The sequence below is a fragment of the Mitsuokella apri genome, from assembly GCF_051886055.1.
Taxonomy (GTDB): Bacteria; Bacillota; Negativicutes; order Selenomonadales; family Selenomonadaceae; genus Mitsuokella.
On the sequence record NZ_JBJEXT010000008.1, the window covers coordinates 1 to 57,671 of the forward strand.

The following is a 57,671-nucleotide window of genomic DNA, read 5'->3' on the forward strand; positions in this document are numbered from 1 at the left end:
AAGTCCAGAAAATCAATATCATTGAATCTGCCTACAATTCAGATTTGTAGGTGGAAATAATGCGTGAGAAAATAAGGCTTGGCGATGTGTGTACAGTGGTGACAGGTAGTACACCTAAAACAGGGATTCCTGACTATTGGAATGGTGACATTGATTGGATTACACCTGCTGAATTAAATGAAGAGACTTATATCATCAATGGTAGCGAAAGAAAAATAACTGAATTAGCTGTTCGTAAAACGGGGCTTAAATCATTTCCGAAAGGAACAGTGGTGCTTTCTTCGCGTGCTCCTATTGGTAAAGTTGGTATTGCAGGAAAAGAAATGTACTGCAACCAAGGATTTAAAAACTTGATATGTGGGCCGAGAATATATAATGAATACTTATATTGGTTTCTGAAATCAAGAAAAGAATATTTAATCTCTTTGGGCCGTGGAGCAACTTTCAAGGAAATATCAAAAAAGATAGTTGAAAGTGTAGAAATTAATCTACCAAGTTTATCCACGCAAAAAGAAATTGTAGATATCTTAAATAAATGTCGTCATATAGTAGATATAAAACGAGAAGAACTTCGAACCATTGATCTACTTCTTAATGCCCGATTTGTTGAAATGTTTGGTGATCCTGTTTTTAATGAAAAGGGATGGAAAGTTTCTACTGTAAAAGATTTATGTAAAGCAATATACGGTGGCGGGACTCCTTCGAAATCACATCCAGAATATTATTTAGATGGTAATATACCGTGGGTTTCATCTAAAGATATGAAAACAAATCTTTTAAATGATAGTCAGATAAAGATTAATCAACTTGGGATAGAGAATAGTACAACTCGATTAGTACCAGTTAATTCAGTTATAATGGTAATTAGAAGTGGTATATTAAAACATACGTTACCAGTAGCAGTTAATCTTATACCGATTACCATTAATCAAGATTTGAAAGCATTTATTCCCAATCAATATATTTTATCGAGATTTATGGCTATACAATTTCAGTTACAAGAAAAAGATATTTTATCACAAGTAAGAGCTGTAACCGCTGACAATATAGAATTTAAATCAATATTGTCAAGGAAAATGATCGTTCCACCAATAGATTTACAATCTGAATACGTAAATTTTCTTACACAAATTGATAAATCAAAATTTACAATATCAAAGTATCTCTAGGCAATCTCGTGGATATGCTGAAACAAGAGGTTAAAAAGGAAGGATAAAAATATGATCGCGCCAACATCGTTAGATACAAATTTAAAGGAATTGCTAGAAGACGTCAACCAAGGCAAGATTCAACTTCCGGAGTTTCAGCGCAATTGGACATGGGATGATAATCGTATCAAGGGAATCATTGCCAGTTTGTCACAGGGGTATCCCATGGGAGCAATTATGCGCCTGCAATATGGTAATCCAGATATCCAGTTCCAATATAGAACAATCGAAGGAGTACATGCAGACGATGCAGTTCCAGATTACTTAGTCCTCGACGGTCAACAAAGATTGACTTCTATTTATCAGGCAGCTTATAGTCAGGAACCTGTAAAGACAAAAACGGAACAGGATAGAGAGATTCATAGATTCTATTATCTTTCTATGCCAAAATGTCTGGATGAAAATGAAGATCGCGTCGATGCTATACATTCTATTCCTGAGGATCGTAAAGTAAAAGAAAACTTCAATCGTACGATAACGATTGATTTATCCAGTCGGGAAAAAGAATTCGAGCAAAAAATGTTTCCTTTAAATGTTGCTTACCGTATTGATTTACGCACAGAATGGATAATGGGATATCTGGATTATTATGCTGATGATAAAGATGCCCGTGAAATATTCAAAAGCTTTAACAGCAGAATCCTTAATGCGATTACGGCGTATAAGCTGCCTGTCATCACTTTGGATAAATCTACTCCAAGAGAAGCTGTCTGCAAGGTATTTGAAAATGTCAATACGGGCGGCGTTCCCTTGACTGTCTTCGAATTGGTCACGGCAATGTTTGCCACGCATGAATTTGATCTTCGTGCCGACTGGAATAGGTGCAGGAAAATCATCCGCGGCGATGGAGATTCGCTGCAGACTGATTTGCTCTATGGCATCGACGAGACTACTTTTTTGACGGCAGTCACGTTGTATACGAGTTACATGGATAAGAAGGCTGGAAAAGCAGGGGCAGTATCCTGCAAGAAAAAAGATGTGCTGAGCTTGAAGTATGATTCTTATATTGCGTATAGGGATGCGGTGCTGACAGGGTTCCAGCTTGCTCGTAACTTTTTGCTGCAGTATCAATGTGTGTTCAGAAAACGGGATTTGCCATATACGACGCAGCTGATTCCGCTGTCTGTAATCTGTGCCATTCTGGGCAAGTCAAAATGCGACAGTCCGAATACCATCAAAATCCTGTCTCAATGGTATTGGTGCGGCATTTTTGGTGAAATGTATGGCGGCGCAAATGAGACACGCTATGCTAATGATGTGGAAGATGTCATTAATGCTGTAAATGGCAAAGAGAATCCAGCAAGAACCATCAATGCTTCGTTCTTTTCCGCGACACGTCTGTTGACTTTGCAGACAAGAAACAGCGCTGCTTACAAAGGAGTCATGGCACTTCTCTATCAACGTAAATGCCGTGATTTCATGAATGGTATTACGATTGATGTCATCAACAGCATGATAGAATCTCCGGATATCCATCATATTTTCCCAGAGGCATATTGTGAAAATGTTGGCATTCCAAGACGTCGATATAATTGCATCGTAAATAAAACACCGCTTTTGTCAGCCACCAATAGATGCATCGGTGGCAAGGCCCCCAGTATCTATACGAAAAGTATCCTGAAAAAGGTAGATGGACTGACAGAAGCAGAACTGCGTGAACGTATTGAGTCGCATTTTGTCGATTATGATGCGTTGGTAGCTGATGATTTCGATACTTATTTTGTTCATCGTGCTGAGGCCGTTCTTGGCTTGATTGAAGAAGCTATGGGTAAAGAGATATATGATGGTAATTCAGAGGATACAATTAATGAATTTGGAATAGCACTTACTCCAACACATGCTTTCAAGTCATAAAAATCATGTGGCTGCGAGGGAGATGATGGTCATGACGAATTTTGACTTTTTGCAGCAAGAACCAAAATTTCATAGTTTTGCCGATGTGGCGGTAGCCGCGGAAAGGATTCTGCCGATTGATTATGCTGCGTCGGTGCTCAACTGCCGCCGTGCGATGGAGTTTGCCATCAAATGGATGTATTCGGTTGACAAGTCCCTGCACAGACCGTGGGATGATAAGCTCATCAGCCTCATGAGTACGGATGATTTTCGTGATGCTATTGATGACGATCTTTTGACACGGCTGCATTTTATCCGCAAAATCGGTAATATCGCCGCGCATGACAGCCGTAAAATCTCGAAAGATCAGGCCATGCTCTGTCTGGAGAATCTCTATATTTTCATGGATTTTCTCGCTTACTGTTATGCCAGTAATTATAAGGAAGGTTCATTTGACAAAAATCTCGTGGATGCACAGCCCGTACCTGCATTAGTACCGACGGAGCCTACAGAGGCAGAAGTCAAGCTCGATGCTCTCATGAAGGAAAATGCTGCTCTGCGTGAGAAGCTGACAAAACGCCGTGAGGAAAAGCAGGAGACGTATGTGCCGAAGCCTCTTGACATCTCGGAATACAAGACGCGCAAGCTCTACATCGATACGATGCTCGTCGACGCGGGTTGGACAGAAGGCAAAGACTGGCTTAACGAATATGAACTCGCGGGTATGCCGAATAAATCGGCAGTCGGCTATGCCGACTATGTGCTTTTGGGCAAGGATGGCAAGATCCTTGCCGTCATCGAGGCAAAGCGTACCTGTGTCGATGTGGCAAAGGGACGCCAGCAGGGGAAACTTTATGCGGACCTTATCGAAAAACAGCAGGGCAGAAGGCCTGTTTTGTTCCTGACCAATGGTTTTGAGACGCGGATTATCGACAATCAGTATCCGGAACGCAGAGTCGCCGCGCTTTATTCCAAGCGGGATCTGGAAAAGCTCTTGAATCTGCAGAGCATGCGCACGAGCCTGAAATACATCTCGGTCGACAAGAATATTGCCGGACGTTATTATCAGGAAGCTGCTATCAAGGCGGTCTGCGACAGTTTTGATGCGAAAAATCGGCGCAAGGCTCTGCTGGTCATGGCTACGGGCTCAGGGAAAACACGTACAGTCATTGCTCTCTGCAAGGTTCTTCTCGAGCAGGGCTGGATTCGGGATATTCTCTTTCTGGCCGACCGCAATTCTCTCGTCACGCAGGCTAAGCGCAGTTTTGTCAATCTGCTTCCGGATCTATCGGTGACGAATCTCTGTGAGGATAAGGAAAATCTCACGGCACACTGTGTCTTTTCGACGTATCAGACCATGATGAACTGCATTGACTCGGTCCGTGACGATAAGGGCAAACTCTTCACCTGCGGTCATTTTGACTTGGTCATCTGCGATGAGGCACATCGTTCTATCTATAATAAATACCGGGATATATTCCGCTATTTTGACGCGCCGCTGGTCGGACTGACGGCGACGCCGAAGGATGATATCGACAAGAATACGTATGAGATTTTCGAGCTCGAAAATGGCGTACCGACTTATGGCTATGAGCTTTCGCAGGCCGTCAAGGATGGTTATCTCGTTGACTTTATGTCCGTCGAAACATCGCTAAAATTTCTGGACAAGGGCATTGTCTACGATGAATTGTCGGCAGAAGATAAAGAGGCCTATGAGGATACGTTCGAAGATGAAAATGGCCATGTGCCGGACAGCATCAATGCTTCGGCACTCAACAAGTGGATTTTTAATGAAGATACCATTCGCAAGGTCCTGAATACGCTGATGTCGCGTGGCCTGCGTATTGACTATGGCAACAAGCTAGGCAAGACCATCATTTTCGCGAAAAATCATGACCATGCGGAGAAAATTCTGGAGGTATTCAACAAAGAATATCCCCGTTTAAAGGATTATGCCAAAGTCATCGATAACTATATGACCTATGCGCAGAGTGCCATCGACGAATTCTCGGAGCCAGAGAAATTGCCGCAGATTGCGATTTCTGTCGATATGCTCGATACGGGCATCGATGTGCCGGAGATCCTAAACCTTGTTTTCTTCAAGAAGGTCATGAGCAAGGCGAAGTTCTGGCAAATGATCGGCCGTGGCACGCGCCTTTGCCCGGGGCTTATGGACGATGACCAGGATAAGGATAAGTTCTATATCTTTGACTTCTGCGGCAACTTTGAGTTCTTCCGCATGAAGAAAGGCAAAGAAGCCGTGAACCAGCTTTCGATACAGGGCAGCCTTTTTTGCCTGAAATTTGAGATGGCTTATAAACTGCAGGATTTGGCTTATCAGACGAAGCCCTTGCAGGCTTTTCGTCAAAGATTGGTCACGGAGATGGTCAGCAAAATCAAAGAGCTGAACCGCGATAATTTTGCCGTTCATCAGCATCTTCGCTATGTTGATTTATATGCGAAGGGAGAGAACTATCAGGCCTTGACGTATGAAGATACCCTGACTGTGAAGGAGGAACTCGCGGATCTGATTGAGCCGGAACCAGACGAAGCCAGTGCCCTGCGCTTTGACGCACTGCTTTATGGCATTGAGCTGGCGAAACTAGCCGGAAAGAAATACAGCCGTGGCCGTCATGACCTTTTGACAAAGGTGAAGGCCATAGCGGGAGTGGCCAATATCCCTGAGATACAGGTACAGGCACCGCTTATCGAGAAAATCCTGCATACGGACTATCTGGAAACGGCTGAGGTCGATGATTTTGAGCACATCCGCAAGTCACTGCGCGACCTGATGAAATACATTCCTGCAGAAAAAATCCGGTATGACACGAATTTTACGGATGAGATTCTTTCGGTGCAGGAACAGCCTTCCAATCTTGAAAATGATGACCTGAAAAATTACAAGGCCAAAGCCGAATACTATGTTCGGGAGCACCAGTCAAACGGCGCAATTGCCAAACTCAAGGAAAATATTCCGCTGACACAGGAAGATGTCAAGGAACTGGAGAAAATCCTTTGGAGCGAGGTTGGCACAAAGACGGATTATGAGGCTGAGTACGGGGAAAAACCGCTAGGAGAATTCGTCCGTGAGATTGTGGGCTTAGACATGAAGGCTGCGAAAGAGGCTTTTGCAGAGTATCTTGATGGCAGCAATCTCGACAGTCGGCAGATTTATTTCGTCAATCAGATTGTCGAGTACATTGTTCAAAACGGCATGATGAAGGATCTTTCTGTCCTGCAGGAGCCGCCGTTCACGGACAGGGGCAGTCTCGTCGATATGTTCTCAGATGATTTGACTATATGGCAGGGCATTCGTCAGACGATTGACCGGATCAATGCCAATGCCAAGGCAGCCTAAGCCGTCTTTTCAGCTAAACTATAGAAATCCGTCGTACAATGGTCATAAAGTCAAAAGTATGGTAAGATAAAGTCAGATACAGCAAATGCTGAATAAGTGCTTTGGAGGAATTGTTATGGCTAACAATGAAGAAACGATGATGTTCCATTTCGGGGACGATAGGAATAAAGCAGAGAAAATCATCCGTTCGGTCTGCGCCGCGATGGAGGAGAAGGGGTACAACCCGATTAATCAGCTCGTCGGGTATCTGCTGTCGGGCGACCCGGCTTATGTGACGAGCCACAACGATGCGCGCAGCCTGATTCGCACGCTTGAGCGCGATGAGCTGCTTGAAGAGCTCGTGCGTTCGTATCTTGAGAAAGGTGCAGAAAAGAAATGAAGCGTTACATGTCGCTCGATATCGGCGACCGCACGATTGGCATTGCGGTAAGCGACCTTTTGGGGCTGACGGCGCAGGGCGTCGAGACGATTCGCCGCAAGTCGCTTGAGGACGACTTAAAGCGCCTTGGCGAGCTGATGGAGCAGTATGAGACAAAGTCACTCGTGTCGGGGCTGCCGAAGAATATGGACGGCACGGAGGGCGACCGCTGCGCGATTGTCAAGGAATTCATGGGCGAAGTCAAGAAGGCATATCCCGATGTTGAGGTGTTCTTCTGGGACGAGCGCCTTTCGACGGTCGCAGCGACGCGCTCTTTGATTGAGGCCGATGTTTCGCGCAAAAAGCGCAAGAAAGTCATCGACAAGATGGCCGCGGTCTTTATCCTGCAGGGCTTCCTTGACAGCAAACACTGACGAAGTCTTTGCTGGACTCTCTTTTGTGGTTGACAGCGCTTCGGGCGATACGCTACAATGAAAGAGGCCTGAAGGGCCGGAATGCTTCATTATAATAGAAGCTTAGCAAAAGGTTATTTTGTTTTTTATGATATAAATAGGAAGAAGAGGTGTATCGAATGGCAGATCAGGACATGATGAATGATGACGATATCGTGGTTGTCATGACGGACGATGAGGGCAATGAGTACTACTACCGCGAAGAGATGATCATCCCGGTCGATGAAGATAAGTTCGCGCTGCTCGTCGGCATTCATGGCGAGGACGAAGAGCATGAGCATTCCTGCGGCTGCGGCTGTGAGGATGACGATGAGGATGTCATCATCGCGAAGATTGTCACGAATGAAGACGGCGAAGATGAGTACATCGAGCCGACGGATGAAGAGTTTGAGGCTGTTCAGGAAGCATACAACGCTCTCGTGGACGAAGCCGAGAACGACTAAAGAAGAACGTCACCGCTGCTATCCATTTGTTTGGATAGCGGCTTTTTCATGTACGGAGAATGAAGAGCAATGCACGATGCAAACGAAAAACAGCCGCCCAAAGCGAAAAATACGGCAGGCGAACCGAAACATGCCGAAGTAAAGGCTGAAACTCAGGAAGCGGCGAAGTCTGAGCAGTCTGCCAAGGCCGAAAAAACTGCGGCTAAGTCGGAAAAGGCTGAGAGCACTGAGAAAGTCGGGGAAGGCAAGACGAAAACGGATAACGGCGGCGAAAAGTCAGCCAAGCAGGCGGGAAACGAAGAAGAGAAGCAGGGCCAGGAAAAGAAGACTGAGTCAAATGCTGAGAAAAGCCGGACTGATGCTGAAAAAAAGTCCGACCAAGAAGCAGCTGCGGAAAAAGCCGCTGAAACGTCATCGCCTGCAGATAAAGCCGCGACTAAGGTTGTCAAGTCTGCAAAAGAGGTCAAGCCGGCTGAGCCTGCCAAAACTGCCAAACCGGTTAAGCCGGTCAAATCTGTCGAGGTATCGAAAAAAGCTGCTCCTGTGGTGACAATAGAGAAGGGGAAAATGGCATGCTTTAAGGACAAGCTCAAATCCCTTGGCTGGAAGAAGTGGACGGCCATTGCGGCCGTGTTCATCGTGCTCGTGGGCGGCGGTTTTGGCATGTATCTGGCGTTTGGCACGACAGCCGTCATGCAGCGTTCGGACCGCGATGCGCAGGAAAATATCTATATGACGGTCAAGCCGGGTACGACGGCCTCGGAGATTTCGGACAGGCTGACGAAGCTCGGCGTCATCGACAGCAAGTTCCGTTTTTGGTGGCTGATGAAGCTGCAGGGCGATGCGAGCAAATTCAAGACAGGCACGTATGCCTTTAAGGCCCATATGGACGAACAGGACGTGCTCAATAAACTCGTCTCGGGCGATACGACGATTGTCAAATTCACGATTCCGGAAGGCTTTGGCGTCAAGGAAATCGCGAAGCGTCTGGCCGATGAGGGCCTTGTCGATGAAAATGAGTTTTTGGAAAAAGCCAAGAATTACGCGCCGTACAGCTATATGAAGAAGGGACCGAATGTGCGCTACGCGGCCGAGGGCTATCTCTTCCCCGATACGTATGAGATTCAGAGCGATGTGACGCCGGAGCTCATCATGAAGATGATGTCGCAGGACTTCGATAACCGTCTGACGCCGGAGATGCGCCAGCAGGCCGCGGCCATGGGCCTCTCGATTCACGACCTCGTGACGCTCGCTTCGCTCGTTGAGAAGGAAGCGCGCTACGACGAGGACCGGCCGATTATCGCGCAGGTCTTTTTGAAGCGGCTGCAGATTGGCATGCCTCTGCAGTCGGACACGACGTTGCAGTATCTGATGAACGCGCCGAAAGAGGATGTCTCGCTTGCCGATACGAAAATCGATTCGCCATACAACACGTACCAGCATCAGGGACTGCCGCCGGGACCGATTGCGAGCCCCGGCATGAAGGCCATCAATGCCGTGCTGCATCCGGCGGCCACAGATTATCTTTATTTCGTCGCGGACCGTCAGGGGCACAACCATTATTCGGCGACGTACGAGGAACATGAGGCCATCGTGGAGCAGGTCCGCTGACTTGTTCCTTCCATTATATAGGGAATGAGGGAATGTAAAATATGTCAGATTTTGAGGATTTGCTGCGCGGGATGGAGGCCTATGCGGCCGAGAATCATGTACCGATTATCAATGAGAACGGCCGCAAAGCCTTTCTCAAGGTGATCAAAGAGAAAAAGCCGCACCGCGTGCTTGAAATCGGCACGGCCATCGGCTATTCGGCACTGCTTTTGGCGGCAAATGGCGCTGAGGATATCAAAATCACGACGCTCGAGCTTTCCGAAGAACGTGCGCAGACGGCACGGGACTTCATCGACCGTTCGCCGTACCGCGACATCATCGAGATTCTGCAGGGCAATGCGGGGGACATCCTGCTGACCCTGCAGGGGCCGTATGATTTTGTCTTTATCGACGCGGCGAAGGGGCAGTATGTCGATTATTTCCATAAGATACAGCCGCTGCTTGCGCCGAAATGTACGATTGTCGCCGACAATGTGCTGTTTCGCGGCTATGTGCGCGGTGAGGAAAAGGCGCCGCGCCGCTACCGCACAATCGTCAAGCGGCTGCGCGAATACATTGAGCTTACGAGTCAGGCCGAGGGCTTCATGACGGAGATTCTCGAGAACGGCGACGGACTGGCTGTGACGACAAGAACATGAAAATTAAACGGAGGATAATATATATGTTGAAAAAGCCGGAGCTTCTGGCTCCAGCCGGAAATCTGGAAAAAATGAAGATGGCGCTTCTCTACGGCGCCGATGCCGTCTATCTTGGCGGCAAAATGTACGGACTGCGCGCCTTTGGCGGCAATTTCACGCGCGAAGAGCTCAAGGAAGCCGTGGATTTTGCCCATAAGCTCGGCAAAAAGGTCTATGTGACGGTCAATATTTTCCCGCACAACAGCGACCTTGAGGGGCTGCCCGACTATCTGCGCTATCTGGAGTCCATCGGTACGGACGCCCTGCTCATTGCGGACCTCGGCGTTTTCTCTATTTGCCGGGAAGTCACGCCGAAGATGGAAATCCATATCAGTACGCAGGCGAACAACACGAACTGGCGCACGGTCAACGCGTGGCAGCAGCTCGGTGCCAAGCGCGTCGTGCTCGCGCGTGAGATGTCCTTAAACGAAATTCGCGAAATCCGCGCGAAGACGACGGCGGACCTCGAGATGTTCGTGCACGGGGCCATGTGCATTTCGTACTCGGGCCGCTGCCTGCTGTCGAATTATTTCACGGGCCGCGACTCGAACCGCGGCAGCTGCGCGCAGTCGTGCCGCTGGAAGTACGCGCTCGTCGAGGAGACGCGTCCGGGGAGATACTTCCCGATTGCCGAGGATGAGCGCGGCACGTACATCATGAATTCGAAGGATATGTGCCTGCTGCCGCATATCAAGGATGTCATCGAGAGCGGTGTCGAAAGCCTCAAAATCGAGGGCCGCATGAAGAGCGTGCATTACGCGGCGAGCGTCGTCAAGGCTTACAGACTCGCAATTGACGCGTATTTTGAGGACCCGGAGCACTTTAAAATCCAGCAGAGTTGGCTTGACGAGCTCGAGAAGGTCTCGCACCGTCCGTACACGACGGGCTTTTACTACCATCAGCCAGATGCAGATGACCAGCTCTACGGCACCTCGTCGTATGAGCAGACGTCGGAATTCATCGGCCTCGTGCGCTCTTACGACCCCGAGACGCGCTACGCTGTCGTCGAGCAGCGCAATAATATGAAAATTGGACAGGAAATTGAGGTCTTTCAGCCGCATGCCCCCTTGTATCGTCAGAAACTTTCTGATATGCTTGACGAAGAGGGCACGCCTATTGAGGTTGCCCCGCATGCCCAGCAGATCATCAAGATCCGCATGGACAAGCCTGTGGAACCATATACGATCCTGCGCCGCGACGTCCTGAAGAAAAAGGAGCCGCAGGCGTAACAGAAGAAAGAAGGGCTTTTTATGGCAGAGACAAATTTCGTTCGTTATTTTGGCAGGGCAACCGGCCGCGTACAGGGCGTCGGTTTCCGCATGTTCGTGCAGAATCATGCTTCAGAGCTTGGACTCACGGGCTGGGTGCGCAATATGGACGACGGCAGCGTCACGATGGAAATTCAGGGTGACCCGCACAAAATTGACAAGCTTTCTGTCGAAATCCGCGAGGGCAATTACTTCATCAAGGTCAAGACGCTGGACTTTAACCCGATTGAGGTCGTGCCGGATGAAAAGCGCTTTGTCATCCGCTATTGAGTCAGTTCTTTTTGCATCTTTTTGTCAGGGGGATTTTATATGCCAAGAGTACTTGTACTGCATGGGCCGAACCTCAACATGCTCGGCACGCGTGAGCCGGAGATCTACGGCTACACGACACTCGATGATATCAACGAGATGATTGCGGCGCGCGCCGCAGAAGCCGGCATCGAGACGGCCTTCTTCCAGTCGAATCACGAGGGCGAGCTCGTCGATGCCCTGCAGCAGGCCAATCACAAGTTTGATTTTATCATCTTCAATGCCGCGGCTTATACGCATTACAGCATTGCCATCCGCGATGCCATTGCGGCTATCGATGTGCCGGTCATTGAAGTCCATCTGTCGAATATCCACAAGCGTGAAGAGTTCCGCCATACGTCGGTGCTCGCTCCTGTGGCGATGGGACAGATTTCGGGCCTCGGCGTCGAGAGCTACCTCGCGGCACTGGAAGCCATCATCTATAAGCTCAGCAAAGCAAACAAAATCTGATTCTATCATTTATTAAGACATAGAACCAAATCAGGCAACGAAACAGGAGATGCTTTTTTATGAATCAGAATCGTTTGACTGCCCTGCGCAGCCTGCTCGCAGAGAACAATCTCGATGCGGTCATCGTGACGAAATACGTCAATCTTCATTATTTCAGCGGTTTCCGCGGCGATGATACGACGCTCGTCATCACGAAGGACAAGGCTCTGCTCGTCACCGACAACCGTTATACGGAACAGGCCCAGAAACAGGCCCCCCTTTTTGAGGTCGTAGAGCACAAGCACGGCCTGCTCGCCAAAACGGCTGAACTCGTCAAAAAACTCGGCTGCCATAAGGTCGGCTTTGAAGGCAATGCGATTATCTACGATGTTTACGCAGGTCTTTCGTCCCTGCTTGAGGGCATCGAGTTCAAGACGCCTTTGAATCTCGACGCGCTGCGTCAGGTCAAGGACGAGGAAGAAATCGGCTATATCCGCAAAGCCTGTGCGTTTGCCGACAAGGCCTTTGAGGATATCGTCAAATTTATCAAGCCGGGCGTGACGGAAATCGCCGTCGCGGCGCGCCTTGAACAGGTCATGCGCGAGGCGGGCTCCGAGAAACCTTCGTTCGACACAATCGTGGCTTCGGGCCTGCGCGGCAGCATGCCGCACGGCACGGCCACGGAAAAAATCATCGAGGCAGGCGACTTCGTGACGATGGACTACGGCGCGAAATACGAGGGCTACTGCTCCGACATCACGCGCACCGTCTGCGTGGGCAAAGCCAGCGACCGCCAGCGCAAGGTCTATGAGGCCGTGCTCGGCACGCAGAAGATGGTCTTAGACGAAATCGCTCCGGGCAAATCGGGCAAGGAAATCGACGCCGCTTCGCGCGCATTCCTCAAGAAATACGATCTTGCGCAGTACTTCGGCCACGGCCTTGGCCACAGCCTCGGCCTCGAGATTCACGAAGAGCCGCGCCTTTCGCCGTCGAGCACGTGCGAGCATCTCCTGCCGAACATGCTCATTACCGACGAACCGGGCGTCTATCTCCCGGGCTGGGGCGGCCTGCGCATCGAAGACACGGTGCTCGTGACGAAGACGGGCAGCGAGCGCCTGACAAAATCGAATAAAGAGCTTGTGGAGATTCTTTAAACGGCCAGAATCCGGAGAAAAACAAGACTCTATAGGGCTCAGGCATGTCTGTGCTTGACGATAGGCCATAAGTTGATTATAATAAAGAATGTTATGATACGTTTTGTATCTTGAATGCGAATATGATATTTTGGAGGGCGTAAGTTAATGATTAATAGTACTGATTTCCGCACGGGCTTAACGATTGAAATTGATGGCGGTGTCTGGCAGATTGTCGATTTCCAGCATGTAAAGCCGGGCAAGGGCGCTGCTTTCGTACGCACGAAGATCAAGAATGTTGAGACGGGTGCAGTGGTAGAGCGTACCTTCAATCCGAACGAAAAAATGCCGGCAGCTCATCTCGAGACGCGCAACATGCAGTACCTCTACGAGGCCGATGGCATGTACACGTTCATGGATACGGAAACGTATGAGCAGACGGAACTCAACAAGGACCAGCTCGGCGATGCTCTGAACTACCTCATGGAGAACATGGAAGTTTCGCTGCAGACGTTCAAGGGCCGCATCATCGGCATCCAGCTCCCGAACTCCGTCAACCTCAAGGTTGTCGAGTGCGAGCCGAGTGTCAAGGGCAACACGGCTACGGGCGCTACGAAGATGGCCAAGGTTGAGACGGGCTACGAAGTCCGCGTACCGCTTTTCGTCAACGAAGGCGATACGCTCCGCATCGATACGCGTACGGGCAACTACATCGAGCGCGCATAATCTGCACATTCTGGGCAGCTGTTATGTCAGGCATATTCATGCATCTGATGTGACAGCTGCATTTCTTTCATTTTATTTTTCGTCTGGGCAGGAAAAAGCGTTTGACTTAACGAATAGTACAGTATAAATATGCATGGTGGGGATAGGTTTTTCAACAGCCTTATGGACTCCGCCGTACATATCATACAGAAAAACGTACAGCATTTTATTTCAGGCAAGGAGGCCTTTATCATGACCAACGAAAAAGAAGTCGTCAAGAAAGATTCGAACCTCGGTGCCATCCGCATTGCGGATGAAGTCGTCAGCATCATTGCTGGTCTTGCTGCCACGGAAGTCGACGGCATCGCCGGCATGAGCGGCGGCATTGCCGGCGGCATCGCGGAAATGCTCGGCCGCAAAAACTTTGCCAAGGGCGTCAAGGTCGAAGTCGGTGAGAAAGAAGCAGCTGTAGACCTCTTCATCATCGTCAAATACGGCGTGCGCATTCCGGATATCGCTCTCGCGGTACAGGAAAACGTCAAGCAGGCCATCGAGACGATGACGGGACTGTCCGTTGTCGAAGTCAATGTCCATGTACAGGGCGTCGGCTTCCCAGAGGAGAATGCAAAGTCGGAGGAGGTACGCGTGCGCTGAGTTGAAGCGAGGCGGATAAAATGGGGATTATCAACCGTTTTTTGTTGTTTGTCTTTTCAATCGGTACGGCAGCGCTGTCGGTGCTGATGCTTCTGCTCACAGCGAAGGTACTGCCGGAATCGGTTTGGCTCAATGAAATCCAATATATCCTTGCACGTCCGGAAACCATCGCAGGTTCCGTCATCGTACTCGTGCTCTCGCTTTATCTGCTGCGCACGTCCCTGCACAGCGATGCCGAACACACGCGCCGCAGCGGGGATTTCATCCTGCTGCAGAGCGAAAATGGCGGCGTGGAAGTCGCACTGCCGGCGGTCCGCAGCATGGCCGAGCAGACGCTCATGGGCCTGCACGGCATCCGCATGGCCAAAGTGCGCGCCATGGGCGTGAGGCCCTCGCGCAAGGCGCCGGAAACGCTGCGCCTCGTGCTCGAACTGACGGTCAGCCGCCATGTCAATGTCAAGGAGCTCACGGCTGCGGCAGCCGACGCTGTCCGCGCGCAGATTCATGAGGTCATGGGCCTTGACGATATCGCCGTCGATACGAAAATCACGGGCATCACGGACGCGCTGCCGGCAAAGCGCCGCGTCGTCTGAAAAGGCAGTGCGGCGTGTCAGGGATAATTCGGAGTGTTGCGGAGTGTTTCGGAAATGAAAGAAGAATTCAAGGCATGGCTTAAAGAGCGCTGGCAGGAAAATCGGGGCGCATGCGTCGGTTTGTCTGCCGGCGTCATACTGGCCGCAGCTATTCTGCTGTTTGGCTTCTGGCGCACGCTCTTTGTCGTGCTCTGCGGCGGCATCGGCCTTTATGTTGGCAGAAAAGCGGACCGCGAGGACGATTTCTTCGGCCGTCTGGCGGATGAATTCCTTGACCGGATCAACCGCCTGCGCTGATGACGCGAAAATATCAGGAACATACATAAAATAGGATATCTGTAAGGAAGGTTAGGAATGAGTCGTAGACAAGCAAGGGAAGTCGCGCTGCAGGCGCTCTTCCAGTTAGATTTGAATCCGGCGGAAGCGGCGGATCAGGAAGAGATGCAGGAAACGCTGGCCATCGATACGGCACTTGGCGAGGCGGAACGCCTCAGTGCCCATGACCGCGCATTCGTGCAGAAGCTCGTCAGCGGGACGCGTGCCAATCTTGAGGCCATCGACCAGATGATCGCGCAGAATTCGCGCGAATGGAAAGTCGAGCGCATGGCAGCTGTCGACCGCAATCTCACGCGTATGGCAACGTACGAGATGTGTTTTGCAGACGAGAAGCTCACGCCGAATATCGCCATCAATGAGGCTGTGGAACTGGCAAAGAAGTATGGTACGGATGACTCCAGCCGCTATGTGAACGGGATTCTCGGCGCCATCATGAAAAGCGCGCAGTGATGCATAGGAGGAGCCAGACTTTTTGTCTGGCTTTTTCTTGTATTTTTGTAAAAAATAGAAGGGAAGGCTGTCGTGGAAATCCATAGTGTCAGTGACGTCACGCGGTACATCAAGACGATGTTCCAGCGGGAAACTGTGCTGTCCCATCTGCAGGTGCGTGGCGAATTGTCAAATTTCAAATGTTATGCTTCGGGGCACTGTTATTTCACGCTGAAGGATGCGAACTCGTGCATCAAATGCGTGATGTTCCGCAGCCGCGCGCAGTATCTGCGCTTTCGTCCGGAAAACGGCATGCAGGTCGTCGTCAGCGGCGGCATCTCGGTCTATGAGCGCGACGGCGTTTACCAGCTCTACGCCGACCGCATGATGCCGGAGGGAGCCGGCGACCTCGCACTGGCCTTTGAGCAGCTCAAGGCAAAGCTCGCAGCCGAGGGCCTTTTTGACGCGGCGCACAAGAAGCCGCTGCCAAAATTCCCGAAGCGCATCGGCATCGTCACGTCGATTTCGGGCGCGGTGCTGCGCGATATCTACCACGTCTCAAAACGCCGCTGGCCTGCCATCCAGCTCGTCTTAAAGCCCGTGCTCGTGCAGGGCGAGGAAGCGGCGGGCCAGATTGCCGATGCCATCCGCTTCTTCAATGAAAAATATCCCGTCGATGTGCTGATTGTCGGCCGCGGCGGCGGTTCGATGGAAGACCTCTGGGCTTTTAACGAAGAGCCTGTGGTCCGGGCCATCTATGATTCCAGGATTCCCGTCATTTCGGCTGTCGGCCATGAGACGGACTTCACGCTCGCGGATTTTGCGAGCGACCAGCGCGCCGCGACGCCTTCGCAGGCCGCAGAGCTCGCCGTGCCGGACCGCGAGGATTATCTTCGTTATCTCGAGGGCCTTCGCGCGCAGCTCAGTCAGCAGCTAAAGCGCGCCCTGACGGAAAAAAGGCTGCGCCTCGACGCCTGCTGCCGCAGCACGGCGCTCAAGAATCCGCATCTGCTGCTGGCGGGCCGTCTGCAGCGGCTCGACCAGGCCCGCAATAAGCTCGACAGCCTCACCAAGGCGCAGGCACAGGCCAAAAGGCATGCACTCGAGATCGTCCTGCAAAAGCTGGACCTCTTAAATCCGGTGCACATCCTGCGGCAGGGCTATGGCATCATCGAGAAGAAAAGCGAAGGCGGGGCCGTCAGCAGCATCAAAGATGTCAAAAAAGGCGACGAACTCACGGTCACGCTGAAGGATGGCCGCTTCTCAGCCGAAGTCCGGCAGGTCAAGCCGCCAAGAGCCTGAGCTGAGACAAAAGACGAAAGACGAGAAAGACGAAAGGATGCTGTAGTATGCCAAGAAAAAAGGAGCTCTCGTTTGAAGAATCCCTTGCCAAGCTCGAGAGCATCGTCAAGGAAATGGAAGAGGGCAATCTGACATTGAAGGACCTTATGAGCCATTATTCAGAGGGCGTGACGCTTGCGGAAAACTGCACGAAGTCTCTTGACCGCGCGGAGCAGGCGATGGACCTTCTCTTAAAGGAAGAACAGGGAAAAGTCAAGGAAAGCAAATTGGATATTGAGGGTTGAGGGTGAATGAATATGTTGAAGGAACTTTGGAAAGAGCGCCAAAAGCTCGTGGAACAGCAGCTCGTAAGAGAATTGGAGCTTTATGCGCCTCTTGACGCGACGCTCGCGGCAGCGATGAAATACAGTCTAATGGCGGGCGGCAAGCGCCTGCGGCCAATTCTCCTGATGGCGGCTGCTGATGCGGTCGGCAAAAAGGGTACGGACTACATCACGGCGGGCTGCGCTCTCGAGATGATTCATACGTATTCCCTCATTCACGACGACCTGCCGGCGATGGACAACGATGACTATCGCCGCGGCAAACTCACGAACCACAAGGTTTACGGCGACGGCATGGCCGTGCTCGCAGGCGATGCCCTCTTAACACTGGCCTTTGAAGTTCTCGTGCGCCAGCAGCATACGGATGCCGCCACGCTCCTGCGCGTTGTCAAGGAAATCAGCACGGCTGCCGGCATGAACGGCATGGTCGGCGGTCAGGCCATCGACCTTGAGTCGGAGGGCAAACACATCGATATGGAAACCCTGCGCAAAATGCACATGGGCAAGACCGGCGCCCTTTTCCGCGCTGCCCTCAGAAGCGGTGCCATCCTCGCGGGCGCGGATGAAAAATCCCTTGCGGCCCTGACGGATTACGCCGAAAAATTCGGTCTGGCCTTTCAGATTACGGATGATATCCTCGATGTCGTCGGCGATGAAAAGCTCATCGGCAAGCCGGTCGGCAGCGACATCCGCAACGAAAAGTCGACGTATGTGACGCTGACATCTTTGGAGGAAGCACGAAAACTCGCCAAAGAGACCGTAGACGGCGCTGTGGCGGCACTTTCCGGCTTCGGCCCCGAAGCTGACTTCCTGCGTCAGCTCGTCCGCTATATGCTCGAACGAAAAAATTGATGGGAAGTGTTTCCATGTATGCATTACTGGATAAAATCGAGAAACCAGAGGATGTCAAGAAGCTGACCGTGCGTGAGCTCACGGAGCTGGCCTCCGAAATCCGCCATTTCATCATCGATACGGTTTCGCAGAACGGCGGTCATCTCGCGCCGAATCTCGGCACGGTCGAACTCACACTGGCCCTTTACAGCGTGTTCCAGTTCCCGAAGGACAAGCTCGTCTGGGATGTCGGCCATCAGGCTTATACGCATAAAATCCTGACGGGACGCAAAGAGGCTTTTTCGACGCTGCGAAAAAAAGGCGGCATCACGGGCTTTCCAAATCGTTTTGAATCCCCGTACGACGCGTTCGGCGTCGGCCATGCGAGCACGTCCATCTCGGCGGCTCTCGGCATGGCCATTGCGCGCGATATGAAGGGCGAGCACAATCAGGTCATTGCAGTCATCGGCGACGGCGCCCTGACGGGCGGCGAATCCTTCGAAGCCCTGAACAATGCGGGCGACCTCGGCAAAAAGCTCATCGTTATCCTCAACGACAATGAGATGTCCATCGACGCGAATGTCGGCGCCATGAGCGAATATCTCTCGCGCATCCGCATGGCGCCGCAGTACACACGGGCCAAGCGCGACATGGGGAATCTCCTCATGAGCATTCCGCACATTGGCGACAAGGTCTATAAGACGGCCAGCCACCTGAAGGACGGCGTGCGTTCCGCGCTCGTGCCGGGCAGCCTCTTCGAGGAAATGGGCTTCCATTATGTCGGACCCATTGACGGCCACAACATCGGCCTTCTGGAAGAAGTCCTGCAGCGCGCAAAGGAAATGGAAGGACCTGTCCTCATCCATATCCACACAATCAAGGGCAAGGGCTATATTCCGGCGGAGAAGGCACCGGAAAAATTCCACGGCGTGGGCTGCTTTGACCCGAGTACGGGCAAGTCGGCTCCCAAGGCCAATAAGGCCCCGTCGTATACCTCGGTCTTCAGTCAGGCCCTCATCGAGCTCGCGAAAGACCGCCCCGATATTCTCGCCATCACGGCGGCCATGCCGTCCGGCACGGGGCTCAAGGCTTTTGGCAAGGTCTATCCGGACCGCTTTTTCGATGTCGGCATCGCCGAGGAACACGCGATGACGCTGGCGGCCGGCGCGGCTGCGGCGGGCATGCACCCCGTGATTGCGCTGTATTCGACCTTCGCACAGCGCGCCTACGATCAGCTCATACACGATGTCTGCCTGCAGAACCTGCCCGTGACGCTCTGCCTTGATAGAGCCGGTCTCGTCGGTGAGGACGGTCCGACGCATCACGGCGTCTTCGACCTCTCGTATCTGCGCCAGATGCCGCATATGTGCGTCATGGCACCGAAGGATGAAGAAGAGCTCCGCCATATGCTGGCCACGGCCATCGACATCAAGGGGCCTTCGGCCGTGCGCTATCCGCGCGGCTGCGGCCTCGGCGTGGAGCTTACGGACTCGTTCGAGAAACTGCCAATTGGCAAAGCCGAAATCCTGCAGGACGAGGGCGATATCGCCTTCCTCGCCGTCGGCACGATGGTCGAAAAGGCGAAAGAGGCCGCAGCCATCTTAGCGGGCGAGGGGATAAAAGCCGCTGTCGTCAATATGCGCTTTATCAAACCTCTGGACACAGAGCTCATCTCCCGTTATGCGGGAGAAAAGAAGCTCCTGATCACAGCCGAGGAAAATATGCTCGCGGGCGGCTTCGGCTCGGCCTTGGCCGAATACCTTGAAGACAACGGACTTTCTGTGCCGCTTTTGCGCTTTGGCCTGCCGGACCGCTTCATTGAACAGGGCACGCGCAAAGAGCTCTTTGAGCTCTGCGGCCTGCAGCCTGAGCAAATGGCAGAAAAAGTCCGCGAGCGTCTGGCTGTCCTGCGGCAATACAGGGGCATAGAAGAATAAAAGAATCAATATATATGGTATTGAGATAGAGATATAGATAGAGATGGAAGGTTTTTAGACGAATGGCAAAAGAACGATTGGATATCCTGCTCGTCGAGAAGGGCCTCGCAGGCAGCCGCGAACGCGCGAAGCGCATGATCATGGCTGGTGAGGTCCTCGTCGACGGCCAGAAAATCGATAAGGCGGGTACGACCGTCAAGAAAGAAGCGGAAATCCGCCTGCTCGGCCACGATATTCCCTATGTCAGCCGCGGCGGACTCAAACTCGAGAAGGCCATGAAGGAATTCGGTGTCCGACTGCAGGACAAGGCAGCCGCGGACATCGGCGCTTCGACAGGGGGCTTCACGGACTGCATGCTGCAGAACGGAGCGAAAAAAGTCTTTGCAATCGATGTCGGCTATGGCCAGCTCGCGTGGAAACTGCGCACGGATGAACGCGTCGTCAACATGGAACGCACGAACATCCGCACGGTCACGCCGGAGATGATCGGTGAGCCGCTCGACTTTGCTTCCATCGATGTGGCCTTTATCTCACTGACGAAGGTTCTGCCCGTCGCATATACCTTATTGAAGGAAACGGGCGAGATTGTCGCCCTCATCAAGCCGCAGTTCGAGGCCGGCCGCGAAAATGTCGGCAAGAAAGGCGTCGTGCGCGACCCTGCCGTCCATGAAGACGTCATCCGCAAAGTCACGGCTTTTGCGCGTGAGACGGGCTTTTTGCCGCTCGCGCTGACGTATTCGCCAGTCAAAGGGCCTGAGGGCAATATTGAGTACCTGATTTACCTCACGAAGGACAAGAGTGCCGGTGAAGACACGGTGACGGACGAACGCGTCCAAGAAGTCGTGGCGGCCGCTCATGCAGAGCTGGATAAATAAAGATGAAGGGGAAGTCATGCAGAAGGGAAGGATTCGATGCTGACAATTGCTGTATTTCCGAATACCCATAAGCCGGAAGCGCCTGAGGTGCTTCAACGGATCCTGGACTTTTATGCAGATAAGGATGCGCGCGTCATCATGCCGCTTGAGGAAGCCCGCTTTTTCAGGCGTGCAGGGTACGGTGTGCCGGACATCGAGCATGCACAGGCGGATATCGCCCTGAGCATCGGCGGCGACGGTACGCTGCTTGGCGTCTGCCGCCGCTACAGCCACCATGCTGTGCCGGTCTGCGGCATCAATATCGGCACGCTGGGCTTCATGGCGGATATCGAACTCGATGAGCTCGAGACGAAACTGCAGAAAATCCTCGATGGGGATTATCTCATCGAACATCGGCTGCTGTTGGCGGGCTACGCCATTACGGCAGGCAAGGAGCGTTTCCTCGGGCATGCCATCAACGATATCGTCGTGAAGGGCGGTGTCGCGCGCATGCTGCACCTCGGCCTCAGCATCAATAAGAGCCATCTCCTGGAATGCAAGGCCGACGGCATCATCATTTCCACGCCGACGGGTTCTACGGCTTATTCGCTTTCGGCGGGCGGCCCCATCATGAACCCGAATATACGCGCCCTTCTCGTGACGCCAATCTGTGCGCATACCTTCAACATCCGCCCTTTGGTCATTCAGGAGGATGAAACCGTCCACATCAAGATTGCGCCGGTCCAGCAGGATATCATCGCGACGCTCGATGGGCAGGAGGTCTTCCGCCTGCTGCCGGGCGATGAAGTCGTGGTGCGGAAATCCAAGGCCCAGGCGGAAATCGTGAAGTTTGAAGACAAGGATTATTACCAGATCCTGCGCACAAAACTATGGCGCAAAGACAGCTGAGACCTGAAGGGCTGCTTTCTGTTTCATGACTGCCATAAGCATAGCGTGGGAAAATAAAAAGCAAGAAATAAGTAAGAAAGAAGGTTCGTTTGGATGAAAGAAAGACGACTTGAGCTGATCCGTGAAATCATTCGCCATGAAATCATAGAGACGCAGGACGAACTGGCAGCGGAGCTGCGCAAAAAACGCATCGCCGTCACGCAGGCTACGGTCTCGCGCGATATCAAAGAGCTCATGCTCATCAAGGTCCCGACAGGCGACGGCCGCTACCGCTACGCGCTGCCCGCTCAGGAAAACTATGCTTTTACGAAAGAGCGTATGCGGCGTGTCTTTAATGATACGATTCTCGACTGCGATTACAGTGAAAACATCATCGTCGTCAAGACGCTGCCGGGCGGCGCGAGTACTGTGGCCTCGGCACTTGACTACTGCAAATGGCCGGAAATCATCGGCACGGTGGCCGGTGATGACAGCATTCTGGTCGTGGTCAAGCCAAAGGAAGTCGCACCTGTCATCAAGAAACGCATCTTCGACATGCTGGACCAGAACTAAGCGGCCGGAAGGGAAGTATTTTTCATGTTGAAAACGCTGACGGTTTGGAATTTTGCCCTGCTGAAGCATGTGCAGGTCGAGTTCGAAGCCGGTCTCAATATCCTGACTGGCGAGACGGGTGCAGGCAAGTCCATCCTCATTGATTCTCTAGGTGCCGTGCTCGGACAGCGTATGTCCTCGGACATGGTGCGCTCCGGCTGCGAATGGCTGCGCGTGGAAGCCGTCTTTTCACTCGAAGATGAATCGCTGGGCCTGCATGAAGTTTTGACGCAGCAGGCCATAGACGACTCAGATGGCGAGCTCATCATCACACGGCAGATCACGAAGGCCGGCCGCAGCACGGCGCTGGTCAACGGCTGCCATGTGACGCTCGCGGTCCTGCGCCAGATTGGCGCGTTCCTCGTCGACATTCACGGGCAGAACGAGAATCTTGCCCTGCTGCGCGAAGAAAATCAGTTCCATCTGCTCGACGGCTACGACCCCGATGTTGCAGAGGCCTTAGCCGCGTACGAATGTGTCTACCGCGAATGGCGGGAGCATAAGAAGAAATACGAAGAAAAGCAGCAGGCCTCGCGCGAATACGCACAGCGCCTCGATATGCTGCACTGGCAGGACAAGGAAATCTCAGAAGCGAATCTTCAAAAGGGAGAGGATGAACAGCTTGAAGCCGACATCCGCAAACTTTCCCATGCGGAAAAGATTGTCGGTTTCGTCGAAGAGTCGTATAATCTTCTCGAGGGGGGCGGCAGCAGCGGTCTCGGCGTACTGCCTTCGCTCTCGCAGGTCAAAAAAGACCTCGAGGATATCAGCCGCTTTGACGATTCGCTGACAAATGCACAGAAAATGGTCGAAGAGGCCTACATTTCGCTGCAGGAGGCCTCGTATGAGCTGCGCGACTACGGCGAGAATGTCGAATTCAGTCCCGAACGCCTCAACGCCCTGCAGAGCCGCATGGATGTCATCTACCGCCTCTGCAAAAAATACGGCGCGACGCTCGACGACGTTCTTGCGCATCAGCAGAAAGTCGAGCAGGAGCTCCTTGATATCGAAAATTACGATGATGATATTGAGAAGCTCAAAAAAGAGATTGCCGAGCTTGAGGAAAAGCTCGGCAGGAAAGCGGCGGAGCTCACACGGCTGCGCACGGCTGCTGCCAAGGACCTTTCGGCGGCCATCGAGGAGCAGCTTCTCGCCCTTGGCATGCCAAAGGCGCAGTTTGATATCCGCGTGACGCCGGCGGAGGGGTATGGCAGCAGCGGCGCGGACGCAGTCGCGATGTTTTTCTCGGCCAACCCCGGCGAGGCAGAAAAGCCCCTGCAGAAAGTTGCTTCGGGCGGCGAGCTGTCGCGCATCGCGCTGGCCATCAAGACGGTGGCCTCGTCGAGGGATTCTTCTGTGCCGAGCATGGTCTTTGATGAAATCGACACGGGCATCGGCGGCCGCACGGCCCAGATGGTCGCGGAGCGCATCGCCCTTGTTGCGCAGTACAAGCAGGTGCTCTGCATCACGCATCTGCCGCAGATTGCCTGCATGGCTGATGCCCATCTTTACATCTCGAAACGCACGGAAGAGGGCAGTACGGCCACGCAGATTCGGCCGCTTTCCGAGCGCGAGCGCATCAGCGAGATTGCGCGCATGGCTTCGGGCGCCGATATGACGACGGCATCTCTCGACAACGCGCGCGAGATGGTCTCGCATGCCAAGCTCAAGAAGGAAATGTTCCAGCAGTCGGCCCTGCACCGCGAGGCGCAGGCTTGAATCACTTAAATAATGTAAACAACGTAAAGATAAAAGCAGGAGGTATTTTGCCATGTACGAGGATTTGATTGAAAAGAAAATCGGCAGTGAGGATATTTTTGACGGCGTGCTGCTCCATGTCAAGCGCGACACGGTCAAGCTGCCAAACGGCAATGAGGCCACGCGCGAGTGGATCAAGCATCCGGGTGCCTCGTCTGTCATTCCGCTGCTGCCGGACGGCCGCGTCATCCTCGTGCGCCAGTACCGCTATCCGATTGACGAAGTGACACTCGAGGTGCCGGCCGGCAAACTCGACGCCCCCGATGAAGACCCGCTCGTCTGCGCCGAACGCGAGCTCTCGGAAGAGACGGGCTACACGGCAGACAAGATTACGAAGCTCACGACGATTGCGACGACGGTCGGTTTCTCGAATGAAAAGATTCACCTCTACATGGCAGAAGGCCTGACGGCCGGCAAGCAGCACACGGATGACGATGAATTCATCAATGTCGTCAAGGTGCCTCTTGAAGAAGCTGTGGCCATGGCCACGGACGGCCGTATTGTCGATGCGAAGTCCATCGTCTCCATCCTGATGCTCGACCGCCTGCAGAAGGCTGCCAAATAAAATAGACTGCCGCATTTTGCGGATATTTCGGAGGAATTTATGTTTGATTTCAATCTGCTGGACCTCATCGCCGGCATACCGGGCCTGATTATCGCCATGGTCATTCACGAATACGCGCATGCGCGCGTGGCCGTGTCCCTCGGCGACAGGACGCCAGCCCTCATGGGCCGCCTGACCCTGAATCCGGCAGCCCATATTGACCCCGTGGGCCTCGTCATGCTGTTTCTCGTGCGTTTTGGCTGGGCGAAGCCCGTCATCATCGACCCGCGCAATTTCAAGCATCCGCGGCGCGATGATATCCTCGTCTCGCTCGCGGGCCCCATGGCCAATCTCATCACGGCGTTTCTTTCGCTCGTCGTCCTGCTCGTCTTTCAGCGCCTGATGAACGGCCATCTGAGTGTCGGCATGTATCAGGTGTTTCAGCTCATCATCATTTACAACATCAACTTTGCCATTTTTAACCTGATTCCGCTGCCGCCGCTCGATGGCTCGCATGTGCTCATCCAGCTGCTGCCGGGGCGTCTGGCTTATGCCTATGCGCGCCTTGAGCGCTACAGCTTTCTCATCCTCATCGCGCTGATTGTCACGCCGGTGCTGAGTCTCATCTTCATCCCGCTGCAGCGCTTTATCTGGAAAATCTTCATCCTGATCCTGATGCCGTTTTTCTGAGGCTGAGGCAGGAACATGAGTGAGAAGAAGGATTACACGATACACCTCAAGGCCTTTGACGGGCCGATGGAGCTGCTGCTCCATCTGATTGAGAAGAATAAGATTGATATCTACGATATCCCGATGGCCGAGCTCACGCGCCAGTATCTCGATTATCTTGATGCCATGCGCGAGCTCGACATGGAGGTGACGAGCTCGTTTCTCGTCATGGCCGCGACGCTTTTGCAGATCAAGTCGCGGATGATGCTGCCGAAGAAGCCGAAAAATGAAGAGGGCGAAGAGGAAGACCCGCGTCAGGAGCTCGTCGAGAGGCTCCTCGAGTACAGGCGCTTCAAAGAAGTCAGCACTGTGCTCGGCTCGATGGCCGATATGCAGGAGCATTTTGTCAGCCGCGCACCGCTGCCGCTGCCCGTCCATCATCTGCCGCCCGGCAATCTTGACCTGAAGGTGCTCGTCGCCGCGTTCCGCGAGGTCATGGACAGCAGGGAAAAGACACCGGCTGCACCTGCGGCCGTCGTTGAGCCCGAGCCCTATCATATTGAAGATAAGATGGAAGAAATCCTGCAGAAACTGCGTGCAGGGAAGGGAAAGCTCCGCTTTGACGAGGTCTTTTGCAGCGGGACGCGCAGCGAGCTCATCGTCACGTTCCTCGCATTGCTCGAACTCATCAAGCAGCGGTCCGTCGCCGCAAAACAGCAGCAGCTCTTCGACGATATCGTCATTATCATGCGGTGATACAGCATAAAATTATACAATATGCCATAAACTTCATCCGAGGCCGTATATGCCATATGGGAATGGATATCTCATCAGTTGGAATTTCAGGGAGGGAACGCGGATTTGCGGATTTATGGATAAAAACGACAAGCGTGCGGCAGATGCAATTTCTTCGGCAGGTCCGGCCGGACAGGTGAGTCCTGCCGGGACGCTCGAGGCTCTTTTGTTTGCTGCGGGCAATCCGCTGCCGCTTCCGGATATTGCCAATATCATGGAGTGCCGTGAGGAAGAGGCGGAGGCCCTTGTGCGCGAACTGCAGGTAAGACTCAGCGAATACGGCAGCGGCCTGACGGTCCAAAAGGTCGCGGGCGGCTACCAGCTCGTCACGCGGCCTGAGACATTTGCGCGGGTCGCGCGGCTCAGTCAGGTCACGGACCGCCATATCTCGGCGCCGACGATGGAGACGCTCTCCATCATTGCGTTCAAGCAGCCCATCACAAAGCCGGAAATCGAGCAGCTGCGCGGTGTGCGCATCGAACGGGCCCTCGCAAAGCTCCTGGAGCTCGACCTCATCTGCGAGCTCGGGCGCAAGCAGGTCATCGGCCGTCCAATTCTGTACGGCACGACGGATACATTCTTACGCTGTTTCGGCCTCAATTCGCTTGCGGATCTGCCGAAGCTTCCCGAGCGCGACCTTTCGGTCCTGTCGCCTGAGGAACAGCAGCTTGTCAGCGGGAAGCAGCCGGAGGCGGACTCTGCCAGCGATGCGAAGGGCGGCGAAACCGGCGAAACGGAACAATAAGGAAATACAAAGCGGCACGCGGTTTTCCCGTGCTGTTTTTTCAAATTTTGGAGGAAGAAAAAATTGGTTGAACTTTTAGCACCGGCCGGCAGCCGCGAAGCCCTCGTTGCTGCCGTGGAAAATGGCGCCAATGCCATTTATCTGGCAGGCGATGCCTTTGGCGCACGTGCCTACGCGAATAATTTTGACCGCGAGGGGCTGCGCGACGCCATTCACTTTGCCCATCTGCGCGGCGTACACATCCATGTGACGGTCAATACGATTGTCGCGGACGAGGAACTTGCGCCGCTGAAGGAGTATCTGCGTTTCCTCTATGAGGCAGGGGCCGATGCCATTCTCGTGCAGGACCTCGGCGTCGCGAAAATCGCGCATGAAATTGTACCGGACCTGCCGATGCATGCGAGCACGCAGATGACGGTCCACAGCCTTGAAGGCGTCAGGGCCCTTGCGGAGCTCGGCTTTGCGCGCGTCGTTTTGTCGCGCGAACTCTCCCTCGAGGAAATCCGCTTTATCTGTGCCCATACGGATGTTGAGATTGAGACCTTCATGCACGGCGCGCTCTGTGTCTGCTACTCGGGCCAATGCCTTATGAGCAGCATGATTGGCGGACGCAGCGGCAACCGCGGCCGCTGTGCCCAGCCCTGCCGCCTGCCGTATACGCTCGTCAATGAAAAGGGCGAAGATGTGCTCGGGGACAAGGCCGGCAAATATCTGCTTTCGCCGCGCGACCTCAGCACGATTGACGTGATTCCGGACCTCATTGAAGCCGGCGTCGCCTCGCTTAAAATCGAAGGCCGCATGAAGCGTCCGGAGTACGTCGCGACGGTCGTGCGCACATACCGCGAAGCCATCGACACGTATTATAAGGGCAAGGGCTATGAAGTCACGCAGCAGGAGCGCGACGACCTCGCGCAGATTTTCAACCGCGACTTCACGACGGCGTATCTTAAGGGGCGTCCGGGCAAGACGATGATGAGCGACCGCCGCCCGAACAACCGCGGCTTACTCATTGGCCGCGTCACGGCGTATGACTGGGATAAGCGCATCGTCACGGTAAAACTCAGCGGCCATCTGGCCCTCGGCGACCAAGTGGACTTCTGGGTCAAAGTCGGCGGCCGCGTCACGGCGACGATTGCCGAAATGACGGACAGAAAGGGACGTCCTGTGGAAGCAGGTGACGCGGGCGATGTTGTTTCCTTTGCGATTCCCTCGGCCGTGCGCGACCATGACCGCGTCTTCAAGGTCTACGACGCATCGCTGATGGAACGCGCGAAGGAAACGTACGCTTCAGGCGCGCCGGTGCGCCGCATACCCGTGACGATATCTGTGAGAGCAGCTATCGGCGAGCCCCTGACGGTCACGGTGCGCGACGAGGCCGGTCATACGGGCAGCGGTCAAACGGATTTCATCGGTGAAACGGCCCGCAAGCGCCCGCTTTCTGAGGACGTTGTCCGCAAACAGGTCAGCCGCCTCGGCACGAGCGTCTATGATATGAAGGAACTTCACTGCGACATTCAGGGCGAAGTCATGGTGCCGATGAGCGAAATCAACGAGGCGCGCCGCAGGGCCGTCGAAATGCTCGATGAAAAACGCCTTGCTGAAATCGAACAGCGCGAAAAAATGCCGGAGCCGCAGTTCCATGACCGCATCGCGCGCAAAGCACCGCGTGCCGCAAAATTTATGGTGGCCGTTGACACGCTGAATAAGGCTAAAGCAGCTCTGGAGGCAGGGGCCGACGGCATTCTGTTTGGCGGCGAATCGTATGACCACCGCGTCATTCCGGCTGCAGAATACCAGAAGGCCTGGCAGATGGCCAAAGGGGCCGGTGCGCGCATCGATTTCAACACGCCGCGCATCGTGCGCGACTGCCATCAAAAGGCCCTCGAAAAGCTGCTGACGGCTTTTAAGGATTTTCCGCCCGCTGCCGTCCATGTGCACAACATCGGCACACTGGCGCTCGTGCGCCGGCTGACGGATTTTGCCATCCATGCGGATTATTCGCTGATTTCCTACAACGAACAGACCCTGCGCTTCCTCAAAGATTACGGCGTGACGGGTGCGACGCTCTCGCCGGAGCTCAACGCCAAGGAAATCCGCCGCCTCGCGAAGGAGTCGCCCTTGCCGCTTTCGTGCATCGTGCACGGACGCCTTGAGCTCATGGTCTCGGAATACTGCGTGACGGGAAGCTTCCTCGGCGGCGTTGACAAGGGCCCGTGCAGCCAGCCGTGCACGCGCGGCCATTTTGCCCTGAAGGACCGCAAGGACGCGCTGTTCCCACTCGCGATGGACCAGTTCTGCCATATGCACGTCCTGAACAGCAAGGTCCTCTCGATGATGCCGCACGCGATGAAATTCCGCGCGGCCGGCATTGAGACGATGCAGATTGAGGCCAAGGCCTTGACGGAGGGCGAAATCCGTCATATCCTCAAAGCATACAAGAAAGTCCTGACTTTCCCCGCGGAATCCGACGAAGCACAGCTCGCCTGGATTCACGAGCAGGAAGGCACGGACATCACGCGCGGTCATTTCTTCCGCGGCGTGCTTTAACTCTTCATATATAAATCATAAAAATTCCAGAGGTAAAAAATGGAACAAGAAACCTATAAAATCATGGAATACGGCAAAATCCGGGAGATGCTCGCCGCGCGCGCAGGCTCCCTGCTCGGCAAAGAACGCGCAGAGAAGCTCGAGCCGAGCAGCGATTTTGACGAAGTTTCGGAATGGATGACGGAGACGGCCGAAGCGGTTGCGGTCATCCAGGTGACAACGCCGCCGCTCGGCGGCATCTTCGACATCCGTCCGTTTCTCAAAAAAGTCAAGATGGGGGCCGTGCTCGACCTCGATGAAATCATGAATATCATGAGCACGCTCTACGCCATGCGCAGTGTCAAACGCTTCTTCCGCGACCTCGAACTCGAGGTGCCGACACTCAAGGAATGGGCGAGGGGCATTGAGATCCTCGGACAGCTCGAACGCCTGCTCGACAATACCGTCGATGAACATGGCGCCATCCGCGAGGACGCGAGTGTCGAACTCCGGCGCATCCGCCGCGAGCTCCACACCTCGCAGGCCCATATCAAGGAACGCATCGCGAGCATTCTGCATAACAGCGAATACCAGAAGTATTTTCAGGATGCCATTGTCACGGTCCGCGATGAACGCTACGTCATCCCGGTGAAGCAGGAATACCGCTCGCGCTTCCCCGGCATCGTGCACGACCAGTCGGCCACGGGTTCGACGCTTTTCATCGAGCCGATGGCCGTCGTCGAGCTCAATAACGATGTCAAGCAGCTGACTCTTGCCGAACAGCAGGAAATCCAGCGCATCTTGCGGCATCTTTCGGCCGAAATCAACAAGAACGGCGCGATTCTGCAGGATAACTGCGAGATCCTCGCCGACATCGACTTTGCCTTTGCCAAGGCCAAGCTTGCCGAGGACATGGATGCCTGCCGCCCCGAGCTCAATCAGGACGGCCGCACGGAGCTCCGTCAGGCGCGCCACCCGCTCATTGCGAAGGATAAAGTCGTGCCGATTGACATCCGCATCGGCGAAAATTACCGCATGCTCTTAATCACGGGCCCGAACACGGGCGGCAAGACCGTCAGCATGAAGACATTCGGCCTTATGGTGCTTATGGCCCAGTCGGGCTGCTACCTGCCGACGGCGCCGGATTCCGTCATCTCGGTTTATCAGAACATCTATGCGGACATCGGCGACGAACAGAGCATCGAGCAGAGCCTGTCGACGTTTTCGGCACATATGACGCACATCGTCAGCATCCTCAAAAAAGTCGAGTCCGACGACCTGCTGCTCCTCGATGAGCTCGGGGCCGGCACGGACCCGGAGGAAGGCGCGGCCCTTGCCATGGCCATCCTCGAAAAGCTGCTTCAGGTCGGCGCGACGACCGTGGCGACGACGCATTACTCAGAGCTCAAGACCTTTGCCTACACGCGCGACGGCATCGAGAACGCCTGTGTGGAATTCGATGTCAAGACGCTGCGCCCGACGTACCGCCTGCTCATCGGCATGCCGGGTGCGAGCAACGCCTTCGCCATCAGCCGCAGGCTCGGGCTCTCCGAATCCCTGATTCTGCGCGCCCAGCAGCTCGTCAAGGCCGACCATGCGCAGTTTGAGCACGTCATCAACGAACTCGAGAACGAGAAGATGATGTACGAACAGCGCAACGCCGACATCAAGGAGCGTCAGCAGCGCGTCACGGAGCTCGAGCTCAAGGTCGAGAAGACGAAGGAAGAACTCGCCAAGCGCAAGGGCGACCTCATCCGCAAAGCCAGAGAGCAGAGCGCGGCCATGGTCCGCCGCACGCGCCGCGAGTCCGAAGCCATCATCAAGGAACTCAAGGAACAGTTCGACGACCAGGGCATCAAGAAACGTCAGCAGGCCATTCAGGACGCGAGAGCTAAATTAAACGAGGCTTTTGAGAAAGCGCGTCCGGGCATCATGGCGCAGAAGGGTGTCGGCAAGGCCGTGAACCTCAAGCACATCGCGCCGGGCGATATCGTCTACGTCAAGAAGCTCGACCAGAAGGGCACGGTCCTCGAGGTACAGGGCAAGGAACTCACGGTGCAGATCGGCGGTCTGCATACCAAGGTCAAGGCTTCTGCCTGCCGTTTCCTCGAACATGCGCCGAAAGAAAAATCTTCCGCCTCTGCCGTCCGCACGCCGTCATCTTCCGCGCGCCGCCAGTCCAATGCCTTTATGCAGAAGACCCAGACCATTGGCCGCGAAATCGATATCCGCGGCATGATGGTCGATGAGGCCGAAGTCGTCGTCGGCAAATTCCTCGACGATGCCGTCATGGCGGGTCTCTCGCAGGTCCTCATCATCCACGGCAAGGGAACAGGGGCTCTTAGAAAGGGCATTCAGCAGTACCTCAAGCATCATCCGAGTGTCGTACATTATCAATTCGCCGATATCACCGAAGGCGGCACCGGTGCAACCGTTGTGGACCTGAAATAAGGCCAGAATTCACTCAGGGTATAGTCATTTTCACGCAGGCGTGGTAGAATAAGACTCGTATATGTTTGAAGGAGGCGCCCTATGGAAAAACGTTCCCAAAGAAGCCATCAACAACACAATCCGAAGAAAGGCGGTACATCAACCACCAGAAAAACACTCATCGGTATTGCGATTGTCTTATTGGTCATGCTCACCGGCATCGGCTGCGGCTTTTTGACCGCGAGCATGAATACAAAATCAAATCTGGCTGACGATATCCGTCCGCCGGCATCATCCCAGGTCTATGATATTGACGGCAACGAGATTGCCACGGTCCATGCGGCCGAAAACCGCATGCCGGTAAAACTCGAGCAGGTCCCGCAGAATCTGCAGGATGCCTTTGTCGCCGTCGAGGATAACCGTTTTTATGACCACGTCGGCGTGGACCCGCGCGGCATTGCCCGTGCCATCTGGGCCAACCTGCGCGGCCGCACGGTCTCGGAAGGCGGCTCGACCATCACGCAGCAGCTCGCCAAAAATGCGTATCTGACGCAGGACCGCACGCTGAAGCGCAAGATTCAGGAAGTCTTCCTCGCCCTGCAGCTCGAGCGCCAGTACACGAAGCCGGAAATCCTTGAGCTCTACCTCAACCAGATTTACTTTGGTCAGGGCGCTTACGGCGTACAGGCCGCAGCCCGCACGTATTTCGGCAAGGATGTAGAGGACCTCACGCTCAACGAATGCGCGATGCTCGCCGGCATCCCGAAGAGCCCGAATTACTATTCGCCGCTCAACAATCTGCAGGCTGCGCAGGAGCGCAAGGCCACGGTCCTCGACCAGATGGCCAAGTACGGCTATATTGATGAAGCCACGGCTGAAAAGACGAAGAAGGAAAAACTCGACCTCGTCAAGCCGGACCCGAAGAAAGAGGATAAGGGCGAAGCTTCGTACTTCGTCGATTACGTCACGCAGAAACTCATCGATAAATACGGCGCCGATGCCGTCTATAAGGATGGCCTGAAGATTTACACGACCATCGATATGGATATGCAGAAGGCCGCAGAAGCTGCCCTGAAGAATCTGCCGAATGGCAGGAAAGACAGCAACGGCGTCATGCAGCCGGAAGGGGCCATTGTCGCGATTGACCCGCATACCGGCTATGTAAAAGCCATGGTCGGCGGCCGCGGCACGGACCAGTTCAACCGTGCGACGATGGCCGAGCGCCAGCCAGGTTCTGCTTTCAAGCCGTTTGTCTTTGCGGCAGCACTCGAAAATAAATTCACGCCGTCGACGGTCATCAACGACAGCCCGATTAAAATCGGCGACTGGGAGCCGCAGAACTATGAACGCACGTTCAGCGGCCCGGTCACGATGCGTCAGGTCGCCCAGCATTCGATGAACGTCCCGACAGTCAAGATTGCGCAGAAGCTCGGCATCGAGAAGGTGCTGTACTACGCACAGGAAATGGGCATTACCTCTCTCGTCATGGACGGCCCGCAGAACGATAAGAACCTCGCGTCGGCCCTCGGCGGCCTGACGAAGGGCGTCACGCCTCTCGAGCTCACGAGTGCTTACGGCACGTTCGCGAACAAGGGCGTCCATGTCGACCCGGTCGTCGTCGTCAAGGTCCTCGACCGCAACGGCAAAGTCCTTGAGGAAGCTGACCCCGAGCAGCACAATGTCATCAGCGAGTCGAGTGCGGCCCAGCTCACGAGCATGCTGCAGGACGTCATCAAGGGCGGCACGGGCACGCGCGCGAATATCGGCCGTCCGGCAGCCGGCAAGACGGGCACGACGAGTGATTATCACGATGCGTGGTTCGTCGGCTACACGCCGGACCTCGTCGCCGGCGTCTGGGTCGGCAACGACGACAACACTTCTCTCGGCGGCATGAGCGGCGGCACGGTGCCGGCGTCCATCTGGAAGTCCTTCATGAAGGCCGCGCTCAAGAACACGCCGGCCAAGGACTTCGACGGCTCGGATGCATCGTCAAGCGGCGATTCGATTGGTTCGCTTGACGACGACAAGAGCACGGCCGTCTCGAAGAAGAGCTCGTCCTCGTCGAAGGAAGAGAAGAAGTCCACGACGACGAAGAGCACAGAAAACAATAAGAAACAGGGCGGCGGCAATGCTCAGCAGCCGGCCAGCCTGCCGGCAAGTCAGGCACCCGCCGGCAACGGCGGCGGTGCGGCAGCCGGCGGCGCAGCCCCGGAGCCTGGCAGTGCCGTTTCCAAGGGCCGCAACTAATAACGCCCATACATCTCTATAGATAAGATAGAAAAGAACAGTTCAAAGTTTCAGGGAGCCTCTTTTACACGCAAAGAGGCTTCCCGAATATAAAGGAGCGAGTTTATTGGCAAACGTATTTGATACCCTGAAAGAGAGAGGCTTTATCGCCCAGTGCACGAATGAAGCAGAGCTGCGCGAGCTCTTCGACAAAGAGCGCGTGACGTTCTACATCGGCTTTGACCCGACGGCGGACAGCCTCCATGCCGGTCATTTCATCGCCCTCATGGCCATGGCCCATATGCAGCGCGCCGGCCACCGTCCCATCTGCCTCGTCGGCGGCGGCACGGGCACGATTGGCGACCCGACGGGCCGCACGGACATGCGCAAGATGCTGACGGATGAAGACATCGCGCACAACTGCGAATGCTTCAAGAAACAGATTGCCCGCTTCATCGACTTTTCCGACGGCAAGGCCATCATGGTCAACAACGGCGATTGGCTCCGCAAGCTCAACTACATCGACCTGCTGCGCGATGTCGGTGCGTGCTTCACGGTCAACCGCATGCTCGCGGCTGAATGCTACAAACAGCGCTGGGAGAAGGGCCTGACCTTCCTCGAATTCAACTACATGGTCATGCAGGCCTATGACTTCCTCGAACTCAACCGCCGCTACGGCTGCAAGCTCGAGATGGGCGGCGACGACCAGTGGTCGAACATCATCGCGGGCGTCGAGCTCAACCGCCGCAAGAACAACACGGCGGTCTACGGCCTGACGAACAAGCTCCTGACGAAGAGCGACGGCAAGAAGATGGGCAAGACCGCAGGCGGCGCCCTCTGGCTCGATGCTAACAAGACGAGCCCGTACGAATTCTACCAGTACTGGCGCAACGTTGACGATGCCGACGTCGAGAAATGCCTCGCCCTGCTGACGTTCCTGCCGATGGAAGAAGTTCACCGCCTCGGCAGCCTCAAGGATGCGGCCATCAACGAGGCCAAGAGCGTCCTTGCCTACGAAGTCACGAAAATCGTCCACGGTGAGGAAGAGGCCAACAAGGCCAAGAAAGCAGCCGAAGCGCTGTTCGGCGGTGCCGGCAGCTCCGATGATATGCCGCAGATTGCCGCGGAAGCCGGCAAGAAGCTCCTCGACGTGCTGACAGCCGGCAAGGTCTTTGCCTCGAAGAGCGAAGGCCGCCGCCTGATTCAGCAGAACGGCCTGTCCCTCAATGACGAGAAAGTCAAGGACGTCGACTACGTCCTGCAGGACAGCGACTTCAAGGACGGCGCTGCCATCGTCAAGAAGGGCAAGAAGAAATACTTCAAGCTGACGAAGTGAGAACTGCGGAAACGCTTGTGAGAAGCGGTTTTTTGTGCTAAAATGAATAAGTTATCGCATGATATCATGCAATTTTGATTGAAGGAGCGGTGTTCTTTTATGTCAGGACATTCTAAATGGGCCAATATCAAACGCAAGAAAGGTGCCAACGATGCCATCCGCGGCAAAATCACGACGAAAATCGGCCGTGAAATCACGATTGCTGTCCGCATGGGCGGCGCAGACCCGACGGGCAACATGCGTCTGAAGCTGGCTCTTTCCAAGGCGAAATCCAACAATATCCCGAAGGACAACATCAAGCGTGCTATCGAGAAAGGCCTCGGCAACACGGAAGGCGGCAACTACGAAGAGCTCATGTATGAGGGCTATGGCCCGGGCGGCACGGCTGTCATGCTCGACATCCTGACGGACAACCGCAACCGTACGGCTGCCGATGTGCGCCATCTCTTCTCGAAATTCGGCGGCAACCTCGGTCAGGACGGCTGCGTTGCTTGGATGTTCAAGAAGAAGGCCGTTTTCATCGTCGAGAAGGAAGTTTTCGATGATGAGGATGAACTCATGGAAATCGTCCTCGATGCCGGTGCGGAAGACATGAAGTCGGAAGACGAGGTCTTTGAAATCACGGCTGAGCCGGAAGCTTTTGACGATATCGAGAAAGCTCTGGGCGAGAAAGGCATCGAAACGGCTTCGGCTGAAGTCACGATGGTCCCGGATACGACGGTCCACCTTGAAGGCAAGGATGCGGACAAGATGCAGAACCTCATCGACGCACTCGAAGAGAACGACGATGTCCAGAACGTCTACAGCAACTACGAGGCAGACGACGAGGCGTAATCCTTAGGCTTTGCCAGCGTTTGTTCAGAACATGGAACGTTTTTGCAAGCTCCTGTGAGGCGAGTCATTCGCTCGGCAGGAGCTTGCTTTACTATCAGGAGAAATTATGCTAGCATTAGGTATTGACCCGGGCACGGCCATCTGCGGCTACGGCTTTGTCGAGTCCGTCGGCAGCCGGCTGATTCCGCGCGCCTACGGCTCCATCTTCACCTCGCCGAAGATGAAGATGGAAGACCGGCTCATGAAGATTTACGACGAGCTCGACGCGCTCATCAAGAAATATCAGCCGGACGTCATGGGCGTGGAGAAACTCTTTTTCAACCGCAACGTCACGACGGCCATCCCGGTCGGTCAGGCGCGCGGCATCGTGCTCCTGACGGCGGCGAAGAACAACCTGCGCCTCGTCGAACGCACGCCGATGCAGATCAAGCAGGATGTCACGGGCTACGGCAAGGCCGACAAGAATCAGGTCATCTACATGGTCACGAAAATCCTGCATCTGCCGGAGCCGCCGAAGCCTGATGACACGGCCGATGCGCTGGCCATTGCCATCTGCACGACACATTGTCTCAATAGTATCAGCTGGAGGAATCAGTTATGATTGGTTATCTGCGCGGCAAAGTCCTGTTCCTTTACACGGACTATGCGCTTCTCGATGTTCACGGCGTCGGCTACCGCGTCTTCATCGCCAATTCGACGCGGCAGAAGCTGCGCCTGCACGAAGAGGCGAGCCTCTTCATCTATACGAGCGTGCGCGAAGATGCCATCATTCTCTACGGCTTTGCTTCGCAGGAGGAATATGACCTCTTTCTGCAGCTGATTTCCGTCTCGGGCATCGGGCCGAAGGTCGCCCTCGGCATCCTTTCTGCCATCACGGTCGAAGGGCTCTGCCGCGCCATCCAGAATAAGCAGGCGAGCATCCTGACGAAGCTGCCAGGCATCGGCAAAAAGTCGGCGGAGCGCCTGATCCTTGAGCTCAAGGACAAAGTGGCCTTTGCACCGGAGGAAGAGGAGCTTCTGACTATCGAAAATGAAGCAGAAGTCGGCGACGACAAGGTCGCGGAGGCCACGGCAGCTCTCGCGGCCCTCGGCTACACGCAGGCTGAAATCACGCCGGTCATCCGCAAGACGGCCAAGTACAAGACGCCGGAAGAAATCATCAAGGCGTCCTTGAAGCTTTTGAACCGTTTGTGAGAACTTTGAGAACTTATTTATATGATAGGAAAGAAAAACAGAAAGGGAGGTGCCAGATTGGACGATTTTGATTCCTATGACGAAGACCGCATTGTCGCGATGGACGAGCAGCGCAGCGACGACTGGCAGTACAGCCTGCGCCCGCGCAAACTCAGTGAATACATCGGGCAGGATAAGGTCAAGGCGAATCTCTCGATTTTCATTCAGGCGGCTCTGTCGCGCGGCGAGGCTCTCGACCATGTGCTGCTCTACGGTCCGCCGGGCCTTGGCAAGACGACGCTGGCGGGCATCATCGCCAACGAACTCGGCGTCAATTTCCGCCAGACCTCAGGCCCTGCCATTGAGCGCAGCGGCGACCTCGCGGCGCTCTTGACGAATCTGCAGGAACACGATGTGCTGTTTATCGATGAGATTCACCGCCTGTCGCACAGCGTCGAGGAGGTCCTGTACTCGGCTATGGAGGATTTTGCGCTTGATATCATCATCGGCAAGGGGCCGAGTGCGCGCTCCATCCGCCTCGACATCGCGCCGTTCACGCTGATTGGCGCGACGACGAAGGCAGGTTCTCTCGCAGCGCCGCTGCGCGACCGCTTTGGCGTCATTTCGCGTCTTGAGTACTACACGCCGGAAGCTCTCGTGCACATCATCAAGAGGGCGGCCGAAATCCTCGAGATTCCGATTGAGGACGAAGGGGCACTTGAGATTGCCCGCCGCAGCCGCGGCACGCCGCGCGTGGCCAACCGCCTGTTGAAGCGCGTGCGCGATGTCGCGCAGATTGAAGGCTCGGGCGTCATCACGAATGAGATTGCCGACAAGGCCCTGCGCATGCTCGAAGTCGACAAGGCCGGCCTCGACCATACGGACCGCCGCATGCTCAAGACCATGATCAAGAAATTTGCCGGCGGTCCCGTGGGCCTCGATACGCTGGCTGCGGCCATCAGCGAGACGACGGATACGATTGAGGATGTCTACGAACCGTATCTCATCCAGCTCGGCTTCATCAACCGTACGCCGCGCGGCCGTGTCGTCACGCCTGCAGGCTACGAGCATCTCGGCATCCCGTACCCCGAAAAATAAGATGGTGTATTATATATAGAAGAAAACTTGCAAAGAGGTGAGATTTATGCGTTTACTGCTTCATATGTGCTGCGGCCCGTGCTCATGTTATCCCGTAAAGAAACTCCGCGAAGAGGGCATTGAGCCCGTCGGCTACTTTTTCAATCCAAACATCCATCCTTACAAGGAATGGGATATGCGTTTGAAGACAGCAAAGGAATTTGCCGAGAAGGTCAACATGGAATTTTATGCCGATGAACATTACCGTCTGCGCGATTTCCTGAAGAAAGCCCTGCCGGCCGAGGCCGTGCCAAACGGCCGCTGCACGATGTGCTATACATGGCGTCTTGAGGAGACGGCGCGCTACGCCGCAGAACACGGCTTTGACGCCTTTACGTCGACGCTTTTTTACAGCATTTATCAGCAGCATGACCTTATGCGCCGCACGGCGGAGCATTTTGCCGAAAAATACGGCGTAGATTTCCACTACGAGGACTTCCGTCCGGGCTGGCAGGAGGGCATCGACATCAGCCATGAGCTCGAGCTCTACCGCCAGCCGTACTGCGGCTGCATTTTCAGCGAGGAAGAACGCTATTCGCGCGAAATCCGCAAACAGCGCAAGAAAGAGAACAAGGCCAAGAAACGCGCCCGTCTCGAGCGCGAGGCCAAACTGCGCGCCGCGGAAGAAGCACAGCGAGTTCAGCAGGCCCAGCAGGAAAACAGCGCGCCAATCGCGAAAGAAGCCTGAGAGCAGGGCTGAAAAGAGAGGCCTGCGAAAAATGCGTTTAGGTGCCAGTGAGGTGGAATGCTATGGGATATCCGCAGAAGAAAGTCAGCGAAGTCAGCAAAAACAGGAGGGGCAGAGCTGCCGGTAAGGTCAGCATGGCCTTGGCACTTATGATGGCCTTTGTCATGGCCATTACAGCCCTGACAGGCACGGCTCAGGCAAGGCACAGGCACGCGAAAAAGCCGGCAAAACCTGCCGTAAGTCAGTCCGCACAGCAGCAAAGTCAGGAAAATCAGGCAAAAATGCCGAAACGCACGGCCGAGCCCGTCCTGCGCATCGGCCTGCAGCAGGGAAAGTCCTCGTTTACTGTGATGCCGCTTGTCGATAAGCTCCAGCTGCGCACAGAATCGTCGAAGGCATATCCCCTGAAAGCAGCGGCACCCGTGGAAATCCGCTGGCAGAATGGCAGCTTCCTCGTCGGCAAAGAAAAGCTCAAGGGCGAACGGCTGCAGCTCATGCCTGCGGCGGCCCTGACGGATGCGGCGCATTTTTCACTTGCCGGCCGCTCGTACCGCGGCACGCTCGAAATTCTCGCGAAGAAGGGCGGCCTGACCGCCGTCAACCTCGTGCCGCTTGACGATTATCTCCTGAGCGTCGTACCTGAGGAAATGCCGACGGACTGGCCGGCAGAAGCACTGAAGGCGCAGAGCGTCGCCGCGCGCAGCTTTGCCCTGCACAACAGGGACCGTCATGCAACCGACGGCTTCGACCTCTGTACGGCAACACACTGTCAGGTCTATACGGGCGTTGGCGCCGAAAAGTCAGCATCCACGGCGGCCATACACGCGACGCAGGGCGAGGTCCTGTTTTACGGCAGCGAGCCCATCGATGCCCTTTTTCATACGGACAGCGGCGGCATGACCGAAAACAGCGAAAATGTCTGGGGAAGCTTCGTGCCGTATCTGCGCGCCGTCAAGGATACAGCGAACGGGACCATGCCCTGGACGAAGGAAGTCAGCACTGCTGCTTTTGAGCAGAAACTGGCGGCCAAAGGCCATAACGTCGGCAAAATCCGCTCCCTGTCGCTTTCCCCTTTGAAAATTGGCAAAGCGGCCGCCGACCGCACGGCGTCAGGCCGCGTCAAGACGATGACCGTCAAGGGCACAAAAGGCACGGCAGCGCTCACGGGCAATGAGCTTCGCAGCCTGTTTGGCCTCAAGAGCACGCTCTTTGGTGCAAAACTGCAGGGCGATAAAATCGTCTTTTCGGGCTTTGGCTTCGGCCACGGCCTCGGCATCTCGCAGTGGGGCGCAGAACGGCTCGCCGCGGGCGGCATGAAATACGACGCGATCCTGCATCATTATTATGCGGATGTCACCTTGAAGAAAATGTATTGATGAATAGATAAGAGGGTTAAGTTAAGTATGTTACTATCCGATTTTGATTACGACCTGCCGGAAGAACGCATCGCACAGGTGCCAATCGAGCCGCGCAATGCTTCACGCCTCATGGTCCTCGACCCGGTCGAAAAGACCATCGAACACCGCCATTTCTACGACCTCAAGGAATTTTTGGAGCCTGGCGACACGCTGATTTTCAACGATACGCGCGTCATGCCGGCACGCCTCATCGGCCACCGCGACCAGACGGGCGGCAAGGTCGAGGTCTTCCTGCTGCGCCGCCTCGATGCAAACCACTGGGAAACGCTCGTCAAACCGGGCAAAAAGGCCAAGCCGGGCAATGTCATCAACTTCGGCGATGAACTTTCGTGCACAGTGACGGAACACACGGACTTTGGCGGCCGCATCGTCGAATTCCATTACGACGGCATCTTCGAGGAAATCCTCGACCGCCTCGGCGAGACGCCGCTGCCGCCGTACATCCACGAAAAACTCGAGGACAAGGAACGCTACCAGACCGTCTACAACCGCGAGGAAGGCTCGGCCGCCGCGCCGACGGCCGGCCTGCACTTCACGAAAGAACAGATGAAAGAGCTCAAGGACATGGGCGTCAACCTCGGCTTCGTCACGCTGCACGTCGGTCTCGGCACGTTCCGTCCCGTCAACGTCGAGAACATCGAAGAACACGAGATGCACAAGGAGTACTACTGCATCCCGGACGAAACGGCCCAGCTCATCATGGATACGAAAAAAGCCGGCCACCGCGTCATCGCCGTCGGCACGACGAGCATCCGCACGCTCGAATCCGCCGCCACGGGGAAGGGCCAGATTGCCGGCAAGAGCGGCTGGACGGGCATCTTCATCTATCCGGGCTACGACTTCAAGATCGTCGATGCCATCATCACAAACTTCCATCTGCCAAAATCCACTCTGATCATGCTCATCAGCGCCTTCGCCGGCCGCAATTTCGTCCTGCAGGCCTACAGAACCGCCGTCGAGATGAAATACCGTTTCTTTTCGTTTGGCGATGCCATGTTCATCAAGAGACCGCAGCCCCTCGCAGAACGCGCGGAAGAGCTCAAGGAACTTGAAGAGCTCGACAAAAAGCGCGAAGCTGAAGCAGCACAAAAAGAATAAAAGACAAAACAGCCTTCTCGCAGGAGAGGGCTGTTTTGATGTTACAACTTTTCAGATAGAAATTAAATATTTGAATATTATGTCGGAAAGCATAGGATTTTGTCGGCATCCCTTTACCATATGACCATAGCAGATTCTTTCCATATTTCATTCAACCCATCCATTTCTGAGCCACTGCCTTCGCGGCAGTGGTTGCTTTTTTTACTCAGATGAGATGCCAACAACAGTTTTCTGGGCTTTTCGACTTTCTTTATGGTATAATGAAAGCAAAAAAGGGGTGCTTGCTTTGACACGAGAAGAAGAGCTTTTGCGGCACTCGAGCTGCATTTTCTCGAGATTCCAAAATACGCGAGGCGCCGAAAAAGCCAATCAGCCAGCTGACAAAGATGGAACGCTGGCTCGCGTATTTTGCCAACCAGCTGACGAAAGAAGAACGGAGGGAGCTGGCGATGAAAGATGAAAAAATCAAAGACGCGCTGGATGCAACGCAGGTCTTTTTGAGCGACAAAGAGGAGCGCCGCCGCTACATCAACCGCGAGATGGCCATCATGGACCGCCGCTCCGAACTCGCTTCGGTCCGTGACGAGACCATGCTGGAAAATATACGAAACTTTGTTGCCGGCACTGGCTGGAGCGTAGAGCGCGTAATGGATATGCTCAAGATCCCCGAACAGGAACGCCCGCGCTATCTTGACTTACTCCAGAAAAACCTGCATTGACTTAAATACGCGGAGAGCCCTTCATCCGTGACTGGATGAGGGGCTCTTTGCGTCCGTGGGCGGCGCAAAAGGCGTAGATTGAAAAAGGTTGGCCCTAAACCGGGTCAGCATTTTCGGCAAGTATTCTTTTCGCCTCAATAGCGGCAGTCATGGAGGAACTCGCGCGTGAAGTCGGTAATTAACAAAAAAAGACCCCGCGGAAACCCCGCGAAGCCTTGTATTTCCTAGTGGTGCCGAAGACCGGACTTGAACCGGTACGTTGTTGCCAACGGCAGATTTTGAGTCTGCTGCGTCTGCCAATTCCGCCACTCCGGCGTAACGACCATGTACCATGTGTCGTTAACATAAAATATTATAACAGTATAGGGCCAGATTGTCAATGTATGATGCGGATTTTAGATGGATTTCCAGGCAGAACTTCTCTAAACGTTCTTAGAATGAAGAAAAAACCTATGGCACGGCAGGAGTATCCATGATGTGCGCGGAATAATAAATACATACGACAAATCATGACGGAAAGCGGGGAATGTGACATGAGGAAGAAGCCCGAGAAGCATACGAAGGCTGTTCCTAAGGAATTGTACGATAAGATGTTTGAGAAGATGCAGGATGTTTTTGTTACGGACGAGGAATATGAACGCATGACGCCGGAGCAGAAGAGAAAATGCGTGGAAGAGGCGATGGAGAAATTCAGCCGGATCATGGATGAGGCATCAGCGCAGATGTCAGATGATGATTACGATGATTATGACGAAGACGATGTGCTCGACCATTATCCGTATGGCGATATAAATTTTGACGAAGAGGACAGCGACGTTTTCTATGATGATGAGTCCAGCCTCGTAGACGCCGGCGGCAACATGTATTACCGTGATCCCACGCCGTTTCGGGAGACGCTGGACGGGTATACGAAGAGCGAGCTGATCACCATTGCCGAAGCGCGGGGTATCCACATCCGAAAATCGCTGCACAAGGCGGAATACCGGATGCAGCTCGTTTTGGAAATGCTGAATCCGGACCGGATGCGAAACATTCTTTTATGGCTGCCGCATGAAGAAATGCAGGCTCTGCTGCAGCTGCTTGAGGAAAAGCCGCCCGCGGATATGATGGATATGTTCCCGGAGCCGGCTCAGCTGGAGACCGTCCCGTATTTTGGTCTGCCGAATCTTCTGGAAATGGGCTATTTGTCGGAGCTGTTCGTTCACGACTACGTAATGCCGCAGGATGTTGCCGATATAATGCAAAATTTGCTGACGGTGGATTTCTGGGTGGAATATCGCCAGACGGCCTGGATTGAGTCGGCCGTTTCACTGGCCGAAGATATCTATGACGTTTATCCGCTGTCTGTGCTCATGCAGATGCTTCGCCAGCGGCCGGACTTTTCGTGGACGGAACAGGAGGTTTTGGAACATCTGGCAAAGGTGCCAACGGAAATGCAGACAGTTTTTTACCAGGATGGATGGCTGCGCCCGGACCTGGAGGAAGAGCCGGAAGAGAATCCGCCTCTTTCAAAGGATGCCGTTTACTATATTCCGACGCAAAGTGAAATCTGGAGCCATGAATTTTTGGACAAGAGCAGTGAGAGGGTCTGGAAGGCCATGTTCCAGCTTTTGGGCAATAAGTGGCCGTATCTGCAGGAAACCTCGTTTTATGAAGTCCTGCCGGACATTATGACGATGGCCTTTGCGCAGAATATGGCAGAGCCAAAGAGCAAGGATATTCTTTTTGCGATTCTGCAGGCTGTTCCGGAGCTTGAGACTGCAGAACGCCATGCGCTGGTCCGAGATATGCTGCCGTTCCTGAAAAAAATCCACGACCATGCCCGTCTGCCGTCGCAGCACGGTTTTTCCAAAATTGAGCTCAAGGAGCAGAAAAAACAGGAAAAAGCCGCCGAGCGTCAGGCGCGCAGGGCTGAGAGGGCACAGCGCAAAGTCATTTCTCTGGCGGAGCGGCGCAAAGGGAAAAAATAAATACAACGGCTGTCTGCGCTTCGCCGGAGAACTGTGGGCAGCATCTTATATAGCACCATATAGATAGGAAGAAAAACAGCACGGATGATTTTATCTCCGTGCTGTTTCGTATTTCTATTTCTTTATTTGCTCCAGACTTCTTCGGCGATTTCTTTGACGAGGCGGATTTTGGCCCATTCTTCGTCTTCGGTCAGGAGGTTGCCTTCTTCCGTCGAGGCGAAGCCGCACTGCGGGCTCAGCGAGAGCTGGTCGAGCGGCAGGTATTTTTCGGCTTCGTGGATGCGTGCGATGATGTCCTCTTTTTTTTCGAGCTCCGGTGTTTTCGAGGTCACGAGGCCGAGGACGACTTTCTGATTTTTGATGAAGCGCAGCGGCTCAAACGTGCCGGCGCGGTCGGAATCGTACTCGAGGAAGAAGCCGTCGACATGGCAGTGGGAGAAGAGAATGTCGGCAACGGGCTCGTAGCCGCCCGCGGACGACCAGGTCGAACGGAAGTTGCCGCGGCAGATGTGCATCGTGATGGTCATGTCGGCTGGTTTTGCTTCGAGAATTTTGTTGAGGACCTCGACGTACTTGCGGCCGACGGCGTCGACGTCGATGCCGCGCTCTGCGTAGGCCTTGCGCTTGTCGGCGGAGCAGAACTCACCCCACGACGTATCGTCGAACTGCAGATAGCGGCAGCCGGCTTCGTAAAAGGCCTTGACGGCCTTCTGGTAGGCAGCGGCGATGTCCGCAAAAAGGTCATCTTCATTTTTATAGCGTTCAATTGGCTGATAATCCGCGTTGCGGACGCAGCAGATGAGGTGCAGCATTGACGGGGAGGGAATCGTCTGCTTGGCCGTGGCATCGCCTGCGATGGATTTCAAAAAGCGGAAATGGTCGAGGAACGGATGATTCTCCGGGAAGTCGATTTTGTCCGTGATTTTAATGGTCTCGGCCTTGGGCTGGAAGCCCTTGAAGGCCACGGAGAAATGCTCGGCCTTGACTTTGTCGACGCCCGTAAGTCCCCAGAGAAAGTCGAGATGCCAGAACGCGCGGCGGTATTCGCCGTCCGTCACGGCCTTGAGGCCGGCCTTTTTCTCATCAGCCACGAGCTCGCGGATGCTCGCGTCTTCCTGTGCCTTGAGCTCATCGGCCGTTATTTTGCCGTTTTCAAACGCTTTTCTCGCGGCCTTGAGCTCCGGTTTGCGCAGGAAACTTCCTACAATATCATAGCGGTAAGGGATTCTTTCAGTCGTCATAATGTCTTCCTCCTCTAAATTCATACGAAATCTATATGAATGCTTGTGTTTTCTTCTTATGCAAGTTATTATACAGGAAGAGGAATGAAATTAAAAATATCGAAAATATATTGTCTGCAATAGGAAAATCCTATTGCGAAAGGAGCAATTATATGACACTGCAGCAGCTGCGCTATCTCATCGCGGTGGCCGAGACGGGAAACATCACACAGGCCGCCGCGCATCTCTTCGTCTCGCAGCCGAGCATCACGGCCGCGATTCGCGAACTTGAAAAAGAAATGAATCTGACGCTTTTTCTGCGCCAGAACAAGGGCGTGACCCTGACGCCGGACGGCGAACGCTTTTTGGGCTATGCGCGCAAGGTCATCGACGAGGCCGACGAGCTTGAGGACACATTTAAAGGGCTCAAGGAAACAAAACCGCATTTTACCGTGTCCTGTCAGCATTATTCGTTTGCCGTCAATGCGTTTGTTCAGCTCATCCGCGAGTTTGACGCGCCGCAGTACGACTTCACGATTCGCGAGGAGCAGACGCACGAAATCATCGAGGACGTGGCGAACATGAAGAGCGAGCTCGGCATCCTTTATTTGAGCTATGCCAACGAAAAAATCCTCAAAAAGATTTTCTCGGCGCACAATCTGACGTTTACAGAGCTCTTCACGGCAAAGCCCCACGTCTTCATCTCGTCGCAGCATCCGCTGGCGGAGAAAGACGTCATCACCCTGCGCGATTTGAAGAATTATCCGTATCTGACCTATGAGCAGGGCGTTTACAATTCCTTTTATTATCAGGAAGAATTTCTCGACTCGACGGAGCAGAAGAAAAATATCCGCGTGCAGGACCGAGCGACCCTCTTCAACCTGCTCATCGGCCTCAACGGCTACACCGTCTGTTCCGGCGTCATCTCGCATGCGCTGAACGGCGACAACATCATCGCGAAGCCCCTGAAAATGAAGGAACAGATGAAAATCGGCTGTATCATGCGCAAGGAGACCGTCCTTTCGCGCTACGGGCAGGTCTACCTCGAGCATCTGCAGCAGATTGTCGGGGAGATGTGAGGGAACGCACGGCAGGAATCCGGCCGTGGGCGGCGAATAAATAAGAGTGTAATATATTATAGGAAGCTTTTGGCTTTTTTGAAGAAGGGGCGAACAAAATGGCAAAGACCATCGAAGAACTCAAGGCAGAATTTCATCAGACGTACGATTATTTCCCAGGCGTGGCGCGCCTGATTGACCGTCAGCACAAGATTTTGGCGGCCAACATCAAGGCGAAGAAGGCCGGCTTCGAGGAAGGCATGATTTGTGCCAAAATCGGCGCGCCGGAGTCGCACCGCGAATGCAAATTCGAGAAGATGTTCGAAACAGGCGAGGCCCAGACCGACCACGCCATCCCCGACAAAATCCGCGGCTGGTACCCAGTAGAGGGCTTCCCCGACGTCTGCATCCATTTCGGACTGCCGCTGCCGGAGGATTTTTGACAACCGCATAATTTGAGCATCCATTGCGTAGATAAAGGAAAAGGTGAAAATATGGCAAGACAGTCGTATGTAGAACACGCCGCCGTGACGGTACAGGATATCGAATGGACGAAGAATTTCTTTGAGAAAATCCTCGGCATGACCGAGACGCGCCGCAAGGAAAAAGACGGTCAGCTCAAAATGGTCTGGCTCAAGGGCGGCATCCAGCTCGTGGCCGCACCGGATGACTACAAGGCAGGGCAGGGGCATCACCTCGGTATCGTCGTCGAGGATATGCCTGAAGTATTAAAGGAAATGCTCGCCGTCGAGGGCGTCCATCATATCGAGGGCAAGCCTGAAAAATGGGTGCAGCTGCCGGACGGACTGACACTTGAGCTGTTTCAGGAGAAGCCGGGGGCTGTCAAGAAAGTGCTGGATATCGAAGTAAAATGAACATCATCCTCGTCCTGTGTTATAATGGAAGGTATCTTTATGGAAGAAATCTTTCATTATAATAGAAGGGCGGGGATTTTTTGTTTCCGGGGATTGGTGTTTTGGCGAATGTATTGGGGATTGTTGCAGGCGGCCTTGTGGGACTTGGCTTTGGGCGGCTGATTTCGGAGAGGTTCCAGAAGACTTTGATGATGGCCTGTGCGGTCGCGGTGATTTTTCTCGGGCTGACGGGGACGGTCAAGGAAATGCTGGTGGTGACAGAGGGCGGCGTTGAGCTGACGGGGACGTACCGGATGCTGGCGAGCCTCATCGGCGGGGCTCTGATTGGCGAGGCCATCAACATCGAGGACCGCATGGAACAGTTTGGCGTCTGGCTCAAGAAAAAGACGGGCAGCAGCGGCGATACGCGCATTGTCGATGGTTTTGTCACGGCGTCGCTGACGGTCTGCATCGGCGCGATGGCCGTCATTGGCTCCATCAACGACCGGCTGCTCGCGGACCCGTCGGTGCTGTTTGCGAAAACCGTGCTCGATGCCGTCATCGTCATGATCATGACGTCGGCACTCGGCAGGGGCTGCATCTTTTCGGCGCTGTCGGTTGGCATTTTTCAGGGCGCGATTTTCCTCGCAGCGGGGCTGTTAGAGCCGTTTATGACTCCTGAGGCCCTGTCAGCACTCAGTGCCGTTGGCGATATTTTGATCTTCTGCGTTGGGACGAATCTTTTCGGACTGCCGCACGTGCGCGTTGCAAATTTCCTGCCCGCGCTGGTGATTGCGGTTGTCTGGATGCTTTGACGGGACTTCTGCCAGCTCGTATAGGCTGCCTTCCTTTATTCCTGCAAGGGAAAAGGGGAGGCTTTTTATTTTACCGTTTTCTTAACATGGAATTTACAAAGGCACAACAATCCCCCCCCCAATCTTTGCTACGATATAGGAGAACGATGAAGGGAACCAAATGGTTCCGGTAGTTGCCAATCAGCAAATGATTTGGGAGGAAATGGATATGTTTAGTCAACTCAGCAAGATGAAGAAAATTCTCTCCGTCGGTGCGATTGCTGCCAGCATGGCAGTGATGCTGACGGGCTGCGGCGGTGGCCAGTCGGCCTCCAGCTCCTCGGGCAGCGGCGCTGCTCAGCAGGAAATCTCCGGCAAGATCTCGGCTTCGGGCTCGACGGCTCTGCTGCCGCTCCTGAAACCGGCGCAGGAAGCGTTCCAGGATAAATACGATAAAGTCACGGTCAACATCGCCGGCGGCGGTTCCTTCACGGGCATGAATCAGGTCGCTGAAGGCGCTGTCCAGATCGGCAACTCGGATGTCAATCTGCCGGACGATTACAAGGACAAGGGCCTCGTTGACCACAAGGTCGTCGTCGAGCCGTTCGTCTTCATCGTCGACAAGGCCAACAAAGTCGACAACATCACGAAGCAGCAGGCCATTGACATCCTGACGGGCAAGATCACGAACTGGAAGGAAGTCGGCGGCGACGATCAGGCAATCACCCTGATCCATCGTGCAAAATCCTCGGGTTCGCGCGCTACAATCAGCGATGTCGTGCTGAAGGGCGCAGCTTTCACGGATAATGCTGTCATCCAGGATTCCAACGGTGCTGTCCGCGCTGCCATTGCCAGCACGCCGGGTTCCATCGGCTATGTCGATGCTCCGTATGCTGATGATTCCGTCAAGGTCCTCAAGTTCGACGGTGTCGAGTATTCCCCGCAGAACATCATCGATGGCAAATATCCGATTTACGGCTATGGCCACATGTACACGAAAGGTGAGCCGACCGGCGCAGTCAAGGCTTTCATCGACTACATCCTCAGTGATGAGTTCCAGAACAGCCAGGTTGAAAAGCTCGGCTTCATCCCGGTCAACAAGATGAAAAAGTAATCGTTTCGGATAACGAAACAACATGATGATGCAGGGCTTCGGTCCTGCATCACGTTTATGTAGGACATTCATTTCAGAAGGTTTATTCAGGAGGTTAACAAAATGGAACGGGCAGCAAGTATCGGCCGTCTGGAGCAGAAATCCCCGGGCGGCGGTCATGAACGCAGGCTATTCTACGACAAGTGCGGGCGGTATCTCTTTATCGCGGCTGCCTGTCTCATGACAATCATCATTTTCTCGATTATCTTCTTTGTTGGACGGCAGGGCCTTATGACATTTGCCGAGGTCAGCCCGATTGAGTTCTTCTTCAGCGCAAGCTGGGATCCGTCGCTTGGCAAGTTTGGCGCACTTTCGTTCATCATCGGTTCTCTGGCGACGACTCTTCTTTCGGTCCTCATCGGCGCGCCGCTCGGCCTTTTGGGCGCGATTTTCCTCGCGAAGGTCGCTCCTGTATGGCTCAAAAACATCATGCGTCCGGCTACGGACCTTTACGTCGCGATTCCTTCGGTCGTTTACGGCTATGTCGGCCTGCAGCTGCTCGTGCCTTACTTACGCGATACGTTTGGCACATCGACGGGCTTTGGCGTGCTCGCAGCGTCTCTCGTACTCGCCATCATGATCATGCCGACGATTCTTTCTATCAGCACGGATGCCCTGAACGCCGTGCCGAGACCTTTGGAAGAGGCGAGCCTTGCCCTCGGCGCTACGTGGTGGCAGACGATCGTGCACGTCATCGTGCCGGCTGCGGCTCCGGGCATCCTGACGGCAGTCGTCCTCGCCATGGCCCGTGCGGTCGGCGAGACCATGGCCGTGCAGATGCTCATCGGCAATACGCCGCAGGTCATCACGTCGCTGTTTTCCCCAACGGCCACGCTGACGAGTAACATCGTCGTCGAGATGGGCAATACGCCGTTTGGCTCGGTCTGGGGCAACGCGCTGTTCCTCATGGCCTTCGTGCTCTTGCTGCTGTCGCTCGCGATGATTCTTGTCATCCGCCGCTTCGGTACGAGGAGGGTTTAAGCTATGAATTCAAAAGTACAAAATCAGATTGCCAGAGCCGGCCTTTGGCTCACGGGGTTCTTCATCCTCGGCCTGCTCGCGGCCTTCCTCGGGTACCTTCTTTATAAGGGACTGCCCGTGCTCTCGCCGCACTTTATTTTCGGCAAATCGAGCGACATGACGGCAGGCGGCGGCGTTGGTTCGCAGCTCTTCAACTCGTTCTACATGCTGCTGATTTCCATGGCCATTTCCATTCCAATCGCACTGGGCGCCGGCATTTACCTCGCGGAGTACGCACGTGAAAATAAACTCACGAAGTGCATCCGCCTGTCGGTCGAGAGCCTCGCGACGGTGCCGTCCATCGTCCTCGGCCTGTTCGGCATGATCATCTTCGTCAATATGATGAACATGGGCTTTTCCATTCTCGGCGGTTCGCTGACCTTGGTGCTCCTGAATCTGCCGATGCTCGTGCGCGTCACGGAAGAATCCATCCGCACGGTGCCGAGGTCGTATGAAGAAGCAAGCCTGGCCCTCGGCGCGACGAAACTGCAGACGATTTTCAAGGTCGTGCTGCCGAGTGCCATGCCGGGCATCCTCACGGGCATCACGCTGACGGCCGGCCGTGCCCTCGGTGAAACGGCTATCCTCATCTTCACAGCTGGCACGACGGTTTCGCGCCACATGTTCGATACGGACGTCATGGCTGGCGGCGAGACGCTGGCCGTCCATCTCTGGTATCTCATGAGTACGGGCCTGGTGCCGGACCGCGATGCCATCGCCAACGGCATTGGCGCACTGCTGATCCTGACGATCCTCGTCTTCAATTTCGTGCTGCTGCTGCCGATCCGCTTCATGAAACATATCCCGAAACGTTAAGCCTCTCTCTATGCATCACAGAGCCATTTCCGCATGCTTTCATAAGGAAATGGCATCCATGTGATGCTTTTTTGTAATCGAATTCCTTTTCTTGCGGACGATTTTATGGTAAAGTTAAAATAGAGTAATATGATATAAAATAGTCCAATATAAAAGGAAGTGATGTTCATGAAAGATCCGATTCGTTTCATTCATTCCCTGCAGGCCGTGGCCGAGCCGTTTCTCGCGTTTCTGCGCTGGGAGGCGAGCAGCGGTGTCATTTTGCTGTTCTGCGCGATTCTCGCGCTGATTCTTGCCAATTCGCCGCTGGCCGCGGGCTACGAGCATATCCTGCATCTGCCAATCGCCATCGGGGCAGGGGAGTACGTCGTCGAGATGGGCCTGCTGCACTGGATTAACGATGGCCTCATGGCCGTGTTCTTCTTTGTCATCGGCCTTGAAATCAAGCGCGAATTCCTCTACGGCGAGCTGCGCACGGCTTCGGCGATGCTCTTGCCCGTCGGCGCGGCCCTCGGCGGCATGATTGTGCCGGCCATCCTCTACGCGGCCATCAACCTCGGGCAGCCGACGTTCGGCGGCTGGGGCATCCCGATGGCCACGGATATCGCCTTTGCCCTCGGCATCATGACCATCGCGGCAAGGCAGGCCCCTTTAGGGCTCGTCGTCTTTTTGACGGCACTGGCCATCGTCGATGACCTCGGCGCCATTGTCGTCATCGCGCTCTTCTACAATTCCGACCTCGCGTTTGGCGCCCTTTTCGTGGGGCTTCTGGCCATTGCCGCGGCTTTCATCGTCGGCAGGCTGCGCGTGCGCTTTGTGCCGCTCTATATCGCGCTGGGCCTTGTGGCCTGGTATGCATTCCTGCAGGCCGGCATTCATCCGACGATTGCGGGCGTGCTGTTAGGCCTTTCGATTCCGGCGGCAAGGGAGCCCGAAAACTCGCTTCTCCATAAGCTTGAACATGCACTTGAGCCATGGTCGGCCTATGGCATCATGCCGATTTTCGCACTCGCGAATGCCGGTGTGGCCATCTCGCTTGCGTCGTTCGACTTTGCTTCGCCGATTTTCCTCGGCATCCTCGCGGGCCTCTGCCTCGGCAAGCCCCTCGGCATTTTCGGCGCGACGTTCCTGCTCTGCAAGGTCTTCAAGCTGCCGCTGCCGGGAAATGCGACGAAGGCCCAGCTCGCCGCGACGGGCATGCTCGGCGGCATCGGCTTTACGATGTCGATTTTCATCGCGTCGCTGGCCTTCCCTGAGGCCGCGCAGCTCGACCTCGCGAAAATCAGCATCCTCTGTGCCTCGATTCTTTCGGGCATTCTCGGCACGGTATTCTTCAAGCTGCAGTCTCTCGGCACGCCGTCCGCGGCGTCCGCTGAGGGCAGGGCCGATGCTGCGAACTAAAAAATCACTGAAAAAAGTATTGACAGAACAATGAGTCCCGTTTATAATAATATTCGTTGGTTGCGACAAGGCAATCAAGAACAAAACACGAAATGATGACTCACTAGCTCAACTGGCAGAGCAACTGACTCTTAATCAGTAGGTTCACGGTTCGATTCCGTGGTGGGTCACCATGACTCACTAGCTCAACTGGCAGAGCAACTGACTCTTAATCAGTAGGTTCACGGTTCGATTCCGTGGTGGGTCACCATTTGACGATAACGGCTCCTTGCGAAAGGGGCCTTTTTTGTACCTTATATATAATAGGAAGGAAAGTGAATCTATGCGAATCCTCATCTCGAATGATGACGGCGTCGCGGCCTACGGCCTCGAGTCCCTCGTCAAGGCATTTTTGAAGAAGGGCCATGAAGTCATCGTCTCGGCGCCGGCGCGCCAGCAGAGCGGCATGGCCCATGCGCTGAATGTCGGCAAACCCTTGGAGCTGCTGCAGGCAGACAAACTGCGGGAAAAATACGGCATCGAGGCCTGGGCCGTCGACGGCACGCCGACGGACAGCGTCAAGCTCTACCTTGAGGCCATTGCCGAGGAAAAGCCCGATGTTGTCGTCTCGGGCATCAACCACGGCGCGAACCTCGCGACGGACATCCTGTATTCGGGCACGGTCGGCGCGGCGATGGAAGGCATGCTGCACGATATCTCGTCGTTTGCTGTATCGATGGACGTGGACAGCGAGATTTCCTACGACGAGGCGGCCGAAGAATTTGCGAAGCTTCTCGAGCAGGTCATGAAGGGTCGCGCGGCAGCCGAAGAGGAAAAGCCCGTGTTCTGGAATGTCAATTTCCCGCGAAGGTATGCGCTCGGCGAGGATGGCCGGCCGCAGGTCGTCTTTGGCCGTCAGGGAAAACGCGACTACCACAATGCGTTCAAGAAGCAGGAACGCGAGGACGGCCGCATTTTCTACACCGTTGCCGGCGAGATTTTCGACACGGACAAGAGCGAGCCGACGGACATTTACGCCGTCGAGCATGGCTTTATCGCCGTGACGCCGCTTATGGTCGACCTCACGGACTACATGATGATTGAAAAGTTACTGAACCGCTGAATTTTGCGTTATGTCTTTTGCCCCCCGCATGGCTCGAAAGGCCTGTAAATGTGCGCGCGGGACAGATGGGCGTGACGCAAAGTTTTTTTCGTGCTAAAATAAAGGGTAGAATGTTTATTAGGAGGTATTTTTCATGGAATCAATGATTCGCGATATCAAACTGGCTCCTTCGGGCCACGATAAAATCAACTGGGTAAAGAACTTCATGCCGGTCATGGCGGCTGTCGATAAAGAATTCTCCGTCTCGAAGCCTTTTGCTGGCAAGAAGATGGTCATCACGCTGCACCTCGAGGCCAAGACGGCTTATATGGCCGAGATTTTCCATCATGCCGGTGCCGAAGTCGCCATTACGGGCAGCAACCCGCTGTCGACGCAGGATGATGTCGCCGCGGCCCTCGTTGAGGATGGTCTGCATGTCTTCGCCTGGCACGACTGCACGCCGGAAGAATACGATACCTTCATCAATAAAGCCCTCGACATCAAGCCGGATTTCGTCATCGACGACGGCGGCGACCTCGTGCACATGCTGCACACGAAACGCCGCGAGCTGCTCTCGGGCATCATCGGCGGCAGCGAGGAGACGACGACGGGCGTTCATCGCCTCAGAGCTCTCGCAAACGAAGGCAAGCTCGAATTCCCGATGATTGCAGCGAACGACGCTTACTGCAAATACCTCTTCGATAACCGCTACGGCACGGGCCAGTCGACCTGGGACGGCATCATGCGCACAACGAATGTCGTCATCGCCGGCAAGAACGTCGTCATCGCCGGCTACGGCTGGTGCGGCAAGGGCGGTGCCATGCGTGCGCGCGGCCTCGGCGCCAATGTCATCGTCACGGAAGTCGACCCAATCAAGGCCATCGAGGCTGTTTTCGACGGTTTCCGCGTCATGCCGATGGATGAAGCAGCCAAAATCGGCGATATCTTCCTGACGCTGACGGGCGACAAGGACATCATCCGCAAGCGCCATTTCGAAGTCATGAAGAACGGTGCCATCATGGCGAACTCCGGCCACTTTGACGTCGAAATCAACATCCCGGAGCTCGAGTCCCTCTCCGTCTCGCGCCGCACGGTCCGCAAGAACATCGAAGAATTCAAGCAGAAAGACGGCCGCAAGCTCTATCTGCTCGCCGAAGGCCGCCTTGTCAACCTCGCAGCCGGTGACGGTCATCCGGCTGAAATCATGGACCTCTCGTTTGGCGTGCAGTTCTTCTCGGCTCTGCATCTCCTGAAACACGGCAAGGAAATGACGAAGGGCGTACACCTGATGCCGGAGGAAATCAACACGAAGATTGCGGAAATCAAGCTCAAGGCTTCGGGCATCGAGATCGACACGCTGACGCCGGAGCAGCGCGCTTACCTCAATATGGCGTAATGGCGTAAGTCTTGCGTAAACGGAGAATATAAATCATGAAGACACTGATTAAAAACGTATATGCGTTCCTGCCGGACGGCACGACGCCACTCACGAATATCATGATTGACAGGGACAAAATCGTCGGCGTCGGCGAGGTGCCGGCGGATTTCCGCGCGGCCAAAGTCATCGACGGCAAACATAAATTTGCCGTGCCGGGCTTTGTCAATGCCCATACGCACGCCTCGATGACGCTCTTTCGCAGCTACGCCGACGATATGAACCTCATGGACTGGCTCAACAACATGATTTGGCCGGCCGAGGCGAAGATGCAGGAAGAGGACATCTACTGGGGCGCCATGCTCGCCGCCGTCGAGATGATTGAAGGCGGCACGACGACCTTTGCCGACATGTACGGACCGTACATGGAAAAAGTCGCCGAAGTCGCCATCGACTCGGGGCTCCGGGCCGTGCTCTCGCGCGGCATCATCGGCGTGGCACCGGACGGCGACAAAAAGCTTGAAGAAAATGTCAGCCTGTTTAACGACTTCCATGGAGCTGAACACGGCCGCATCACGGTCATGTTTGGACCGCATGCCCCGTACACCTGCCCGCCGGACTTTTTGAAGAAAGTCAGCGCAGCCGCAAAAAAATGCGGCGCCGAAGTCCATATCCACATGGCCGAGACGAAGGCTGAGATCGAACAGATCACGAAGACGTACGGCAAGCGCCCGTTCCGCTATGTCGAGGAAACAGGGCTTTTCGAGAGCGGCACGCTTGCCGCACACTGCGTCCACCTCGACGACGAGGACATCGCCATTATCAAGAAATACGGCATCCGCGTCGCGCATAATCCGGGCAGCAACATGAAGCTCGCAAGCGGCGTCGCGCCGGTGCCGCGCCTCCTGAAAGAGGGCGTCTGCGTGGCCCTCGGCACGGACGGTGCCTCGTCGAACAACAACCTCGACATGCTCGAGGAAATCAACCTCGCGGCCATGCTGCATAAAGTCAATACCCTTGACCCGTTGGCAGTACCGGCCCGCACAGCCCTCAAGATGGGCACGGAGTACGGCGCAAAGGCTGCAGGACTCAAAAATGTCGGCAAAATCGAAAAGGGCTGCAAGGCCGATCTCACGCTGTTCAATATGAACAGCGCGGCCTGGTACCCGCGTAACGACCTCGCATCGCTGCTCGTTTACTCGGCACATGCGGATTCCGCAGACACCGTGCTCGTCGACGGCAAAGTCCTCATGGAAGGACGCGAGCTCTTGACGCTCGATAAGGAGAGAATCTTCTTCGAGGCACAGAAATGTGCGGAGAGGCTGACGAAATAATAGTACGCGGGGCTGGTTCGCGAAAATTGGATACATTTGGCAAGGGGAGCGGTGAAATATTTTCGGCTTCGGCGCTTCCGCTAAATGGGAGCCATGCAGGTTTTGCTGAGAAAAAGGGACTTCGCCGCCTGCCGCGGCGTTCTGACACTGTGGCATTAGGTAAAGTTTTCCCGGCTCCCAGCCCTGCGGGCAGTCGCTGCAGCGCCTGCAGGCGAAAATATTCCCCCGCTCCTAGTCACGTCCTGCCTTTTTGCTCTCGCAGGAGGTGTCTTCACCACCTTCTGCGAGAGGATAACGCACGATTTTTTGTCGGTAGAGTGGGGCTTCGGCTTATTATAATGTAGACTGAAAGCAGCTGAGGTGGGAAGGGCTGTTTCGGTCACTGACGAAGTTTGGAATCTACGATGTAAATAAAAAGAAACTAGGGCTGGGGGAAATATTTCGCCTGCAGGTGTGGAATGTTCTGCCTGCAGGGCTGAAGTCCAAGAAAGATGGGCTAAGTCCTGCGATGTGAGAACGCCGTGGCAGACGGCGAAATGGCTAAGGATATCTTTATATCATGGGCTTCATTTACATGGAGCACCGAAGCCGAAATATTTTCACCGGCCCCTTTGCTGAAATCATCAAACCGAAACAGTCCTTCCCGCCATTTGCTAATTATCTCATGCCGAAATAATATATGTGTTTGTAGGAGGAATTTTCTTGAAAAAGACAACGCCTGCCCGCCCGCGTACGCGGCGCAAGCCTGTGCGTTCGGCGACGAAGAAGACGGGCCATAAGGTCGCGCGCGCGCATTCTGGCCGCCGCTATGAGCTTTTTGGCCTCGCGCTTTTTGCTGCCGGCCTCATCTCAATCTGCGGCATCTGCGGCCTCAACGTGGGTTTTGTCGGCGTCTATTTCGCCAAATTCCTGCGCTATTTCTTCGGCGTCGGTTC

55 protein-coding genes and 3 tRNA genes (1 of these 58 running past the window's edge) are annotated in these 57,671 nt (G+C 54.6%); 56 read left to right on the forward strand and 2 right to left on the reverse strand.

Annotated elements, in window-relative coordinates; genetic code table 11:
- Positions 1-59 precede the first annotated feature (59 nt).
- The 41 genes from ACI4OH_RS00880 to ACI4OH_RS01080 all read left to right on the forward strand — a co-directional run bounded on the left by ACI4OH_RS00880 (position 60) and on the right by ACI4OH_RS01080 (position 42,660).
- Positions 60-1,169, forward strand: coding sequence for a restriction endonuclease subunit S (locus tag ACI4OH_RS00880; protein ID WP_439783954.1), 1,110 nt, complete (start codon positions 60-62; stop codon positions 1,167-1,169).
- A gap of 51 nt (positions 1,170-1,220) precedes the next feature.
- Positions 1,221-3,062 (forward strand): GmrSD restriction endonuclease domain-containing protein, encoded by a 1,842-nt coding sequence (locus tag ACI4OH_RS00885; protein ID WP_439783955.1) that lies wholly within the window; start codon positions 1,221-1,223, stop codon positions 3,060-3,062.
- A gap of 31 nt (positions 3,063-3,093) precedes the next feature.
- On the forward strand, positions 3,094-6,399 hold the full coding sequence (locus ACI4OH_RS00890; RefSeq protein ID WP_435721192.1) for a DEAD/DEAH box helicase family protein: 3,306 nt from the start codon (positions 3,094-3,096) through the stop codon (positions 6,397-6,399).
- 115 nt (positions 6,400-6,514) lie between these two features.
- Positions 6,515-6,778 carry an IreB family regulatory phosphoprotein gene (locus tag ACI4OH_RS00895; RefSeq protein WP_432647554.1) on the forward strand — a complete coding sequence of 88 codons (264 nt, stop codon included), beginning with the start codon at positions 6,515-6,517 and terminating at the stop codon, positions 6,776-6,778.
- The gene (gene ruvX, locus ACI4OH_RS00900) at positions 6,775-7,191 is read left to right on the forward strand and encodes a Holliday junction resolvase RuvX (protein WP_435721191.1); all 417 of its coding nucleotides are present in this window, start codon (positions 6,775-6,777) and stop codon (positions 7,189-7,191) included. The genes ACI4OH_RS00895 and ruvX overlap by 4 nt, the downstream gene beginning before the upstream one ends.
- A gap of 158 nt (positions 7,192-7,349) precedes the next feature.
- Positions 7,350-7,673 carry a DUF1292 domain-containing protein gene (locus ACI4OH_RS00905; protein ID WP_432647556.1) on the forward strand — a complete coding sequence of 108 codons (324 nt, stop codon included), beginning with the start codon at positions 7,350-7,352 and terminating at the stop codon, positions 7,671-7,673.
- Between the two features lie 69 nt (positions 7,674-7,742).
- Positions 7,743-9,284 carry an endolytic transglycosylase MltG gene (gene mltG, locus ACI4OH_RS00910; RefSeq protein WP_435721190.1) on the forward strand — a complete coding sequence of 514 codons (1,542 nt, stop codon included), beginning with the start codon at positions 7,743-7,745 and terminating at the stop codon, positions 9,282-9,284.
- Between the two features lie 41 nt (positions 9,285-9,325).
- Positions 9,326-9,922: an O-methyltransferase gene (locus tag ACI4OH_RS00915; RefSeq protein ID WP_435721189.1), complete on the forward strand. Its 597-nt coding sequence runs from the start codon at positions 9,326-9,328 to the stop codon at positions 9,920-9,922.
- A gap of 23 nt (positions 9,923-9,945) precedes the next feature.
- Positions 9,946-11,190: a peptidase U32 family protein gene (locus ACI4OH_RS00920; protein WP_439783956.1), complete on the forward strand. Its 1,245-nt coding sequence runs from the start codon at positions 9,946-9,948 to the stop codon at positions 11,188-11,190.
- Positions 11,191-11,211: 21 nt separating this feature from the next.
- Positions 11,212-11,499, forward strand: coding sequence for an acylphosphatase (locus tag ACI4OH_RS00925; RefSeq protein ID WP_435721187.1), 288 nt, complete (start codon positions 11,212-11,214; stop codon positions 11,497-11,499).
- A gap of 39 nt (positions 11,500-11,538) precedes the next feature.
- Positions 11,539-11,988: a type II 3-dehydroquinate dehydratase gene (gene aroQ / locus ACI4OH_RS00930; RefSeq protein ID WP_435721186.1), complete on the forward strand. Its 450-nt coding sequence runs from the start codon at positions 11,539-11,541 to the stop codon at positions 11,986-11,988.
- Between the two features lie 59 nt (positions 11,989-12,047).
- Complete coding sequence (locus tag ACI4OH_RS00935) at positions 12,048-13,121, forward strand: M24 family metallopeptidase (RefSeq protein WP_435721185.1); 1,074 nt, start codon at positions 12,048-12,050, stop codon at positions 13,119-13,121.
- A 147-nt stretch (positions 13,122-13,268) separates the two neighbouring features.
- A complete protein-coding gene (efp, locus tag ACI4OH_RS00940) occupies positions 13,269-13,826 on the forward strand; it encodes an elongation factor P (RefSeq protein WP_432646603.1) in 558 nt (185 codons plus the stop codon).
- Between the two features lie 231 nt (positions 13,827-14,057).
- Positions 14,058-14,459, forward strand: a complete 402-nt coding sequence (locus ACI4OH_RS00945) for an Asp23/Gls24 family envelope stress response protein (protein ID WP_295634415.1) — start codon at positions 14,058-14,060, stop codon at positions 14,457-14,459.
- Between the two features lie 20 nt (positions 14,460-14,479).
- Positions 14,480-15,052 carry an alkaline shock response membrane anchor protein AmaP gene (gene amaP / locus ACI4OH_RS00950; protein ID WP_435721184.1) on the forward strand — a complete coding sequence of 191 codons (573 nt, stop codon included), beginning with the start codon at positions 14,480-14,482 and terminating at the stop codon, positions 15,050-15,052.
- Between the two features lie 54 nt (positions 15,053-15,106).
- Positions 15,107-15,349 carry a DUF2273 domain-containing protein gene (locus tag ACI4OH_RS00955; RefSeq protein WP_435721183.1) on the forward strand — a complete coding sequence of 81 codons (243 nt, stop codon included), beginning with the start codon at positions 15,107-15,109 and terminating at the stop codon, positions 15,347-15,349.
- Positions 15,350-15,406: 57 nt separating this feature from the next.
- A complete protein-coding gene (gene nusB / locus ACI4OH_RS00960) occupies positions 15,407-15,838 on the forward strand; it encodes a transcription antitermination factor NusB (protein ID WP_432646606.1) in 432 nt (143 codons plus the stop codon).
- A 72-nt stretch (positions 15,839-15,910) separates the two neighbouring features.
- Positions 15,911-17,119: an exodeoxyribonuclease VII large subunit gene (gene xseA / locus ACI4OH_RS00965; protein ID WP_435721182.1), complete on the forward strand. Its 1,209-nt coding sequence runs from the start codon at positions 15,911-15,913 to the stop codon at positions 17,117-17,119.
- A 47-nt stretch (positions 17,120-17,166) separates the two neighbouring features.
- Entirely contained in the window at positions 17,167-17,403 is a 237-nt protein-coding gene (xseB, locus tag ACI4OH_RS00970) for an exodeoxyribonuclease VII small subunit (RefSeq protein ID WP_435721181.1), read from the forward strand.
- Positions 17,404-17,415: 12 nt separating this feature from the next.
- Positions 17,416-18,294: a polyprenyl synthetase family protein gene (locus tag ACI4OH_RS00975; protein WP_435721180.1), complete on the forward strand. Its 879-nt coding sequence runs from the start codon at positions 17,416-17,418 to the stop codon at positions 18,292-18,294.
- Positions 18,295-18,308: 14 nt separating this feature from the next.
- Entirely contained in the window at positions 18,309-20,210 is a 1,902-nt protein-coding gene (gene dxs / locus ACI4OH_RS00980) for a 1-deoxy-D-xylulose-5-phosphate synthase (RefSeq protein ID WP_439783957.1), read from the forward strand.
- Positions 20,211-20,272: 62 nt separating this feature from the next.
- Positions 20,273-21,085 carry a TlyA family RNA methyltransferase gene (locus ACI4OH_RS00985; protein WP_432646611.1) on the forward strand — a complete coding sequence of 271 codons (813 nt, stop codon included), beginning with the start codon at positions 20,273-20,275 and terminating at the stop codon, positions 21,083-21,085.
- Between the two features lie 36 nt (positions 21,086-21,121).
- Positions 21,122-21,973 (forward strand): NAD(+)/NADH kinase, encoded by an 852-nt coding sequence (locus tag ACI4OH_RS00990; protein WP_432646612.1) that lies wholly within the window; start codon positions 21,122-21,124, stop codon positions 21,971-21,973.
- A gap of 93 nt (positions 21,974-22,066) precedes the next feature.
- Complete coding sequence (gene argR / locus ACI4OH_RS00995; protein WP_432646613.1) at positions 22,067-22,525, forward strand: arginine repressor; 459 nt, start codon at positions 22,067-22,069, stop codon at positions 22,523-22,525.
- Between the two features lie 24 nt (positions 22,526-22,549).
- A complete protein-coding gene (gene recN / locus ACI4OH_RS01000; RefSeq protein WP_439783958.1) occupies positions 22,550-24,283 on the forward strand; it encodes a DNA repair protein RecN in 1,734 nt (577 codons plus the stop codon).
- 52 nt (positions 24,284-24,335) lie between these two features.
- Positions 24,336-24,887 (forward strand): NUDIX domain-containing protein, encoded by a 552-nt coding sequence (locus ACI4OH_RS01005; protein WP_439783959.1) that lies wholly within the window; start codon positions 24,336-24,338, stop codon positions 24,885-24,887.
- A 39-nt stretch (positions 24,888-24,926) separates the two neighbouring features.
- A complete protein-coding gene (locus tag ACI4OH_RS01010) occupies positions 24,927-25,556 on the forward strand; it encodes a site-2 protease family protein (RefSeq protein ID WP_435721176.1) in 630 nt (209 codons plus the stop codon).
- Between the two features lie 15 nt (positions 25,557-25,571).
- Entirely contained in the window at positions 25,572-26,291 is a 720-nt protein-coding gene (locus tag ACI4OH_RS01015) for a segregation and condensation protein A (RefSeq protein WP_432646617.1), read from the forward strand.
- 115 nt (positions 26,292-26,406) lie between these two features.
- Positions 26,407-27,075 (forward strand): SMC-Scp complex subunit ScpB, encoded by a 669-nt coding sequence (gene scpB, locus ACI4OH_RS01020; protein WP_432646618.1) that lies wholly within the window; start codon positions 26,407-26,409, stop codon positions 27,073-27,075.
- A 63-nt stretch (positions 27,076-27,138) separates the two neighbouring features.
- Positions 27,139-29,622 carry a U32 family peptidase gene (locus tag ACI4OH_RS01025; protein WP_439783960.1) on the forward strand — a complete coding sequence of 828 codons (2,484 nt, stop codon included), beginning with the start codon at positions 27,139-27,141 and terminating at the stop codon, positions 29,620-29,622.
- A 39-nt stretch (positions 29,623-29,661) separates the two neighbouring features.
- Positions 29,662-32,052, forward strand: coding sequence for an endonuclease MutS2 (locus tag ACI4OH_RS01030; RefSeq protein WP_432646620.1), 2,391 nt, complete (start codon positions 29,662-29,664; stop codon positions 32,050-32,052).
- A gap of 81 nt (positions 32,053-32,133) precedes the next feature.
- On the forward strand, positions 32,134-34,278 hold the full coding sequence (locus ACI4OH_RS01035) for a transglycosylase domain-containing protein (RefSeq protein WP_439783961.1): 2,145 nt from the start codon (positions 32,134-32,136) through the stop codon (positions 34,276-34,278).
- Positions 34,279-34,384: 106 nt separating this feature from the next.
- Positions 34,385-35,593 (forward strand): tyrosine--tRNA ligase, encoded by a 1,209-nt coding sequence (gene tyrS / locus ACI4OH_RS01040; RefSeq protein ID WP_439783962.1) that lies wholly within the window; start codon positions 34,385-34,387, stop codon positions 35,591-35,593.
- Positions 35,594-35,692: 99 nt separating this feature from the next.
- Positions 35,693-36,427 carry a YebC/PmpR family DNA-binding transcriptional regulator gene (locus tag ACI4OH_RS01045; protein WP_302610279.1) on the forward strand — a complete coding sequence of 245 codons (735 nt, stop codon included), beginning with the start codon at positions 35,693-35,695 and terminating at the stop codon, positions 36,425-36,427.
- 106 nt (positions 36,428-36,533) lie between these two features.
- Positions 36,534-37,028, forward strand: a complete 495-nt coding sequence (ruvC, locus tag ACI4OH_RS01050) for a crossover junction endodeoxyribonuclease RuvC (protein ID WP_435721168.1) — start codon at positions 36,534-36,536, stop codon at positions 37,026-37,028.
- Positions 37,025-37,621 (forward strand): Holliday junction branch migration protein RuvA, encoded by a 597-nt coding sequence (ruvA, locus tag ACI4OH_RS01055; RefSeq protein WP_432646623.1) that lies wholly within the window; start codon positions 37,025-37,027, stop codon positions 37,619-37,621. The genes ruvC and ruvA overlap by 4 nt, the downstream gene beginning before the upstream one ends.
- A 99-nt stretch (positions 37,622-37,720) precedes the next feature.
- Positions 37,721-38,698 carry a Holliday junction branch migration DNA helicase RuvB gene (gene ruvB, locus ACI4OH_RS01060; protein ID WP_432646646.1) on the forward strand — a complete coding sequence of 326 codons (978 nt, stop codon included), beginning with the start codon at positions 37,721-37,723 and terminating at the stop codon, positions 38,696-38,698.
- A gap of 46 nt (positions 38,699-38,744) precedes the next feature.
- The gene (locus tag ACI4OH_RS01065) at positions 38,745-39,425 is read left to right on the forward strand and encodes an epoxyqueuosine reductase QueH (RefSeq protein ID WP_439783963.1); all 681 of its coding nucleotides are present in this window, start codon (positions 38,745-38,747) and stop codon (positions 39,423-39,425) included.
- A gap of 62 nt (positions 39,426-39,487) precedes the next feature.
- Positions 39,488-40,801: a SpoIID/LytB domain-containing protein gene (locus tag ACI4OH_RS01070; protein WP_439783964.1), complete on the forward strand. Its 1,314-nt coding sequence runs from the start codon at positions 39,488-39,490 to the stop codon at positions 40,799-40,801.
- Positions 40,802-40,828: 27 nt separating this feature from the next.
- Complete coding sequence (gene queA, locus ACI4OH_RS01075) at positions 40,829-41,941, forward strand: tRNA preQ1(34) S-adenosylmethionine ribosyltransferase-isomerase QueA (protein WP_439783965.1); 1,113 nt, start codon at positions 40,829-40,831, stop codon at positions 41,939-41,941.
- A 377-nt stretch (positions 41,942-42,318) separates the two neighbouring features.
- Positions 42,319-42,660 carry a hypothetical protein gene (locus ACI4OH_RS01080; protein WP_439783976.1) on the forward strand — a complete coding sequence of 114 codons (342 nt, stop codon included), beginning with the start codon at positions 42,319-42,321 and terminating at the stop codon, positions 42,658-42,660.
- A 228-nt stretch (positions 42,661-42,888) separates the two neighbouring features.
- Here the strand turns inward: ACI4OH_RS01080 and ACI4OH_RS01085 are convergent.
- Positions 42,889-42,975, reverse strand: a tRNA-Leu gene (locus ACI4OH_RS01085).
- Between the two features lie 218 nt (positions 42,976-43,193).
- Between ACI4OH_RS01085 and ACI4OH_RS01090 the strand changes: the two genes are divergently transcribed.
- On the forward strand, positions 43,194-44,630 hold the full coding sequence (locus ACI4OH_RS01090; RefSeq protein WP_439783966.1) for a hypothetical protein: 1,437 nt from the start codon (positions 43,194-43,196) through the stop codon (positions 44,628-44,630).
- A gap of 122 nt (positions 44,631-44,752) precedes the next feature.
- Here ACI4OH_RS01090 and ACI4OH_RS01095 read toward each other — a convergent pair whose 3' ends face one another.
- Positions 44,753-45,871, reverse strand: a complete 1,119-nt coding sequence (locus ACI4OH_RS01095; protein ID WP_439783967.1) for a 5-methyltetrahydropteroyltriglutamate--homocysteine S-methyltransferase — start codon at positions 45,869-45,871, stop codon at positions 44,753-44,755.
- 152 nt (positions 45,872-46,023) lie between these two features.
- Between ACI4OH_RS01095 and ACI4OH_RS01100 the strand changes: the two genes are divergently transcribed.
- From ACI4OH_RS01100 to ACI4OH_RS01165, 14 genes are all read left to right on the forward strand, one after another.
- Positions 46,024-46,929 carry a LysR family transcriptional regulator gene (locus tag ACI4OH_RS01100; RefSeq protein WP_432647474.1) on the forward strand — a complete coding sequence of 302 codons (906 nt, stop codon included), beginning with the start codon at positions 46,024-46,026 and terminating at the stop codon, positions 46,927-46,929.
- A gap of 98 nt (positions 46,930-47,027) precedes the next feature.
- The gene (locus tag ACI4OH_RS01105; RefSeq protein ID WP_439783968.1) at positions 47,028-47,351 is read left to right on the forward strand and encodes a hypothetical protein; all 324 of its coding nucleotides are present in this window, start codon (positions 47,028-47,030) and stop codon (positions 47,349-47,351) included.
- 51 nt (positions 47,352-47,402) lie between these two features.
- Positions 47,403-47,783: a VOC family protein gene (locus tag ACI4OH_RS01110; protein WP_435721158.1), complete on the forward strand. Its 381-nt coding sequence runs from the start codon at positions 47,403-47,405 to the stop codon at positions 47,781-47,783.
- Between the two features lie 101 nt (positions 47,784-47,884).
- Positions 47,885-48,577 (forward strand): DUF554 domain-containing protein, encoded by a 693-nt coding sequence (locus ACI4OH_RS01115; protein ID WP_439783969.1) that lies wholly within the window; start codon positions 47,885-47,887, stop codon positions 48,575-48,577.
- Positions 48,578-48,785: 208 nt separating this feature from the next.
- Positions 48,786-49,670 (forward strand): phosphate ABC transporter substrate-binding protein, encoded by an 885-nt coding sequence (locus ACI4OH_RS01120; protein WP_439783970.1) that lies wholly within the window; start codon positions 48,786-48,788, stop codon positions 49,668-49,670.
- Between the two features lie 102 nt (positions 49,671-49,772).
- On the forward strand, positions 49,773-50,690 hold the full coding sequence (gene pstC / locus ACI4OH_RS01125; RefSeq protein WP_435721155.1) for a phosphate ABC transporter permease subunit PstC: 918 nt from the start codon (positions 49,773-49,775) through the stop codon (positions 50,688-50,690).
- A 3-nt stretch (positions 50,691-50,693) separates the two neighbouring features.
- Positions 50,694-51,545 (forward strand): phosphate ABC transporter permease PstA, encoded by an 852-nt coding sequence (gene pstA, locus ACI4OH_RS01130; protein ID WP_439783971.1) that lies wholly within the window; start codon positions 50,694-50,696, stop codon positions 51,543-51,545.
- Between the two features lie 168 nt (positions 51,546-51,713).
- Positions 51,714-52,946 (forward strand): Na+/H+ antiporter NhaA, encoded by a 1,233-nt coding sequence (nhaA, locus tag ACI4OH_RS01135; protein WP_439783972.1) that lies wholly within the window; start codon positions 51,714-51,716, stop codon positions 52,944-52,946.
- Positions 52,947-53,043: 97 nt separating this feature from the next.
- Positions 53,044-53,119, forward strand: a tRNA-Lys gene (locus ACI4OH_RS01140).
- A 1-nt stretch (position 53,120) separates the two neighbouring features.
- Positions 53,121-53,196 (forward strand) — tRNA-Lys (locus tag ACI4OH_RS01145).
- A gap of 72 nt (positions 53,197-53,268) precedes the next feature.
- Positions 53,269-54,048, forward strand: a complete 780-nt coding sequence (gene surE, locus ACI4OH_RS01150; protein WP_439783973.1) for a 5'/3'-nucleotidase SurE — start codon at positions 53,269-53,271, stop codon at positions 54,046-54,048.
- A 133-nt stretch (positions 54,049-54,181) separates the two neighbouring features.
- The gene (locus tag ACI4OH_RS01155; protein ID WP_432647995.1) at positions 54,182-55,423 is read left to right on the forward strand and encodes an adenosylhomocysteinase; all 1,242 of its coding nucleotides are present in this window, start codon (positions 54,182-54,184) and stop codon (positions 55,421-55,423) included.
- Between the two features lie 35 nt (positions 55,424-55,458).
- Positions 55,459-56,736 carry an amidohydrolase gene (locus ACI4OH_RS01160; protein ID WP_439783974.1) on the forward strand — a complete coding sequence of 426 codons (1,278 nt, stop codon included), beginning with the start codon at positions 55,459-55,461 and terminating at the stop codon, positions 56,734-56,736.
- A 702-nt stretch (positions 56,737-57,438) separates the two neighbouring features.
- A protein-coding gene (locus ACI4OH_RS01165) for an FtsK/SpoIIIE family DNA translocase (protein ID WP_439783975.1) crosses the window boundary here: on the forward strand, positions 57,439-57,671 show its 5' portion. Its footprint extends 2,554 nt past the window's final position; only the first 233 of its 2,787 coding nucleotides appear in the window; it begins with the start codon at positions 57,439-57,441; its stop codon lies off the right edge, out of view.

Excerpts from the sequence above, each read along its gene's own strand:
- ACI4OH_RS00880 (WP_439783954.1), top strand. The coding sequence starts at position 60 with ATGCGTGAGAAAATAAGGCTTGGCGATGTGTGTACAGTGGTGACAGGT.
- ACI4OH_RS00885 (WP_439783955.1), top strand. The coding sequence starts at position 1,221 with ATGATCGCGCCAACATCGTTAGATACAAATTTAAAGGAATTGCTAGAA.
- ACI4OH_RS00890 (WP_435721192.1), top strand. The coding sequence starts at position 3,094 with ATGACGAATTTTGACTTTTTGCAGCAAGAACCAAAATTTCATAGTTTT.
- ACI4OH_RS00895 (WP_432647554.1), top strand. The coding sequence starts at position 6,515 with ATGGCTAACAATGAAGAAACGATGATGTTCCATTTCGGGGACGATAGG.
- ruvX (WP_435721191.1), top strand. The coding sequence starts at position 6,775 with ATGAAGCGTTACATGTCGCTCGATATCGGCGACCGCACGATTGGCATT.
- ACI4OH_RS00905 (WP_432647556.1), top strand. The coding sequence starts at position 7,350 with ATGGCAGATCAGGACATGATGAATGATGACGATATCGTGGTTGTCATG.
- mltG (WP_435721190.1), top strand. The coding sequence starts at position 7,743 with ATGCACGATGCAAACGAAAAACAGCCGCCCAAAGCGAAAAATACGGCA.
- ACI4OH_RS00915 (WP_435721189.1), top strand. The coding sequence starts at position 9,326 with ATGTCAGATTTTGAGGATTTGCTGCGCGGGATGGAGGCCTATGCGGCC.
- ACI4OH_RS00920 (WP_439783956.1), top strand. The coding sequence starts at position 9,946 with ATGTTGAAAAAGCCGGAGCTTCTGGCTCCAGCCGGAAATCTGGAAAAA.
- ACI4OH_RS00925 (WP_435721187.1), top strand. The coding sequence starts at position 11,212 with ATGGCAGAGACAAATTTCGTTCGTTATTTTGGCAGGGCAACCGGCCGC.
- aroQ (WP_435721186.1), top strand. The coding sequence starts at position 11,539 with ATGCCAAGAGTACTTGTACTGCATGGGCCGAACCTCAACATGCTCGGC.
- ACI4OH_RS00935 (WP_435721185.1), top strand. The coding sequence starts at position 12,048 with ATGAATCAGAATCGTTTGACTGCCCTGCGCAGCCTGCTCGCAGAGAAC.
- efp (WP_432646603.1), top strand. The coding sequence starts at position 13,269 with ATGATTAATAGTACTGATTTCCGCACGGGCTTAACGATTGAAATTGAT.
- ACI4OH_RS00945 (WP_295634415.1), top strand. The coding sequence starts at position 14,058 with ATGACCAACGAAAAAGAAGTCGTCAAGAAAGATTCGAACCTCGGTGCC.
- amaP (WP_435721184.1), top strand. The coding sequence starts at position 14,480 with ATGGGGATTATCAACCGTTTTTTGTTGTTTGTCTTTTCAATCGGTACG.
- ACI4OH_RS00955 (WP_435721183.1), top strand. The coding sequence starts at position 15,107 with ATGAAAGAAGAATTCAAGGCATGGCTTAAAGAGCGCTGGCAGGAAAAT.
- nusB (WP_432646606.1), top strand. The coding sequence starts at position 15,407 with ATGAGTCGTAGACAAGCAAGGGAAGTCGCGCTGCAGGCGCTCTTCCAG.
- xseB (WP_435721181.1), top strand. The coding sequence starts at position 17,167 with ATGCCAAGAAAAAAGGAGCTCTCGTTTGAAGAATCCCTTGCCAAGCTC.
- ACI4OH_RS00975 (WP_435721180.1), top strand. The coding sequence starts at position 17,416 with ATGTTGAAGGAACTTTGGAAAGAGCGCCAAAAGCTCGTGGAACAGCAG.
- dxs (WP_439783957.1), top strand. The coding sequence starts at position 18,309 with ATGTATGCATTACTGGATAAAATCGAGAAACCAGAGGATGTCAAGAAG.
- ACI4OH_RS00985 (WP_432646611.1), top strand. The coding sequence starts at position 20,273 with ATGGCAAAAGAACGATTGGATATCCTGCTCGTCGAGAAGGGCCTCGCA.
- ACI4OH_RS00990 (WP_432646612.1), top strand. The coding sequence starts at position 21,122 with ATGCTGACAATTGCTGTATTTCCGAATACCCATAAGCCGGAAGCGCCT.
- argR (WP_432646613.1), top strand. The coding sequence starts at position 22,067 with ATGAAAGAAAGACGACTTGAGCTGATCCGTGAAATCATTCGCCATGAA.
- recN (WP_439783958.1), top strand. The coding sequence starts at position 22,550 with ATGTTGAAAACGCTGACGGTTTGGAATTTTGCCCTGCTGAAGCATGTG.
- ACI4OH_RS01005 (WP_439783959.1), top strand. The coding sequence starts at position 24,336 with ATGTACGAGGATTTGATTGAAAAGAAAATCGGCAGTGAGGATATTTTT.
- ACI4OH_RS01010 (WP_435721176.1), top strand. The coding sequence starts at position 24,927 with ATGTTTGATTTCAATCTGCTGGACCTCATCGCCGGCATACCGGGCCTG.
- ACI4OH_RS01015 (WP_432646617.1), top strand. The coding sequence starts at position 25,572 with ATGAGTGAGAAGAAGGATTACACGATACACCTCAAGGCCTTTGACGGG.
- scpB (WP_432646618.1), top strand. The coding sequence starts at position 26,407 with ATGGATAAAAACGACAAGCGTGCGGCAGATGCAATTTCTTCGGCAGGT.
- ACI4OH_RS01030 (WP_432646620.1), top strand. The coding sequence starts at position 29,662 with ATGGAACAAGAAACCTATAAAATCATGGAATACGGCAAAATCCGGGAG.
- ACI4OH_RS01035 (WP_439783961.1), top strand. The coding sequence starts at position 32,134 with ATGGAAAAACGTTCCCAAAGAAGCCATCAACAACACAATCCGAAGAAA.
- ACI4OH_RS01045 (WP_302610279.1), top strand. The coding sequence starts at position 35,693 with ATGTCAGGACATTCTAAATGGGCCAATATCAAACGCAAGAAAGGTGCC.
- ruvC (WP_435721168.1), top strand. The coding sequence starts at position 36,534 with ATGCTAGCATTAGGTATTGACCCGGGCACGGCCATCTGCGGCTACGGC.
- ruvA (WP_432646623.1), top strand. The coding sequence starts at position 37,025 with ATGATTGGTTATCTGCGCGGCAAAGTCCTGTTCCTTTACACGGACTAT.
- ruvB (WP_432646646.1), top strand. The coding sequence starts at position 37,721 with ATGGACGAGCAGCGCAGCGACGACTGGCAGTACAGCCTGCGCCCGCGC.
- ACI4OH_RS01065 (WP_439783963.1), top strand. The coding sequence starts at position 38,745 with ATGCGTTTACTGCTTCATATGTGCTGCGGCCCGTGCTCATGTTATCCC.
- ACI4OH_RS01070 (WP_439783964.1), top strand. The coding sequence starts at position 39,488 with ATGGGATATCCGCAGAAGAAAGTCAGCGAAGTCAGCAAAAACAGGAGG.
- queA (WP_439783965.1), top strand. The coding sequence starts at position 40,829 with ATGTTACTATCCGATTTTGATTACGACCTGCCGGAAGAACGCATCGCA.
- ACI4OH_RS01090 (WP_439783966.1), top strand. The coding sequence starts at position 43,194 with ATGAGGAAGAAGCCCGAGAAGCATACGAAGGCTGTTCCTAAGGAATTG.
- ACI4OH_RS01095 (WP_439783967.1), bottom strand. The coding sequence starts at position 45,871 with ATGACGACTGAAAGAATCCCTTACCGCTATGATATTGTAGGAAGTTTC.
- ACI4OH_RS01100 (WP_432647474.1), top strand. The coding sequence starts at position 46,024 with ATGACACTGCAGCAGCTGCGCTATCTCATCGCGGTGGCCGAGACGGGA.
- ACI4OH_RS01105 (WP_439783968.1), top strand. The coding sequence starts at position 47,028 with ATGGCAAAGACCATCGAAGAACTCAAGGCAGAATTTCATCAGACGTAC.
- ACI4OH_RS01110 (WP_435721158.1), top strand. The coding sequence starts at position 47,403 with ATGGCAAGACAGTCGTATGTAGAACACGCCGCCGTGACGGTACAGGAT.
- ACI4OH_RS01120 (WP_439783970.1), top strand. The coding sequence starts at position 48,786 with ATGTTTAGTCAACTCAGCAAGATGAAGAAAATTCTCTCCGTCGGTGCG.
- pstC (WP_435721155.1), top strand. The coding sequence starts at position 49,773 with ATGGAACGGGCAGCAAGTATCGGCCGTCTGGAGCAGAAATCCCCGGGC.
- pstA (WP_439783971.1), top strand. The coding sequence starts at position 50,694 with ATGAATTCAAAAGTACAAAATCAGATTGCCAGAGCCGGCCTTTGGCTC.
- nhaA (WP_439783972.1), top strand. The coding sequence starts at position 51,714 with ATGAAAGATCCGATTCGTTTCATTCATTCCCTGCAGGCCGTGGCCGAG.
- surE (WP_439783973.1), top strand. The coding sequence starts at position 53,269 with ATGCGAATCCTCATCTCGAATGATGACGGCGTCGCGGCCTACGGCCTC.
- ACI4OH_RS01155 (WP_432647995.1), top strand. The coding sequence starts at position 54,182 with ATGGAATCAATGATTCGCGATATCAAACTGGCTCCTTCGGGCCACGAT.
- ACI4OH_RS01160 (WP_439783974.1), top strand. The coding sequence starts at position 55,459 with ATGAAGACACTGATTAAAAACGTATATGCGTTCCTGCCGGACGGCACG.